Genomic DNA, 56,990 nt, shown 5'->3' with positions numbered 1-56,990 from the left:
ACTGCCCGGCGGTGGTGGAGCCGTGGTAGCGGCCGGTCATCGTCAGCCGCGGCTCGCCGGCGTCCGCGGGGGCGGCGGGCAGCTCGGGCAGGTCGCCCTGGAGGGTGCCGCGCCATTTCCAGCCCTCGCGCATCAGCCAGTAGAGGAGCGCGACGAACAGGAGCAGCCCGACGACCCAGCCGATGCGGGCCGCCCAGTCGGTGACCTCGGCGGACTTCTGTTCCGCTGCCAGTTGGATGAGTGAAGATGTCACGCGAGTTTCCCGTCCACGACCGTTGCCCGGCCCCGCAGGAAGGTGTGGGTGACGCGCCCCGGCAGCTCACGGCCCTCGTAGGGCGTGTTGCGGCTGCGGGAGGCGAAGCCCGCGGGGTCCACGGGTCCACGGTATGCCGGATCGAGCAGCGTGAGGTTGGCGGGCTCGCCAGGCGAGACGGGACGGCCGTGGCCCTTGAGACGGCCGATCTCGGCGGGGCGGAAGGACATCCGGTCGGCCACGCCGGCCCAGTCCAGCAGGCCGCTGTCGACCATCGTGTGCTGGACGACGGACAGCGCCGTCTCCAGGCCGACCATGCCCATGGCGGCCGCGCCCCACTCGCAGTCCTTGTCCTCGTGCGGGTGCGGTGCGTGGTCGGTGGCGACGCAGTCGATGGTGCCGTCGGCCAGCGCCTCGCGCAGCGCGAGCACGTCGGCCTCGGTGCGCAGCGGCGGGTTCACCTTGTAGACGGGGTTGTAGGACCGTACGAGTTCGTCGGTGAGCAGCAGGTGGTGCGGGGTGACCTCGGCGGTGACGTTCCAGCCCTTGGACTTGGCCCAGCGGACGATCTCGACGGACCCGGCGGTGGACAGGTGGCAGATGTGCACCCGCGAACCGACGTGCGCGGCGAGCAGCACGTCCCGGGCGATGATCGACTCCTCGGCCACCGCGGGCCAGCCGCCGAGGCCCAGTTCGGCGGAGACGACGCCCTCGTTCATCTGGGCGCCCTCGGTCAGCCGGGGCTCCTGGGCGTGCTGGGCGACGACGCCGTCGAACGCCTTCACGTACTCCAGCGCGCGGCGCATGATCACCGCGTCGTCCACGCACTTGCCGTCGTCGGAGAAGACCCGCACGCCGGCGGCGGACTCGTGCATCGCGCCCAGCTCGGCGAGCTTCTTGCCCTCCAGGCCCACGGTGACGGCGCCGATGGGCTGCACGTCGCAGTAGCCGGACTCCTTGCCCAGGCGCCAGACCTGCTCGACGACGCCCGCGGTGTCGGCGACGGGGAAGGTGTTGGCCATGGCGTGTACGGCGGTGAACCCGCCGACGGCGGCGGCCTTGGTGCCGGTCAGGACCGTCTCGGAGTCCTCGCGGCCGGGCTCGCGCAGGTGGGTGTGGAGGTCGACCAGGCCGGGCAGCAGGATCTGGCCCGCGGCCTCGACGACGGTGGCGTCCTCGGTGCCGGCCAGATCGTTGCCGACGGCGGCGATCACGCCATCGGTGATCAGGACGTCCTGCGGCTCGCCGCCCAGGACCTGCGCCCCGCGAATCAGCGTCTTGCTCATGATTACTTGCTCTCCTCGGTGCGGGTGCCGGTGGGGGCGGTGGTGGTGACGGCGGGTTCGTTGCCGCCCAGCAGCAGGTACAGGACGGCCATCCGGATGCTGACACCGTTGGCCACCTGCTCGACGGCGGTGCAGCGCGGCGAGTCGGCGACCTCGGCGGTGATCTCCATGCCGCGGTTCATCGGGCCGGGGTGCATCACGATGGCGTGGCCGGGCATCCGGCCCATCCGGTCGCCGTCGAGGCCGTAACGCCGGGCGTACTCCCGCTCGGTGGGGAAGAAGGCGGCGTTCATCCGCTCGCGCTGGACGCGCAGCATCATCACCGCGTCCGACTTGGTCAGCACCGCGTCCAGGTCGTAGCTGACCTCGCAGGGCCACCGCTCGACGCCGATCGGCACCAGCGTGGGCGGCGCGACCAGCGTCACCTCGGCGCCCAGCGTGGTCAGCAGGTGGACGTTGGAGCGTGCCACCCGGCTGTGCAGGATGTCGCCGACGATGGTGATGTGGCGGCCCGAGAGGTCCTGGCCCGCGCCGCCGGTCAGGTGCCGGCGCATGGTGAAGGCGTCCAGCAGCGCCTGGGTGGGGTGCTCGTGGGTGCCGTCGCCGGCGTTGACGACCGAGCCGCCGATCCAGCCGGAGGTCGCGAGGCGGTGCGGGGCGCCGGAGTCGCCGTGCCGGATGACGACGGCGTCCGCGCCCATCGCCTCCAGGGTCAGCGCGGTGTCCTTGAGGGACTCGCCCTTGGAGACGGACGAGCCCTTCGCGGAGAAGTTGATGACGTCAGCCGAGAGTCGCTTGGCGGCGGCCTCGAAGGAGATGCGGGTGCGCGTGGAGTCCTCGAAGAAGAGGTTGACGACGGTGCGCCCGCGCAGCGTGGGGAGTTTCTTGATCGGCCGGTCCGCTACCCGGGCCATCTCCTCGGCGGTGTCGAGGATCAGGACGGCGTCGTCGCGGGTGAGGTCGGCGGCCGAGATGAGGTGACGCTTCATCCGGTTTTCTCCGTGAGTGATGGAGGTGTACGGGTATGTCCGTCGAGCAGGCATGGCTACGGGCCCGGCCGAACCGGGTCCGTCCGCGGAGTGCTACTGCTCGCCGGCCGGGGCGGTCCGCTTGACGCCGAGCAGCACGGCGTCCCGGCCGTCCTCCTCGGTGAGCTGGACCTTGACCGTCTCCCGCAGCGACGTGGGGAGGTTCTTGCCTACGTAGTCGGCACGGATCGGCAGTTCGCGGTGGCCGCGGTCGACGAGGACCGCGAGCTGCACGGCGCGCGGCCGGCCGATGTCGTTCAGGGCGTCGAGGGCGGCGCGGATCGTACGGCCGGAGAAGAGCACGTCGTCGACGAGGAGGACCACCCGGCCCTCGATGCCGTCGCCGGGGATGTCGGTGCGCGCGAGGGCGCGCGCCGGGCCCAGGCGCAGGTCGTCGCGGTACATGGTGATGTCCAGCGAGCCGACCGGGACGGCGCGTCCGGTGATCTCCTGGAGTTTGGCGGCCAGCCGGCGGGCGAGAAAGACCCCGCGGGTGGGAATGCCGAGGAGCACCACGTCGTCGGCGCCCTTGGCGCGTTCGACGATTTCGTGGGCGATGCGGGTCAGCATGCGCGTGATGTCCGGGCCTTCGAGGACCGGGCGCGCAGCATTGGAGCTGTGGGCGTCCATACGAAACGGACCTCCTTCTCCGCCTCACGGGACGGACTTTAAAGGACGTCGGAATTACGCCCTCCACGGTACCAGGACCAGGGAGGGGGCCCGACAACACCCCTTCGGTGCCACCGTGTGACTCATTCGGCTTGACGAAGCCAAATTACGCTGCGTAACCTCACAGTGAGTTACCAGTCTCGTCCGGGGAGCTTTATGTCCAGCGAATACGCCAAACAGCTCGGGGCCAAGCTCCGCGCCATCCGCACCCAGCAGGGCCTCTCTCTCCACGGCGTCGAGGAGAAGTCCCAGGGCCGCTGGAAGGCCGTGGTGGTGGGTTCGTACGAGCGCGGCGACCGTGCCGTGACCGTGCAGCGCCTGGCCGAGCTGGCCGACTTCTACGGCGTGCCGGTGCAGGAGCTGCTGCCGGGCACGACGCCGGGCGGCGCGGCCGAGCCGCCGCCGAAGCTGGTGCTGGACCTGGAGCGCCTGGCGCACGTCCCCGCCGAGAAGGCCGGGCCGCTGCAGCGTTACGCCGCCACGATCCAGAGCCAGCGCGGTGACTACAACGGCAAGGTCCTCTCGATCCGGCAGGACGACCTGCGCACCCTCGCGGTGATCTACGACCAGTCGCCCTCCGTGCTGACCGAGCAGCTGATCAGCTGGGGTGTGCTGGACGCCGACGCGCGCCGCGCGGTGCAGCACGAGGACATCTGACGCACGGGCGTCACCTGCAGAAACGTACCGCCGCTCCGGGGCCGCCCCGGAGCGGCGGTTTTCATGTCCGCTCCCCGGCGCCGCAGGGCCCCACAGGCCCTCTCGCGGCCTCCCACCGGCCTCCCGGCCCCCCCTGCCCCGCGCATGCGAACGGGCCCGGAGCGCGGTGTGCGCTCCGGGCCCGTTCGCGGGATCCACCGCCGCCTCAGCGCGTCTCGCGCCGCAGGCCCGGCTTCAGTTCTTTCAGACGGGCGAGCAGCCCGTTGACGAAGGCCGGGGAGTCGTCCGTGGAGAACTCTTTGGCCAGCTGCACCGCCTCGTCGATCGCCACCGCGTCCGGAGTCTCGTCCACCCAGATCAGTTCGTACGCGCCGAGCCGCAGGACGTTGCGGTCCACTGTCGGCATCCGGTCCAGCGTCCAGTCGACGGCATAGGTGCCGAGCAGCTCGTCGATGCGCTCGACGTACTCCGCGTACCCCTCGACCAGTTGCAGGGTGTACTCGTTGACCGGCGGCTGCCGGGGGTCGGTCCGGGCGTGCCGCATCCAGTCCGCGAGCACGGACTGCACGTCGGCACCGCGCTGGTCGGCCTCGAAGAGGATCTGGAAGGCGCGCTTGCGGGCCTTGTTGCGGGCGGCCACGGTTAGCTGTTCACCCGGCCGAGGTACTCGCCGGAGCGGGTGTCGACCTTGATCTTCTCGCCGGTCGTGATGAAGAGCGGCACCTGGATCTGGTAGCCGGTCTCCAGCGTGGCGGGCTTGGTGCCACCGGTGGAGCGGTCGCCCTGGACGCCGGGCTCGGTCTCCTTGATGGTCAGCTCGACGGCGGCCGGCAGCTCGACGTAGAGCACCGAGCCGTCGTGCTGGGCCACGACCGCCTCGAAGCCTTCGAGCAGGTAGTTGGCGGCGTCACCGACGGTCTTGCGGTCGATGTGCAGCTGGTCGTAGGTGTCCATGTCCATGAAGACGAAGTAGTCGCCGTCCATGTACGAGAACTGCATGCCGCGCTTGTCGACGTTGGCCGTCTCGACCTTCACACCGGCGTTGAAGGTCTTGTCCACCACCTTGCCGGACAGCACGTTCTTGAGCTTGGTGCGGACGAAAGCGGGGCCCTTGCCGGGCTTGACGTGCTGGAACTCGACGACGGACCAGAGCTGGCCGCCTTCGAGCTTGAGCACCAGGCCGTTCTTGAGGTCGTTCGTGGAAGCCACGGTTGCGGAATCTCCTGGACTGCGGGTGGTGGGACCCCGGGGACGCACGCGCCGAACCGGGTCCGGCTCAGAGCGCGAGCAGCTCCTTGGTCGTGATCGTGAGTAGCTCGGGCCCGCCGTCCGCCTCGGGGCGGACGACGAGTGTGTCGTCGATGCGGACGCCGCCGCGGCCCGGGATGTGAACCCCCGGATCGACGGTGACCGGCACGCAAGCGTCCAGTTTACCCATGGCCGCAGGTGACAGCCGAGGGTCCTCGTCGATTTCGAGTCCGACACCGTGTCCGGTGCTCGCCCCGAGCCGCTCGCCGTGCCCCGCGCCGACCAGCACCTGGCGCGCCGCGCGGTCCACCTCGCGGCACTCCACACCGGGCGCCAGCGTCTCCCGTCCGGCCCGCTGGGCTGCGAAGACGAGGTCGTACAGCTCGATCTGCCAGTCCGCAGGCGTGGTGCCGATGACGAACGTACGGCCGATCTCGCAGCGGTAACCCCGGTAGTTCGCACCGAGATTGACGGACAGGAAGTCCCCCTCCTCGACGCGCCGGTCGGTGGGCAGATGTCCGGGGCGGCCGGCGTTCGGCCCGGCGGCGACCGAGGTGGGAAAGGCGGGGCCGTCCGCGCCGTGGTCCACCAGGCGGCGCTCCAGCTCCAGGGAGAGATGCCGCTCGGTGCGGCCCACCAGAATCGATTCCAGCAGCTCGCCGAGGGCCTGGTCGGTGATCTCGGCGGCGATCCGCAGGCAGGCGATCTCCTCGTCGTCCTTGACGACCCGCTGCGCCTCGACGGCGCGGGCCAGGTCGGCGAGCCGCAGCCGCGGGGCGACCTGGGCCAGCGCGCGGTGCCGGGCGACCGTCAGGTGGTGCTCCTCGACGGCGAGCGAACCGGCCCCGGCCCGTACGGCCTCGTCGGCGGCGGCGACGGCCGGGTCGCCGTCCCCGGCCGACAGCTCGGACACCCGCAGCTCCTCGGCGGGCCGGCCCTCCGCGGGATCTCCGCTCAGCGGTCCCCCGGTCAGCAGGAGGTCGCCGGCCGGGCCCAGCAGCAGCGCCGCCCCCGGCGGCGCGCAACCCGTGAGATAGCGGACGTTGGCGGGACGCGAGATCAGCGCCGCGGCGCTTCCGGCGGCGGCGCAGCGGTCGCGCAGCCGCGTACGCCGGGCCGAGTACAACTCGCTCATGCACCGAGCGTACGGGCCACGAGCGCACCCGGCCGGTCGGGCAGGTCCGCCCGGGCGACCGCGGGAGGCCGGTGACCGGGGGGCGCGGGAGGGCGGCCGGGGGGCTGCGGGAGGCTGGTGGCCGGGGCTGGGGGCGCTGGTGGCCTGGGCCCGCCCATGGGTGGCCGGGGAGGGGGCGCACGAGGCCGGGCGGGGGTCGCGCGCTGGTGGCCGGGGGACCGTGGGAGTTCCTGGCCGAGGGGGGCCGTGGGAGTTCCTGGCCGAGGACGGCGCGAGTTCCTGGCGGGGGGGCCGGGCGAGTTCCTGGCCGGGCGGGCGCGCGGGTGGCCGGGCGGGCGGGAGGCGGGCCTACGGGGGCGAATCGAACGCGATCGTCCCCCCGGCGGGGGGATACCCGGAGGGGGCGCCGGGAACCGCGGCAAGCGGCACCTCTCGGGCTCCGAACCGGGTGGCGGGCCGGGCGCCGAACCGGGCGGCGGACCGAGCGCCGACCCGGGAGCCGAACCGGAAGCCTGGCCAGGCGGCGGACCTGACGCCGGAGCGGGCGCCGGAACTGACGTGACCTGACGTCGGACCCGACGTCGGACCTGACGTCGGACCTGACGTCGGCGCCCCTACCAGCTGGGTGGGCTCGCGATGCTGCGGGCGACCACGTCGTCCAGGATGCCGGCCGTGGTGGGCACGTCCTGCGCGGAGTTGTCGATGATGGGCAGGCCGGAGCCGTACCAGCCCGCCATCCGGCCGTGGATGCGGGCGACCTCCTCGTCGGAGAGGCGGCGGTTGCCCGTGCGGCGGGCGTTGCGCTCCAGGACGATCTCCAGGCCCGGCAGCAGCACCACCGGCAGCAGCCCGGGGCCCACGTGGCGCTTCCAGCCGCCGAGGCCGATGACCGGGCGGTCGGGGAAGACCGCGTCGTCCAGGATGCAGGAGATGCCGTTGGCGAGGAAGTTGCGGGCCGCGAAGCCGCAGGTGCGGCGGGCGAGGCGGTACTGCGCCTCGGAGTGGTCGTTCCAGCCCGACTGCGGGTCGGCGAAGCCGGACCGTACCCATTCGCGGACGTCGTCGAGGCTGATGTGCGCGGTGGGCACCCGGCGGGTGTCGGCCCAGTGCCGGGCGACGCTGGTCTTGCCGGCCCCGGCCGGGCCGATGAGCAGCACCGCGACGGCGGCGTGCGCGGCGTCCTGCGCGGAGGTGCCGGCGGGTGGGCTGGGCAGTGCCACGGGGGCGCCGGGCGGGAGCTGGACGTGTCCGGTGGCCTCGGCGGGGGGCGGCGCGGTGGGCGCGCCGTGCGGCGGCGCGGGCCAGCCCGGCGCGGGCGGGGCGGCGGGCGGCTGGTGCGGCGGTATGGGGTGGCCGGGGCCCGGGGTCCAGCTCATCGCGGCTGCCGGCCCCGGCACCTGTCCGTGCGGCGGTGGCAGCGGAGCCCCCACTGCGTGCTGCATCCGGTGGCTCTCCGTCTCGTGCGGTCGGTCTGGTGGCTCGCGCCCGGCGCGCGGTACGGGCGGGGCGTGCGTCCGTACGGTGCTCGCGGGTGCGGCGTGCCGGGTGTCCGGCCCGGGTGGGCCGGCGGCGTTGTCCGCCGAACGGTACCCGCAGAAGGTGGCGGCAGTCTCCCGGGCCCGGGCGGCAGGCCGCCCCGGCCGTCGGCGGTACGACGGCCGGGGGTGGCGGGGAGCGCGGGGGTCAGCCGGTGGGTTCGGCCGCGAGCGCGCGCAGCGCGAGTTCGTAGGAGCCGATGCCGAAGCCGGCGATCGTGCCGCTGGCGACCGCCGCGATCACCGAGGTGTGGCGGAACTCCTCGCGGGCGTACGGGTTGGAGATGTGCACCTCGACGAGGGGGGCGGTCCGCTGGGCGGCGGCGTCCCGCATGGCGTACGAGTAGTGCGTGAACGCGCCGGGGTTGATGACCACCGGGATCGATCCGTCCGCCGCCTCGTGCAGCCAGCGCACCATCTCGCCCTCGTCGTTGGTCTCCCGGACCTCCGCCTCGAAGCCCAGCTCCTTGCCGAGCGCGGTGCAGCGTTCGACCAGTCCGGCGTAGGACGTGGCGCCGTACACGTCGGGCTCGCGGGAGCCCAGGCGGCCGAGGTTGGGCCCGTTGAGGACCAGGACGCGCCTCACGCGGCGATCTCCGCGTGCGCGGCGAGCAGCATGGCCGGGTCAGGGCCCTCCAGGACGGTGGGCTTGGCCAGGCCGTCCAGGACGATGAAGCGCAGCCGGTCGCCGCGCGTCTTCTTGTCCACCTTCATGGTCTCCAGCAGCTTGGGCCACTGGTCGCCCCGGTAGGTGAGCGGCAAGCCGAGGGCGCCCAGTACGGCGCGGTGCCGGTCGGCGGTCGCGTCGTCCAGCCGGCCGGCGATCCGGCCGAGTTCGGCGGCGAAGACCATGCCGACGGAGACCGCGGCGCCGTGCCGCCAGTTGTAGCGCTCGTTCTTCTCGATGGCGTGCGCCAGGGTGTGCCCGTAGTTGAGGATCTCGCGCAGCCCGGACTCCTTGAGGTCGGCGGAGACGACCTCGGCCTTGACCCGGATGGCGCGCTCTATCAGCTCGGCGGTGTGCGGCCCGTCGGGGCGCTTGGCGCCCTCGGGGTCGGACTCGATCAGGTCCAGGATCGCCGGGTCGGCGATGAAGCCCGCCTTGACGACCTCGGCGAGCCCGGAGACGTAGTCGTGGACCGGGAGGGAGTCCAGCGCGGCCAGGTCGCACAGCACGCCGGCCGGCGGGTGGAAGGCGCCGACGAGGTTCTTGCCCTCGGCGGTGTTGATGCCGGTCTTGCCGCCGACGGCGGCGTCCACCATGCCGAGCACGGTGGTCGGCACGGCGATCCAGCGCACCCCGCGCAGCCAGGTCGCGGCCACGAAGCCCGCGACGTCGGTGGTGGCGCCGCCGCCGACGCCGACGATCACGTCGGTGCGGGTGAAGCCGGTCTGGCCGAGCGCCTTCCAGCAGTACGCGGCGACCTCGGCGGTCTTGGCCTCCTCGGCGTTGGGCAGCTGGACGGCGATGGCCTCGTACCCCTGGCCCGCCAGGTCCTCGCGCAGCGCCTCGCCGGTCGTGGCCAGCGCTTCGGGGTGCAGCACGGCGACGCGCTGGGCCTTCTTGCCGATCAGGCCCGCCAGCTCGCCCAGCAGCTGCCGGCCGACCAGGACCTCGTACGGGTCGGTGCCCGCGGTGCCGCCGACCTGGATGCGGGTGGCCTGCTCCGTCACGGGTGTTCCTCTCTCCCGGGCGCGCCGGGAGCCGCGGCGTCCGCCGCCGGCGTCCCGGCCTCCGGTGGTGTGTGTAGCTGCAATTCGTCCAGTACGGCTTCGGCGACCTCTTCGGGCGTCCGGCCGTCCGTGCCGACCACGGCGCGCGCGACCTCCGTGTACAGCGGGCGGCGCGCCTCCATCAGCTCGCGCCACCGCTGCCGGGGGTTGACGGCGAGCAGCGGGCGGGGCGCGTCGAGGCCCACCCGCCGTACGGCGTCGGCCAGCTGCACGTCCAGGAAGACGACGGGCAGGCCGGCCAGCAGGGCACGGGTGCCCTCGTCCATGATCGCGCCGCCGCCGAGCGAGAGCACCCCGGGGTGGCTCTCGACCGCGGCGCGCACGGCCCGGCGCTCCAGCTCGCGGAAGTGCGGCTCGCCCTGGTCGATGAAGATCTCCGGGATGGGCTTGCCCGCGACCGCCTCGATGTCCGCGTCGGTGTCGCGGTACCCGGCGCCGAGCCGCTCGGCCAGCAGGGCCCCCACGGTGGACTTCCCCGCGCCCGGGGGACCCACCAGCACCACGAGCGGCGGCGTCACCTGATCGCCAGGCCGTCGAGGAAGGACCGCACGTTGCGGCGGGTCTCCGGCACGCTGTCGCCGCCGAACTTCTCCGCCACCGCGTCCGCCAGCACCAGCGCGACCATCGCCTCGGCGACGATGCCGGCCGCGGGGACCGCGCACACGTCGGAGCGCTGGTGGTGCGCCTGCGTCGCCTCGCCGGTGGCGACGTCGACGGTGGCCAGGGCGCGCGGGACGGTCGCGATGGGCTTCATCGCGGCCCGTACGCGCAGCAGCTCACCGGTGGACAGGCCGCCCTCGGTGCCGCCGGAGCGGCCGGTGGTGCGGCGGATTCCCTCGTCGGTGGAGACGATCTCGTCGTGCGCCTTGGAGCCGGGCACGCGAGCCAGGTCGAAGCCGTCGCCGACCTCCACGCCCTTGATGGCCTGGATGCCCATGAGGGCGCCGGCCAGCCGCGCGTCCAGCCGCCGGTCCCAGTGGACGTGCGAGCCGAGGCCGACGGGCACGCCGTACGCCAGTACCTCGACGACGCCGCCGAGGGTGTCGCCGTCCTTGTGGGCCTGGTCGATCTCGGCGACCATCGCCGCGCTCGCCTCGGGGTCCAGGCAGCGCACCGGGTCGGCGTCCAGCCGCTCCACGTCCGAGGGCTTGGGGACCACGCCGTACGGGGCCTTCGCTGCGGCCAGCTCGACCACGTGCGAGACGATCTCGATGCCGGCCGTCTCCTTGAGGTAGGAGCGGGCGACCGTGCCGAGTGCGACGCGGGCCGCGGTCTCGCGGGCGGAGGCGCGCTCCAGGATCGGGCGGGCCTCGTCGAACCCGTACTTCTGCATGCCGGCGAGGTCGGCGTGGCCGGGGCGGGGCCGGGTCAGCGGGGCGTTACGGGCCAGTTCGGCCAGCTCCGCCGCGTCGACGGGGTCGGCCGCCATGACCTTCTCCCACTTAGGCCACTCGGTGTTGCCGACCATGATCGCGACGGGCGAGCCGAGGGTGCGTCCGTGCCGGACGCCGCCGAGGAAGGTGACCTCGTCGCGCTCGAACTTCATGCGGGCACCGCGGCCATAGCCGAGCCGGCGACGGGCCAGGGCGTCCGCCACCATGTCCGTGGTGATCGGGACGCCGGCCGGGAGGCCCTCCAGCGTCGCCACGAGTGCGGGGCCGTGCGACTCCCCCGCCGTCAGCCAGCGCAACCTGCTCAACGATGCTCCTCATGTCCTGCTTCTGCGCGAACAGTCTTCCCCTGATCCTCCCACGTCCGCCGCCCCGGCCCGTCTCCCGTCCAGGGACCGGACCGGGGCCGGCGGCGGGCACAACGCGCAGGTCACCTGCGGGCGAGCGCCGTCTCGCCCGCCGCGCGCATCGCCGCCAGCGGCGCGGGCGACCGCCCCGTCATCTGCTCCACCTGGAGGACGGCCTGGTGGACGAGGAGGTCCAGGCCGCCCACGACCGCGCCGCCGCGTGCGCTCCACGCCGCGGCCAGTTCGGTCGGCCACGGCTCGTACAGCACGTCGAAGAGGGTGCCGGGCCGCTCGGGCACGGCGCCGGCCAGGGCGTCGGTGGTGCCGGCCGGGGTGGTCGCGATCACCAGGGGCGTGTCGAAGGCGGCGGCCGCCAGGGACCAGTCGGCGGTGCGGACGTCCACGTCCAGCCGCTCGCCCCAGCCGCGCATCTCCGCTGCCCGCGCCTCGCTGCGCACGTAGGCGGTCACCTCGCCGGTGCAGATCCGGGAGAGGGCGGCGAGCGCGGAGGAGGCGGTGGCGCCGGCGCCCAGGATCGCGGCCTGTCCGACCTGCTGGACACCGCGTTCGCGCAGCGCGGCCAGCATGCCCGGGATGTCGGTGTTGTCGCCGGTGCGCCGCCCGTCCTCGGTGAAGACGACGGTGTTGACGGCCTCGACGGAGGCGGCGGTGTCGCTGACCGAGTCCAGCAGCGGGAGCACCGCCCGCTTGAGCGGCATGGTCAGCGAGAGCCCCGCCCAGCTGCCGTCCAGCTCCGCCAGGAAGCCGGGCAGCGCCGCCTCGTCGATCTCGTGGCGGCCGTACTCCCAGTCGGCCAGGCCCAGTTCGGCGTAGGCGGCCCGGTGCAGGACCGGGGAGAGGGAATGGGCGATGGGCGACCCCAGGACCGCCGCTCGGTGGCGGCCCTCGACTGCACTGGACATGGTGCTCCTCAGCTCGGACCCGCGAAACGATAGACGAACCGCGCGGGACGGCCGAGGCGCGCCCCCCGCCGGCGCGCGGCGGGGAGGCGGGGGCCGGCTCCTGCTACTTGTGCTTGCGCTTGTTGAACTCCGCGACCAGCTTCTCGTGGTCCTTGAGGTTGGTCGTGAAGTCGGTCTTCTTCCCGTCGATCGAGATGAAGAAGAGCCACTTGGCGCTGTCGTCGGGGTCGATCGACGCCTTCAACGCGTCCTCGCCGGGGTTGCCGATCGGGCCGGGCGGCAGGCCCTTGTAGAAGTAGGTGTTGTACGGGTCGTCGAAGCTGCGGATCTCGCGCGTACTGATGTCGATCTTGCTCTGGTTCTTCAGGTAGTTGTACGTCGAGTCGAATTCGAGCTTCTGGTTCGTGACCGTGTTGCTCGGCGCGAGCCGGTTGTAGACGACCGCCGCCATCTTCCTGAAATCGTCGTGCGTGATGCCCTCGGCCTGGGTGAGGCTGGCGACGGTGATCAGGTCCAGCGGCGACTTGAGGTTCAGCTTCCGCGCGTTCTCCTCCAGGTCGTACTTGGCGTACTCCCGGTTGGCCCTGGCCACCATTTCCTTGAGGACGTCCGCCGGCTTCGCCTTGCCGCTGACGCTGTACGTCGAGGGGTAGAGGAAGCCCTCCAGCGGGTCCTTGATCTTCGGGTTGCCGTTCGCCCAGGACGGCAGGCCCAGGTTCTTCGCCTCGGCCGCGGCGACGTCCTTGGTCGTACCGGGCTTCAGGTGGAGCTTGGTGTCGATCAGTTCGTAGACCTTGCCGTTGCGCAGGCCCTCGCTGACCGTGAGGCCGTTGCGGCTCTTGGGGTCCAGCATGAGCTTGACCGCGGACGCCGCCGACATCTGCTTGCGCAGCGAGTAGGCGCCGGGCTGGAGGCGCTTGCCCTGGTCGTTCTCGTTCGCCGCCTCGGTGAAGGCGTCGGCGCTCTTGACCACGCCCTCGCGCTTGAGGATCAGGCCCATCTGCAGGACGGTGCTGCCCGACGGGATCTGGACCTGTACGTCCCCGCTGCCCTCGCCGTCGAAGTCGGGCGCCGGGCCGAAGTGGCTCTTCCAGAAGTCGTAGCCGAAGTAGGCGACCCCGCCACCGCCGACGACGAAGACACCGGCGACGATCAGGCACGCCATACGGCTGCGCTTCTTGCTCTTCTTGCCGCGGCGCTCCCGGCTGGCCCGGCGTTCGTCTCCGGGGTCCGTGTCGGCGTCGTCGTAGTCGTCGCCGTCCCGGTCGTCCTTGAAGAAGGAGTGCGCCGGCTCCCGTACCTGCTCGTCGTGCTCGGGGGCCGGGTCGGCCCGGAAGTCGTCGCCGGGCGGGGACGGGTGCGGAGGCTGCCGCAGCTGCTCGGGACGTACGGCGTCGAACTGCGCGGTCTGGGCGACCTGGTCGCCCTGCTCGCCGTGTCCCTGCCCGCCGTGACCCTGTCCGCCGTGACCCTGCTCGCCGTGCTGCCCTGCCTGCTGCTGACGCAGGTGCTGCGGCTGCGGCGGCGGGTACGCGTCCTGCGTGCCGTAGTAGTCGGGGCTCTGGCCGCTGTACGGATCGACCGGCGGGTGCTGCTGCCCGTAGGGGTCGTACTGGCCGCCGCCCTGGGAAGCGTCCCAGGCGCCGTTGTACTGCTGCTGCGGCGGGTACGGGGCGGACAGCTCGTCCCACTGCGGCTGCTGCTGCCCGTGCTGCGGCTGCTGCTGCCCGTAGGACGCCTGGTGACCGCCCTGCTGCTGCCCCCCGTAGGGGGCCTGCTGCTGCGGGCCGCCGTACCGGCCGTCGTGCTGCCCCCCGTAGGAACCTTGCTGAGGCTGTTGCGGCGGGCCTCCGTAGCGACCCTGGTCTCCGTAGAGAGGGTCCTCGGGATGCCACGGTTCGGAGCCGTAGCCCCGGCCATACTCAGTCATCGATCCCCTAGAGCCGCGAGGCGGTGCGCTCCTGGGTGGCAGCGCGCTGACTGTACCGTCCGCCTCTTATTGCACGCGCGGCTGTTCGATCCGCCGCCACGTCGCGCGGAACGTTACCGTACCGCGATCAGATGACCACTTCGACGCTCTCGCCCGGAGGTTCCCCAGACACCCGTTCGGTCTCCAGCGCGCTCTGCAAAATGACCACCGCAGCCGCCTGATCCACGACAGAACGGCCCTTCTTGCTCCGGACTCCGGAGGCGCGCAGCCCCTGCGTGGCTGTGACGGTTGTCATGCGCTCATCGACCAGGCGCACCCCCACCGGAGCGATCCCGCGCGCCATCTCCTGCGCGAAGGCCCGCACCTTGGCCGCGGCCGGCCCCTCTCCCCCGTTCAGGGAGCGGGGCAGGCCGACGACGACCTCGATGGGCTCGTACTCCTCGACGATCGCCCGCAGGCGCCGGTGCGCCGCCGGGACGTCCCGGCCCGGCACCGTCTCCACGGGGGTCGCGAGGACCCCGTCGGGGTCGCACGAGGCGACCCCGATCCGGGCGTCACCGACGTCGATGGCGAGGCGCCTGCCGCGCCGCATCTCACTCACGCGCTCAGGCCGCCTCGGCCACGAGGCGCTCGACGGCCTCGACGGCCTCGGGCACCGCGGCGGCGTTCTGGCCGCCGCCCTGGGCCACGTCCGGCTTGCCGCCACCGCCGCCGCCGAGGGTCTTGGCGGCGGTACGGACGAGGTCACCGGCCTTGATGCCGCGCTCGCGGGCGGCCTCGTTGGTGGCGATGACGGTCAGCGGGCGGCCGTTGGCCACCGTGAACAGGGCCACCACGACCGGGCGGTCGCCCGCGATGCGGCCGCGCACGTCCAGCACCAGCTTGCGCAGGTCGTCGGCGGAGGTGCCGTCGGCGACCTGGGCGGCGGCCAGCGCGACGCCCCGTACGTCCTTGGCGCCCTGGGCCAGTCCGGCGGCGGCCTGGAGGACCTTCTCCGCGCGGTAGCGCTCGATCTCCTTCTCGGCGTCCTTGAGCTTGGCCAGCACGCCGGAGATCTTCTCGGGCAGCTCCTCGGGCCGGCCCTTGACCAGCTCGGTCAGCTGCGAGACGACGGTGTGCTCGCGGGCCAGGAAGTTGTACGCGTCCACGCCGACCAGGGCCTCCACGCGGCGCACGCCGGAGCCGATGGAGGACTCGCCGAGCAGCTTGACCAGGCCCAGCTGGGCGGTGTTGGCCACGTGGGTGCCGCCGCACAGCTCCTTGGAGAAGTCGCCGATGGTCACCACGCGGACCCGGTCGCCGTACTTCTCGCCGAACTCGGCGATGGCGCCCTGCTTCTTGGCGTCCTCCATGCTCATGACCTCGGCCTGGACGTCCAGCTCGCGGGAGAGCACCTCGTTGATCCGCTGCTCGACGTCGGTCAGGACCGTGCCGGGCACGGCGGTCGGCGAGCCGAAGTCGAAGCGGAAGCGGCCCGGGGAGTTCTCCGAACCGGCCTGGGCGGCGGTGGGGCCGAGCGCGTCGCGCAGCGCCTGGTGGGTGAGGTGGGTGGCGCTGTGGGCGCGGGCGATGGCCCGGCGGCGCTTGACGTCGATGACGGCGTACGCGGCCGAGCCGACGACGACCTCGCCGACCTGGACGACGCCCTTGTGCACCGTGACGCCGGGCACCGGGCGCTGCACGTCGCGGACCTCGACGACGGCGCCCGACTCCAGCCGGATGCGGCCGGTGTCGGCGAGCTGGCCGCCGCCCTCGGCGTAGAACGGGGTGCGGTCCAGGACGACCTCGACCTCGTCGCCCTCGTGGGCGGCGGGGGCGGCCACGCCGTTGGCCAGCAGGCCCACGACGGTGGACTCGCCCTCGGTGGTCTCGTAGCCGGTGAAGACCGTGGCGCCGGACCGGTCGGCGACCTCGCGGTAGGCGGACAGGTCGGCGTGGCCGTGCTTCTTGGCCTGGGCGTCGGCCTTGGCGCGCTCCCGCTGCTCCTTCATCAGCCGGCGGAAGCCGTTCTCGTCCACCGAAAGGCCCTGTTCGGCGGCCATTTCGAGGGTGAGGTCGATGGGGAAGCCCCAGGTGTCGTGGAGCAGGAACGCCTTGTCGCCGGGGAGCACCGTGCCGCCGGCGGCCTTGGTCTCGGTGACGGCGGTGTCCAGGATGTTGGTGCCGGCCTTGAGCGTCTTGAGGAAGGCGGCCTCCTCGGCGAGGGCCACCGTCTCGATGCGCCTGCGGTCCTCCAGCAGCTCCGGGTACTGCTGGCCCATCGTCTTGATGACGACGTCCAGCAGGTCGGCGACGACCGGGCCGGTGGCGCCGAGCAGGCGCATGTTGCGGATGGCGCGGCGCATGATGCGGCGGAGCACGTAACCGCGGCCTTCGTTGCCGGGGGTGACGCCGTCGCCGATGAGCATGGTGGACGTACGCATGTGGTCGGCGACCACGCGCAGCGACACGTCGCTGTCCTCGCCGGCGCCGTAGCGCACGCCGGTCAGCTCGCCGGCCTTGTCGATGACCACGCGCAGGGTGTCGGTCTCGTACATGTTGCGGACGCCCTGGAGGATCATCGCCAGGCGTTCCAGGCCGAGGCCGGTGTCGATGTTCTTGCTCGGCAGGTCGCCGAGGATCTCGAAGTCCTCCTTGCCGGTGCCCGCGCCGCGCTCGTACTGCATGAAGACCAGGTTCCAGATCTCCACGTACCGCTCGTCGTTGACGGCCGGGCCGCCCTCGACCCCGAACTCCGGGCCGCGGTCGTAGTTGATCTCGGAGCAGGGGCCGCACGGGCCCGGCACGCCCATGGACCAGTAGTTCTCCGACTTGCCCAGGCGCTGGATGCGCTCCTTGGGCACCCCGACGACCTCGTGCCAGATGCGCTCGGCCTCGTCGTCGTCCAGGTAGACGGTGATCCAGAGCTTCTCCGGGTCCAGGCCGTAGCCGCCGTCCGCCTGCGAGCTGGTCAGCAGCTCCCAGGCGTACGTGATGGCGCCTTCCTTGAAGTAGTCGCCGAAGGAGAAGTTGCCGCACATCTGGAAGAACGTGCCGTGCCGGGTGGTCTTGCCGACCTCTTCGATGTCCGGCGTGCGCACGCACTTCTGGACGCTGGTGGCGCGCGCGAAGGGCGGCTTGACCTCGCCGAGGAAGTACGGCTTGAAGGGCACCATGCCCGCGGGGACCAGCAGCAGCGTCGGGTCGTCCGCGATGAGCGACGCCGACGGCACGACGGTGTGCCCGCGCTCCTCGAAGAAGCGCAACCAGCGGCGGCGGATTTCAGCCGACTCCATCAGTGGTCCTCATTTCCGGTCGGTCCGGTCGGTCCGGGGGTTCTCGTTCGGTGCTGCGTGATGCGGTACTGCGTCGTTTCGAGTGCGGCACGGGGGCCGGCGGGCGGCAGCTCGCGGGCGTCGCCCTGGTCCGTCAGGCCCAGCGCTTCGTGCAGCTGCCCCTCACGGTCCGCCATTCCCGTGCGTACGTCCAATGCAAATTGGCGCAGCCGGTGTCCGGTCTCGACGGCCTTGTCCGCTGCCTGCGCCGCGAGGCTGTCGGGCTGCAGCTTGCGGAGCTTGCGGTTGACCTTGGTGGTGGCCCAGACCCCGGCGGCGGCGCCGGTGGTGAACCAGAATGCGCGGCGGAACATCGCGGCGATCAGTCCTTGGAGCGACGGTTGCGGCGCCCGCCTCGGCGGGCTGCGGGCAGGGTACGGCCGACGACGGTGCGCTTCGGCTCGGGCGGCGCGCCCTTCTTGCCGATCGCGCGGCGTACGCCGTAGCCGAACGCCGCGACCTTGACCAGCGGTCCGCCGAACGCGGAGGAGACGGTCGAGGAGAGCGCGGAGGCGTTGGCGGTGACCTCCTGGACGTCGGAGGCGATCGCGTCGACGCGGGCGAGCTGGGTGTGCGCGGAGCGGACGGTAGCGGACGCGTCGGCCAGGAGCGGTACGGCCTGTTCGGACACCTCGGAGACCATCTTGGTCGTCGCCCTGAGCGTCTGCGCGAGCCTCACCAGCACGAGGGCGAGGAAGGACACGAGGATCGCCCAGAAGACGGCCACGAGGATCCCGGCCACCTCTCCACCGGACACGTTGGCACCACTCTCCGACTGACTTGGTCTGGTTCTCGTCCTGCTCGAACGGCAGGTCCTGAGCCTATCGCGCCACGGCTGCCCGCCCGCACCGCATCCGGCGTGCGGCGCCCGGGTCCGCGCCGCGTGATTGTACGGTCCGCACAGCTGCGAGTACGCTCCGTGTTCCATGCGACGCTTCACGCGCCCTGGCCCCGTGTCCCGCTCCTCCGCCACGCGCCCGCGGGCGCCGGGCAACCTGCCGGCCGAGCTCAACCGGTTCGTCGGCAGGGACGGCGAACTGGCCGCGCTGGCCGGTCATCTCCGGTCCGCCCGGCTGGTGACGCTCACCGGGGTCGGCGGGGTCGGCAAGAGCAGGCTGGCCGCGCGCGCGGCCGCGATCTTGCAGGATCGCTTCTGCGACGGGGCGTGGCTGGTCGAACTGTCCACGCTGCACCACGGCCACCTGCTCGACCACGCGGTCGCCGAAGCACTGGACCTCGCCGACCACACGGGCCGCCCGCCGCGCGCCGCGCTCGCCGCCCACCTCGCGGGACGCGAACTGCTGCTCGTCCTGGACGGCCACGAGCACCTGGCCGAGGAGTGCGCCGCGCTCGTCGCCGACCTGCTGCGGCGCGCCCCCGGCCTGCGGGTGCTGGCGGCGGGCCGGCGGCCGCTCGGCCTGCCCGGCGAACAGAACGTGCCGCTGCCGCCGATGCACGACCGGGACGCGGCCGGCCTCTTCCTCGACCGGGCCGCGGCCGTCGTCCCCGGCTTCACCGCGGAGAGCGTCGACCAAGCCGCCGTCGCCGAGCTGTGCCGACGGCTGGACGGCATCCCGCTCGCGCTGGAGCTGGCGGCCGGACGGCTGCGCGCCCTGTCCGTCGAGCAGGTGCTGCACCGGCTCGACGACCGCTTCCGGCTGCTGACCGGCGGCGCCCACAGCCCGGTGCCGCGCCACCAGACCCTCCGTACGACCATCGGCTGGAGCCACGAGCTGTGCACGCCCGCCGAACGGCTGCTGTGGGCGCGGCTGTCGGTCTTCGCCGGGCAGTTCGACCTGGACGCGGCGGAGTACGTCTGCTCGGGACACGACCTGCCGGCGGACGAACTGCTCGACGTCGTCACCGCGTTGGTGGCCCAGTCGGTGGTGGTGCGCGAGGAGACCCCGGCGGGCCTGCGCTACCGGATGCTGGACACCGTGCGGGACTACGGAGCGGGCTGGCTGGAGGCACTGGACGACGCCGAGCGGCTGCGCCGGCGGCACCGCGACTGGTACGTGGGGCTGGCCACCTGGTGCGAGCTGGACTGGTTCAGCCCTCGGCAGGCCGAGGTCGCCGCCCGTATCGAGTGCGAACTGCCCAACCTGCGGGTCGCGCTGGAACACAGCCTCGACAGCTGCGGCGACGCCCATCTGGGCCAGTACCTGGCGGGGACGCTGTGGTTCTACTGGGCCGGCTGCGGCCGCCTCTCGGAAGGGCGGCACTGGCTCGACCGGTCGCTGGAGCTGGACGGCGAGCACGACGACGCCCGGCTCAAGGCGCTGTGGGTCGCCGGGTACGTGGCGGTCCTCCAGGGCGACGCGGTCGGCGCGGTGAGCTCGCTCCGGGAGTGCCGCGAGGAAGCGGAGCGCACGGGCAACGCCACCGCGGCCGCGTACGCCCTGCACCGCACCGGCTGCCTCGCACTGGTCCGCGACGACATGCCGCGCGCCGAGGCGCTGCTGCGGGACGCGCTCGCCCGCTACCGGGAGATCGGCGAACTCAACAGCAACGTGCTGATGGGGCAGGTCGAGCTGGCGATGGCGGTGGCGTTCCAGGGCGATCTCGCGCAGGCGGTACAGCTGTGCGAGGACGTGCGGCGGGTCTGCGACGACCACGGCGAGCGGTGGACCCTGGCGTACGCGCTGTTCGTGCTGGCCTATGCGGCCTGGAGCCGCGGCGAGACGGTGCGGGCCCGGTCCCTGCTGGAGGAGTGCCTGGTCATCGACCACGCCTTCCACGACCTGCTGGGCGCGGTGCTGGCCATCGAACTGCTGGCGCTGGTCACGCTCGGCCAGGGGGACGCGGCGGAAGCCGCGCTGCTCCAGGGCGCGGCCGGGCGTATCTGGCCCTCGGTGGGGCTGCCGCTGTTCGGCTCGCGCCACTACAACCAGCCGCACCGGCTGTGCGAGGAGCAGGCGCGGGCGCTGCTGGGGGCCGAGCGGTACGAGCGGTGCCTGCGGGCGGGTGCCGGGCTGGACCTGGACGCGGCGGTCGCCCGCGTCCTCGACGGCGGCGCGGAGGGCCGGCCGGACGCGGCGGACGTGCCCGGTCCGCGCGGTACGGCGCCGGGGCAGGCCCCGGAATGCAGCGAACCCGCCGCCTCCCCCACCGCGGACGGCGGGGAGACGACGGGCTGAGCACGCGGCGGTCTGCGCGCGCCGGGCGCGCGCGGACGGATCCGTGCGGTGACTGCGCCTTGCTTAGCGGGCGTAGTACTCGACGACGAGCTGCTCGTCGCAGATCACCGGGATCTCCTTGCGCTGCGGGTCACGGTCCAGGCGGAACGCCAGGGCCTTGAGGTTGACCTGCAGGTAGCGGGGGGTCTCGCCGTCGGGGGCGTAGCCACCCTCACGCGCGACCTGGAAGGGGTGCTTCTCGCGGCTGCGCTCGCGGACCATCACGACGTCGTCGGGACGGACGCGGAAGGACGGCTTGTCGACCTTGCGGTCGTTCACCGAGATGTGGCCGTGGACGACCATCTGACGGGCCTGGTAGATCGTCCGGGCGATGCCCGAACGCAGGACGAGCGCGTCCAGACGGCGCTCAAGCTCGATGATCAGGGCCTCGCCCGTCTTGCCTTCGACCTTCCGAGCGCGGTCGTAGGCACGCGCCATCTGGCGCTCGCTGATGTCGTACTGCGCGCGCAGACGCTGCTTCTCCAGCAGACGGACCTTGTAGTCACTGTTCTGCTTGCGGCCACGGCCGTGCTCGCCGGGCGGGTAGGGACGGGCCTCGAAGTACTTGACGGCCTTCGGCGTCAGGGCGATGCCGAGAGCGCGCGACTTCTTGACCTTGGGACGCGACTGGTTCACGTGGAACGGACCTCCGTGTAGGTTAGGTTAGGCTTACCTTACTTCGAGGAGAACGCATGTTTCGACCTGGGATCCCCCTGCCCGGTGCTGGTCAGAGCACCGGGACGGGTCAGCCGCGTCCCGTGGAAGACGCCCAGCAGCCAGCCGCCGCCGAGCGCGTACGTACCCTCGTCGAGTCCAATGGTATGGCCTCGCTGAGCATCCCCGGAATCGAGGACCCCGACGACGCCGGACTCTCGTCCCCAGTATGCCGTACGGTCACCAGTGCTGGTGACGTGCTCCTGCTCGTCCCCGGGGACTCCGCGGCCGCCAGGGCCGCCGCACACGCCCAGGACGACGATCTCACCGCCGTGATGGAGATCACCGACGTGGCACCCGTCTCGGTCCCCCACCGCATCCGCGGCCGGGCCTGGGTGGCCGGCTGGCTCACCCCCGTACGCAACGCGGACCGCGCCCACGCCGCGATGCTGCTCGCCGAGCGGCACCCGGTCGGCGAGCTGCTCGGCATCGGCGAGGCACTGCAGCCGGACCCGCAGCCCGGCATGTTCGGGCGGCCCGCCTGGATGATGCTGCGCATGGAGGTCGGCGAGGCGGCCGTGGACGACCTGTGGGGCGCGCAGGCCGTCGAGCCGGAGGAGTTCGCCGCGGCCGAGCCCGACCCGCTCGCGGCCCACGAGACGGAACTGCTCCAGCACCTGCACTCGGCCCACAGCGAACAGGTCCGCGGCCTGTGCACGCTGCTCGGCGACCGCTCGCAGCGCGTGTGCGACTTCCGCGACCGGGCCGTACCGGTGGCCCTGGACCGCTTCGGCCTGCGGGTGCGCTTCACCGACGCCGAGCGCCGCTCCTTCGACGCCCGCTTCGACTTCCCCGAACCCGTACGCGACGTCGCCGAACTCCGGCGCGCGATGCACACCCTCTTCGACGCGGCGGCGTCCGGGTAGCGCGCCGCCGCGCCACACCGCCGAGCGCCGGGCCGGCGGCGGCGGGTCAGCCGCGGTCGCCGGCCTCCCGCGCCACCCGCTCCAGGCGCTCGCGGTACTCCTGCCACCACGACCGGTCGCCCGGCGCCATGTTGTCGTTGCCGTCGCGCATCCCGGCGGACCCGTCGACCAGCTCCCGGACGATGTCGGCGTGACCGGCGTGCCGGTGGGTCTCGGCGATCACGTGCACCAGGATCTGGTGCAAGGTCACCTCGCGCCGTTCCTCGGGCCACCACCGGACGCTGCCCACCGCGTCGAGGTCCAGCGCCGCGATCGCGTCGTCGGTGTGCCGCCACGCCCGCCGGTACAGCGCGACGATCTCTTCGCGTGACTCGTCGGCGGTGGCCCACAGGTCCGCGTTGGGTTCGGCGGCGGCGTCGTCGACGGGCAGCGACTCGCCGTGCGGCCGCCCGAAGGTGTCACCGAAGTAGCCGAACTCCACTCCGGCGACGTGCTTGACCAGGCCCAGCAGGTTGGTGCCTGTCGGTGTCAGCGGACGGCGTACGTCGTACTCGCTCAGCCCGTCGAGCTTCCACAGCAGGGCTTCGCGGGCGGCTTGCAGATAGCGCTGGAGGTCGGCCTTCGGCTTCGTTTCGATCTTCGGCTTCGTTTCGATCATGCCGGGAGTTTTGCACCGGCCGCGGCGTGCCGAAAGCGCTTTACGCGGGCTCTCCGCCCCGCGGCCGCTCACGACTCCGCTGCTCACGACTCGGCCGCTTACGACTCCTCGCCGCGCAAGCGGCCCCGCACCCGCTCCGTCACGTCCGCGTACCGCGCCTCGGCGCCGTACCTCGTCGGCTCGTAATACCGCTTGCCGTGCACCTCGTCCGGCGCGTACTGCTGGGCCGCGATGCCGCCCGGCAGGTCGTGCGGGTACTGGTAGCCCTTGCCGTGGCCCAGCTTCTCGGCGCCCTTGTAGTGGCTGTCGCGCAGGTGCGCCGGCACCGGGCCCGCCAGCCCGGCCCGTACGTCGGCGAGCGCGGTGTCGATGGCCAGGTAGGCCGCGTTCGACTTGGGGGCCAGGGCGAGCGCGATGGTGGCCTGGCTCAGCGTGATCCGGGCCTCCGGGAAGCCGATCAGCGCGACGGCCTGGGCCGCGGCCACCGCGGTCTGCAGGGCCGACGGGTCGGCCAGTCCGATGTCCTCGCTCGCCGAGATCATCAGTCGGCGGGCGATGAACCGGGGGTCCTCCCCCGCCTCGATCATCCGCGCCAGGTAGTGCAGCGCCGCGTCCACGTCCGAGCCGCGGATGGACTTGATCAGGGCGCTGGCGACGTCGTAGTGCTGGTCGCCGGCCCGGTCGTACTTGACCGCGGCCCGGTCGACGGACTCCTCCAGCGTCTGGAGGGTGAGCTCCTTCTCGCCCTTGGAGATCGCCGACCCGGCGCCGGCCTCCAGGGCCGTGAGCGCGCGGCGCGCGTCGCCGCCCGCGATGCGCAGCAGGTGCGCCTCGGTGTCCGCGGGCAGGGTGACCGCGCCGGCCAGCCCCCGCGCGTCCGTCAGCGCGCGCTTGAGCAGGCCGCGCAGGTCGTCGTCGGTGAGCGGTTCGAGCGTCAGCAGGAGCGAGCGGGAGAGCAGGGGGGAGATCACCGAGAAGTAGGGGTTCTCGGTCGTGGCGGCGATCAGCGTCACCCAGCGGTTCTCGACGGCGGGCAGCAGGGAGTCCTGCTGGGCCTTGCTGAAACGGTGGATCTCGTCGAGGAAGAGGACGGTCTCCTTGCCGTAGCCACCGGAGGCGCGGCGGGCGCCGTCGATGACGGCCCGCACCTCCTTGACGCCGGCCGTGATCGCCGAGAGCTCCACGAAGCGCTTGTTGGTGGCCTGGCTGACCACGTAGGCGAGCGTCGTCTTGCCGATGCCGGGCGGGCCCCACAGGAAGACGGACGACGGGCCCGCAGGCCCGCCGCTGCCCTCGCCGACCAGGCGGCGCAGCGGCGATCCGGGCTTGAGCAGATGCTGCTGGCCGACCACCTCGTCGAGGGTGCGCGGACGCATCCGTACGGCGAGGGGCGACCCCGTGGGGTCTTTCTCCTGGCGGTCTTCGGCAGCGGCGGTGAACAGGTCGGGCTCCACGCTCGAAAGCCTATGTCACCCCACTGACAACGCCGCCGGGACGGGCCTCAGAGCAGCGAGCTCCAGTACGACCACCACTTGGTGAGGATCAGCAGCGCGATCACGCCGTACCAGAGCACCGGCACGACCCAGTGGAACTCCAGCACGGCCTTGCGCAGCCCCTCCGGCGCCGGGATGACGCCGTGCTTGAGGTTGTGCACGGTGGTGTACCAGAACATCAGGATCGTGACGCACCAGGTCAGCGTGCACCACAGGCACAGCGAGTTGATGACGTACAGGGACTGGGACATCAGCCACATGCAGAAGACGGCGCCGGCGAGGGTGCCGATGTTCAGGCCGATCCAGTACCAGGCGCGGTAGCGGGCGCCCGCGAGCAGCCCGACGCCGATGCCGATGACCACGCCGAACGCGATGAGGCCGGCGACCGGGTTGGGGAAGCCGAAGACCTCGGCCTGCCAGCTCTGCATGACGTTGCCGCAGGAGACGATCGGGCTCAGGCTGCAGGCCGGCTTGAAGTTGGGGTCCTTCAGCAGCTCGATCTTGTCCATGGTGATCACCCAGGACGCGAGGAGGCCCAGCGCACTGGTGATCACCAGCAGCCAGGCCAGGCCGCGTCCCGAGCCGGACGGGCCGCCGCGGCGGTCCGTGTGATCGTCGCCGGTGGACACGTCGTCAAGCGCTGTCGTCGTCATATCGCCGTTCCGTCGGTGCCTTGGGGAGTGAGCGGACGGCGCGTTCCAACCGGCGCGCGCCGGGCCCTCATTCTGCCCCAACCGGACACGCGCCGACTGTTCGATGTGGATAAAGGCCCCCTTCCGAGCCACCGCGCGCCGCGGCGGCGGGCGGCCGGAAGGGGGCCTTCACTACCTGACGTCGGGCGCCCCGTAAAGGGGCCCGCGGGTCAGCCGAGCCTGCGGCGGACCTCTTCGACGACCGCGTCGAGCGCGACCGGCGCCTGCTCGCCGCTCTCCAGGTCCTTGAGCTGCACGACGCCTTCGGCCAGATCGCGTTCACCGGCGACGACCGCGAGGCGGGCGCCGGAGCGGTTGGCGGACTTCATCGCGTTCTTCAAGCCCTTGCCGCCGAACGCGAAGTCGGTGGCGACGCCGGCCCGGCGCAGCTCGGTGACGGTGGCGAACAGCGTCCGGCGGGCCTCCTCGCCGAGCGGTACGGCGAACACGGCCGTGCTGGCGGGCAGTTCCAGCTCGACGCCCTCCGCCTCCAGCGCCAGGACCGTGCGGTCCACGCCGAGCGCCCAGCCGACCGAGGGCAGCGCGGGGCCGCCGATCATCTCGGACAGGCCGTCGTAGCGCCCGCCGCCGCCGACAGCGGACTGCGAGCCGAGGCCGTCGTGGACGAACTCGAAGGTGGTGCGGGTGTAGTAGTCCAGGCCGCGCACCAGCTTCGGGTCGTCCTCGTAGGCGACGCCCGCCGCGGTCAGCAGCTCGCGCACCTGCTCGTGGTACGCCTTGCACGCCTCGCACAGGTGGTCGCGCAGCAGCGGCGCGCCCACCAGCTGCTTCTGCACGTCGGGGCGCTTGTCGTCGAGCACCCGCAGCGGGTTGATCTCGGCGCGGCGGCGGGTGTCCTCGTCCAGGTCGAGCCCGTACAGGAACTCCTGGAGGGCCGCCCGGTAGACGGGACGGCACTCCTTGTCGCCGAGCGAGTTGAGCAGGATGCGGAAGTTCCGCAGGCCCAGCGAGCGGTAGGCGTCGTCGGCCAGGATGATCAGCTCGGCGTCCAGCGCCGGGTCCTCCGCGCCGATGGCCTCGGCTCCGACCTGCGAGAAGTGGCGGTAGCGGCCCTTCTGCGGACGCTCGTAGCGGTAGTACGAGCCGGAGTACCAGAGCTTGACGGGCAGGTTGCCGGCCTTGTGGAGGTTGGCCTCCAGGGCGGCGCGCAGCACGGAGGCGGTGCCTTCGGGGCGCAGCGCGAGCTGGTCGCCGCCCTTGGTCTCGAAGGCGTACATCTCCTTGGTCACGATGTCGGTGGACTCGCCGACGCCGCGCGCGAACAGCTCGACGTTCTCGAAGCCGGGGGTCTCGACGTAGCCGTAGCCGGAGCGCTTGAGGGGTCCGGAGATCGCGTCGCGGACCGCCAGGTAGGTGGCGGACTGCGGGGGGATCAGGTCGTAGGTGCCCTTGGGGGCCTTGAAGGTGCTCACGGAAGTTCTCGTCACATTCCTCGTCGCGGAGCCGGGCTGTGCGGTGCGCCGTCTCCGAGGCCGGCGGCCACCTCCCGCAGGAACGGGTTGGTGGCGCGCTCGCGGCCGATGGTGGTCTGGGGGCCGTGGCCGGACAGTACGACGGTCTCGTCCTGGAGGGGCAGGCACACCCGCTCCAGCGACCGCAGTATCTCGGCGTGGTCGCCGCCCGGCAGGTCGGTACGTCCGATGGAGCCGGCGAACAGCAGGTCGCCCGAGAAGAAGACCGGCGGAATGTCAGCCTGCTCGGGCATCCGGAAGGTCACCGACCCCTTGGTATGGCCCGGTGCGTGCGCGACGGAGAACTCCATCCCGGCCAGCTCCAGCGTCGCGCCGTCGCCCAGCTCCTTGACGTCGTCCGGCTCCCCCACGGTCAGCTCGCCCATGAGCTGCTGCCCGATGGAGGCGCCGAGGGCCTTCTCCGGGTCGCTCATCATGTAGCGGTCCTCGGGGTGGATCCAGGCGGGCACGTCGTGCGCGCCGCACACCGGGACGACCGAGGCGACGTGGTCGATGTGGCCGTGGGTGAGGACGACGGCGACGGGCTTGAGCCGGTGCTTCTTCAGCGCTTCCTCGACGCCCTGCGCGGCCCGGTGCCCCGGGTCGATGATCACGCACTCCTCGCCCGCGGCGGGGGCGACCAGGTAACAGTTGGTCCCCCAGGCCCCGGCGGGGAACCCGGCAATGAGCACGTTCGTCCTTAACGTTCGATGCGGCGGACAGACCACCGGAGGCGGTCCGGCGTATTTCGGCAGTTCCAGAGCCTACCGGCGGGACTCCCACGCGGGCGAACCCGTATACGGTACGGCCCACGGCCCACCTCAGCGCACCCCCTAGGAGAAGACCGGTGGTCAGCAGCGATCAGCGGCGGCGGCAGCTCGCCCGCGAGAAGTACGAGCGCCAGCGGCAGCGGCGGGAGGCGGCCCGGCGCAAGACCAAGCGCCGCAACGTGATCGTCGCGTCCGCGCTGGCCGTCGCCCTGGCGGCGGGCGCGGCCGCGTACGCCTCGGTCGGGCTGGCGGGCGGCGGCGACACCGCGGACGGCGCGGCGGCCTCGCCGAGCAAGGCAGCCGACCCCTGCGGCAAGCCGGCCCCGGGCGCGCCGTCCAAGGCGCGCTGGGACAAGGAGCCGGCGATGTCGGTCGACACCTCGGCGTCGTACACGATGAAGCTGGAGACGACCTGCGGCGACATCGGCCTCAAGCTCGACGCCGCGAAGGCGCCGCACACCGTCAACTCCTTCGCCTTCCTGGCGGGCAAGGAGTTCTTCGACCACAGCAAGTGCCACCGGCTGGTCGACCAGGGCCTGTACGTGCTCCAGTGCGGCGACCCGACCGGCACCGGCGCGGGCACCCCCGGCTACACGATCCCCGACGAGAACCTCAAGGACCCCAGGCTCAAGGGCAACGTCTACCCGGCGGGCACGGTCGCGATGGCCAACCGCTACGACGGCAAGAGCGACAAGACCCGCAACAGCGGCGGGAGCCAGTTCTTCCTGGTGTACCAGGACAGCGAGCTGCCGCCGAACTACACGCCCTTCGGGACGGTCACGGAGGGCATGGACGTACTGAAGAAGATCGCCGCGGCGGGTTCGACCTACGACCCGTCGACCAGGAACACCGCCCCGAACGCGACGGTCGTCATCGACCGGGCGACGGTGCGCAAGACCTGACTCCGCGCGCCCCCGGGCACGCCGGAGGCGCCGCCGCGGTGTGCGAACCGCGAAATTTCGGTCGCGCTGGATGCGGACAGCCGACCCGCCGGTCGCCTAGATTGGCGTTGTGTAGGGTGCCTGCTCCGACGGCTGCCACCCGCACCCGCAAGACACCCGTCGGACCGGCCGGGGCGCTGCCCCGCCGGACAGAAACTGTGGACGATGCCGGGGGGCGACTCGCTCCGGTCGGCATCATGTGGAGGAGGCGCTGTGAGCAGCGACCCATGGGGCCGCGTCGACGAGACGGGGACCGTGTACGTGCGTACATCCGACGGCGAGCAGGTCGTCGGTTCGTGGCAGGCGGGAACTCCCGAAGAGGCCCTCGCCTACTTCGAGCGCAAGTATGAGGGCCTGGTCGTCGAGATCGGCCTCCTCGAACGGCGGGTCAAGACCACCGACCTGTCGGCCAAGGACGCGACGGCCGCGATCGACCATCTGCGGCAGCAGGTGGACGAGCACCACGCGGTGGGCGACCTGGAAGCGCTGCGCAAGCGGCTGGACCAGCTCGTCGGCGAGGTGGAGGCGCGCCGCGAGGAGCGCAAGGCCCAGAAGGCGCGGCAGAGCGACGAGGCCCGGCAGGCCAAGGAGAAGCTGGTCGCCGAGGCCGAGGAGCTGGCGGCCAGCGAGCAGTGGCGGGCGGCCGGCGAGCGGCTGCGCGCGCTGGTGGACACCTGGAAGGGCCTGCCGCGCCTGGACCGCAAGGCGGACGACGAGCTGTGGCACCGCTTCTCGCACGCCCGCTCGGCGTTCTCCAAGCGGCGCAAGGCGCACTTCGCCTCGCTGGACGCCCAGCGCGAGGAGGCACGCAAGACCAAGGAGCGCCTGGTCACCGAGGCCGAGGCGCTGTCCGGCTCGACGGACTGGGGGCCCACCGCGGCCCGCTACCGCGAGCTGATGGCGGACTGGAAGGCGGCGGGCCGCGCCCAGCGCGAGCACGAGGACGACCTGTGGAACCGCTTCCGCGGCGCCCAGGACGTCTTCTTCCAGGCGCGCGGCGAGGTGTTCGCGGAGCGCGACGCCGAGCAGCGGGAGAACCTGACGCGCAAGGAGGAGCTGGTCGCCGAGGCCGAGAAGCTGCTGCCCGTCTCGGATTTGAAGGCGGCGCGGGCCGCGTTCCGTTCGATCAACGAGCGGTGGGAGGCCATCGGGCACGTGCCGCGGGACGCCCGCCCGAAGATCGAGGGCCGGATGCACGCGGTCGAGCGCGCCATCCAGGAGTCCGAGGAAGCCGAGTGGCGGCGCACGAACCCGGAGGCGCGGGCGCGCGCGGCGGGTCTGACCGGGCAGCTCCAGGACGCGGTCGACAAGCTGCAGAAGCAGATCGACGCGGCGCGGGCGGCCGGTAACGACGCCAAGGCCGATAAGCTCGCGCGCGAGCTGGAGGGCCGGCAGGCGCTGCTGGACCAGGCGCTCAAGGGCCTGGAGGAGTTCGGCGGCTGACAACCTGCCGCACCACAAGGGCCCCGGTACGGACGTCCGTACCGGGGCCCTTGTGCATGGTCGTTACGGCCGGCGCGCCGACGTCACCCGGTACACGTCGTAGACGCCCTCCACGCTCCGTACGGCCTTCAAGACGTGCCCGAGGTGCTTCGGGTCGCCCATCTCGAAGGTGAAGCGCGAGGTGGCCACCCGGTCGCGGGAGGTCTGGACGGCCGCGGACAGGATGTTGACGTGCTGGTCGGACAGGATGCGGGTGACGTCCGACAGCAGCCGGGACCGGTCCAGCGCCTCGACCTGGATGGCGACCAGGAAGACCGAGGACTGGGTGGGCGCCCACTCGACGTCGAGGATGCGCTCCGGCTGCTTGGACAGCGAGTCGACGTTGACGCAGTCGGCGCGGTGCACCGAGACGCCGTTGCCGCGGGTGACGAAGCCGATGATCGGGTCGCCCGGCACCGGCGTACAACAGCGGGCCAGCTTCACCCACACGTCCTCGACGCCCTTGACCACCACGCCGGGGTCGGCGCTGGAGCGCCGCTTGGAGCGCGGCCTGATCGGTGTGGACTCGGCGATGTCCTCGGTCGCCTCGTCCTGCCCGCCGAGCGCCTGGACCAGCTTCTGCACGACGCTCTGCGCGGTGACGTGGCCCTCGCCGATGGCGGCGTACAGGGACGAGATGTCCGGGTAGCGCATCTCGTGCGCGAGGGTGACCAGCGAGTCACCGGTCAGGATGCGCTGGATCGGCAGGTTCTGTTTGCGCATCGCGCGGGCGATGGCGTCCTTGCCCTGCTCGATGGCCTCGTCGCGGCGCTCCTTGGAGAACCAGGCGCGGATCTTGTTGCGGGCGCGCGGCGACTTGACGAAGCCGAGCCAGTCCCGTGACGGGCTGGCGCCGGGTGCCTTGGAGGTGAAGACCTCCACGAGGTCGCCGTTGTCCAGGGTCGATTCGAGCGGTACGAGCCGCCCGTTGACGCGGGCGCCTATGGTCCGGTGGCCGACCTCCGTGTGGACCGCGTAGGCGAAGTCCACGGGGGTGGCGCCGGCCGGCAGCGCTATCACGTCGCCCTTCGGCGTGAAGACGAAGACCTCGTTGCGGGACAGGTCGAAGCGGAGCGACTCCAGGAACTCGCCCGGGTCCTCGGTCTCCTTCTGCCAGTCCAGCAGCTGGCGCAGCCACGCCATGTCGTTGACCGCGTCGTCCTTGTTCTTCGGCACGTCGGTACGCACCTTGGACGCGCCGGCGACGGCCTCCTGCTTGTACTTCCAGTGCGCGGCGATGCCGTACTCGGCCCTGCGGTGCATGTCGAACGTGCGGATCTGGAGTTCGACGGGCTTGCCGCTGGGGCCGATGACCGTCGTGTGCAGCGACTGGTACATGTTGAACTTGGGCATCGCGATGTAGTCCTTGAACCGGCCGGGGACCGGATTCCATCGCGCGTGCACGGTGCCGAGGGCGGCGTAGCAGTCCCGGACCGTGTCGACAAGTACACGAATCCCCACCAGGTCGTAGATCTCCGCGAAGTCCCGGCCGCGGACGATCATCTTCTGGTAGACGCTGTAGTAGTGCTTGGGCCGCCCGGTGACGGTGGCCTTGATGCGGGCAGCGCGCAGGTCGGCCTGGACCTCGTCGGTCACTATGGCCAGGTACTCGTCCCGCTTGGGGGCGCGCTCGGCGACGAGCCGCACGATCTCGTCGTACATCTTGGGGTAGAGGATCGCGAAGGCGAGGTCCTCCAGCTCCCACTTGATGGTGTTCATGCCCAGGCGGTGCGCCAGCGGAGCGTAGATCTCCAGCGTCTCGCGGGCCTTCTTCTCCTGCTTCTCCCGCTTCAGGTAGCGCATCGTGCGCATGTTGTGCAGGCGGTCGGCGAGCTTGATGACCAGGACGCGCGGGTCCTTGGCCATCGCCACGACCATCTTGCGCACGGTCTCGGCCTGCGCGGCCTCGCCGAACTTGACCTTGTCCAGCTTGGTGACGCCGTCGACGAGCAGGGCGACCTGGTCGCCGAAGTCGCGGCGCAGGGTGTCCAGGCCGTACTCGGTGTCCTCGACGGTGTCGTGCAGCAGGCCCGCCATGAGGGTGGCCGGGTCCATGCCCAGCTCGGCGAGGATGGTGGTGACCGCGAGCGGGTGGGTGATGTACGGGTCGCCGCTCTTGCGCTTCTGGCCGCGGTGCCAGCGCTCGGCGACCTGGTAGGCGCGCTCGACCTGCCGGAGCGTGGCGGTCTCGATCTTCGGGTCGTTGCTGCGCACGATCCGCAGCAGCGGTTCCAGGACCGGGTTGTACGGGCTCTGCCGCTGCACGCCCAGGCGGGCCAGGCGGGCCCGTACCCGGTTCGAGGAGCCGGTGCGGCCGGTGTAGACGGGCGGCGTGGGCTTGGCGGCCGGTACGGGGGAGGCGGCGGGCCGGACGGCGGGCGGCTGGGACTTCGCGACGCCCGCGCCCTCGCTCTTGCCGGGCGCACCCGAGGCAGCCGCGTCCGCGGGGCCGGGCCGGTCCGGATGGGCGGACTGCGACGCCCCCGGGCGGAGTCCGGGAGAAAGCGGCTGGGCCTCGTCTGGCAAGAGCACTCCTCAAAGGGGGGTCCGGACCACAAGACCACGAACGGGTCGGGCTGCCATGGTATCGACCTCGGCGCCGCGGCTCTTCCGCGGCCGAACGGTCCGTACATGACAGCAAAAGGGCACCCGGGTTTGTTCCGGATGCCCTTTTACTCGCTTTTTGCGGAATATCGATTGTACGGACGCGGTACGGACGCCCTGCGGACGGCCCTCCCGCGCCCGCTCAGACCGTGATCAGAGCCTCCAGCGGAGCGCCCTTCAAGTCCGCCTCCAGCCGCTCCCGGCCGGCCAGGAAACCCAGCTCCAGCAGGACCGCGACACCCACGACCTCGGCCCCGGCGCGGCGGACGAGCTGTACCGACGCGTCGGCCGTGCCGCCGGTGGCCAGCACGTCGTCGATCACCAGCACCCGGTCGCCGGGCTCGAAGGCGTCGGCGTGCACCTCGACCTCGGCCGTGCCGTACTCCAGGTCGTACGCCTGGCGGAGCGTCGTGCCGGGCAGCTTGCCCGCCTTGCGTACGGGCACGAACCCGGCACCGGCCCGTACGGCCACCGGAGCGGCCAGGATGAACCCGCGCGCCTCCAGGCCCACGACCTTGTCCACGCCGTACCGCTCGCACATACCGGCGAACGCGTCGGTCAGCGCGCCGAAGGCGGCCGGGTCGGCCAGCAGCGGCGTGATGTCCTTGAAGACCACACCGGGCTTCGGGTAGTCCGGCACGTCCGCGATCCGGCCGAGCAGCAGCTCCCGCAGGCCGTCGGGGGCGCTCATCGGCGCTTGCCCGACGGACGGCCCCGGCCGCGGTCACGCGAGGCGGGCTGGCTGCGCCGACCGGCCGCGGAACTGCCGGCCGGTGCCGCGTCCTCCGCGTCCTGCGGCTCCGCCTCGCCCACGGCGTCCTGCACGGCGGTGTCCCCCTGCTCCTGCGACTCGCCCTTGGCGGCGGCCGAGGCGCGCTTGGCGCGCACCCGCTTGGCCAGCGCCTTCATCGCCGGGTCGCGCTCCTTGAGGTCGGCGACCAGCGGCGTCGCGATGAAGATCGAGGAGTAGGCACCGGCGGCGAGGCCGACGAACAGGGCGAGCGAGATGTCGTTGAGCATCCCGGCGCCGAGCACCCCACCGCCGACGAAGAGCAGCCCGGCGACCGGCAGCAGCGCCACGACCGTGGTGTTGATGGACCGCACCAGGGTCGAGTTGATGCTGCGGTTGGCCATCTCGCTGAACGTGAAGCGGGTCTGCTTCCCGATGTCCTTGGACATCTCCTTCAAGCTGTCGAAGACCACGACGGTGTCGTAGAGGGAGTAACCGAGAATCGTCAGCAGACCGATGACGGTGCCCGGGGTGACCTCGAAGCCGACCAGCGCGTACACACCGACCGTGATCGTCAGGTCGTGGATGAGCGCGATCAGGGCGGCCAGCGCCATTCTCCACTCGAAGGCGATGGCCAGGTAGATCACCACCAGGACCATGAAGACGCCCAGGCCCAGCCAGGCCTTGTTGGCGATCTCCTCACCCCAGCTGGGGCCGACGAGCTGGGTGTTGATGTCCTTGACCGGGACGTTCAGGTCCTTGGCCAGGGCCTCCTGCACCGGCAGCGACTGCTGGGTGTCCAGCTCGCTGATCTGGATGCGCAGGCCGCCGTTGCCGAGCTTCTGCACCGTGGCCTGGTGGCCCTCGGCCGCGGCCTCGGCCCGGTGCTCCGCCTCCGTGGCGGAGACGGACGTCTTCGGCGTGGTGAAGACCGCGCCGCCGGAGAACTCGATGCCCATGTTCAGGCCGCGCACCGCCAGGCCGACGATGGCCGTGATGGTGATCAGGACCGAGATGCCGTACCAGATCTTCCGCTTGCCGATGAAGTCGTAACCGACCTCACCGCGGTAGAGCCTGGCGCCGATGTTGCCGAGCTTCGACATCTCACGCCTCCTTCGTCTCGGTGGGGGCGGTGGTACGGCGGCGGCGCAGCGGCGGCTTGGCGCCCAGGCGCTTGGGGTCCAGGCCGGACCAGGGGTGGCCGTTGGCGAAGAACTTGCGCCGGGCCAGCATCGTCATCAGCGGCTTGGTGAAGAAGAAGACCACCACGACGTCGAGGAGGGTGGTCAGGCCCAGCGTGAACGCGAAGCCCTTGACCTTGCCGACGGTGACGATGAACAGCACGAACGCGGCCAGGAAGGACACGAAGTCGGAGACCAGGATCGTGCGCCGGGCCCGCGGCCAGCCGCGTTCGACGGCCGGGCGCAGCGTGCGGCCCTCGCGGATCTCGTCCCTGATGCGTTCGAAGTACACGATGAAGGAGTCGGCCGTGATACCGATGGCGACGATGGCGCCGCAGACGGCGGGCAGGTTCAGCGCGAAGCCGATGGCCGGGCCCAGCAACGTCATGATCGTGTACGTGAGGACCGCGGAGACCGCGAGGCTCGCCAGCGCGACCAGCGCCAGGCCCCGGTAGTACGCGACCAGGTAGACGATGACCAGCGCGAGGCCGATGGCGCCCGCGATCAGGCCCGCCTGGAGCTGCTCGCCGCCGAGCGCCGCGGTGACGGTGGTCTCGTCGGCGATCTTGAAGGAGAGCGGCAGGGCGCCGTAGGACAGCATGTTCGCCAGGTCCTCGGCGGTCTGCTGGGTGAAGCCGCCGGAGATGGTGGCGCTGCCGCCGTTGAGCTGCTGGCTGACCCGCGGGTCGGAGACGACCGCGCCGTCCAGCACGATGGCGAACTGGTTCTGCGGCTGGGTCTTGGTGGCCAGCTTGCCGGTGATGTCGGCGAACTTCTTGCCGCCGGCGCCGGTGAAGTCCATCTGGACGATCCAGCCCTGGCCCTGCTGGCTGTCGAAGACCGCGGAGGCGTCCTTGACGTCGGTGCCCTCGACGGCGACCGGGCCCAGCACGTACTTCTGCGAACCGTCGTCCTTGCAGGCCACGACCGGCTCGCTCGGCTTGACGCCGGCGGCCTTCTCGCCGGCCTCGGCGCGCGACTGCTTGGTGGAGCAGTCCAGGTCGGCGAGCTGCTTCTGCAGCGCGGCCGGGATCTCGTCGGCGCTCGCGGAGGGCTGCGGCGACGGGCTGCCGCTCGGCGAGGGCGAGGTGCTGCCGGAGGCCGTCGGCGTGTCGGCCGGGCCCTTCTTGAGGGCGCTGGTCACGGCGCGGCCCTGGGTGGTGGAGCTCGCGGACGGCTTCGTGGAGGGCTTGTCGTCCTTCTTGCCGTCGTCACCCTTCTTGCCGTCGCCGCCCTTGCTGCTGCTCGCGGAGGGGCTGGGGCTCGGGGTCGTCGACGGCGTCTTGGTGCCGGCGGTGGTGGTCAGCACCGGCCGGAAGCCGAGCTGAGCGGTGGTACCGACCTGCTGGCGGGCCTGCTTCGCGTCCGTCCCCTTGGGGATGTTGACGACGATGTGGTTGGTGCCCTGGGTCTGGACCTCGGCCTCGGACACACCGAGGCCGTTGACCCGCCGCTCCATGATGCCCGCGGCGGTGTTCATGTTGGTCTCGTTGATCGCGTTGGGCTTGCCGGGCTGGTTGCGGGCCTCCAGCGTGAAGCTGGTGCCGCCCGCGAGGTCGATGCCCAGCCGGGGCGTCGACGTGCCGGAGATGAACATCCCTCCGACCAGCGCCACCATGGCGATCAAGATCAGGACCAGGGTACGCCCCGGCCTTCCCTGGCCCCCAGGAGACCTGCGGCCCTTTTTCGGTGCTGCCACCTTCTCGTATCTCCCTGTCCAACCACCCGGCCTGGTGCTGCCGAGCGGCCACGAAGTGTAGTGGGGACGTGCCCCCGCCGGAGCCTAGACCGTCCCGGAACCGCGGTGCACCGTCTGGGAGGTGCTCCGCGGTTCCGTCGGGGGGCGGCTACTTCGCGTCGGCGCCGCCGTCCTTCTTGTCGGCCTTGACGTCCTTGTCGGCCTGCGCGGCGCTCGCGGCGTCGTCGTCCTTGGCGTCCTCGGCGTCCTTGACGTCGGCCGCGGTGGCGCCGGCGTCGGCCTTGCCGAGGTCGGTCTTCGGCGACTTCTCCAGGTTCGCGGGCTGGTCGGCCTGCTCGGCCGGGGCGGCGTCCGCGGTCAGCGAGGAGGCGTCGTCCGGAACGACCGCGCCGTCCTTCGCCTCGGCACCGTCGAGGATGCGGTTGTACTCCTCGTCCTGGAGGACCGCGCCGACCGCGTTCTTGGCGTAGAGGGCGTGCACGCCGGGGGCGACCTCAAGGAGAACGGTCTCGTCGTGGATCTCCTTGACGGTGGCGTACATGCCCCCAATCGTCCGGATGCCGGTGCCGGGCTGCATCTCGTTGCGCATCTGCTGCGCCGCCTGCTGCTTCTTCTTCGCAGACCGGGTCATCAGGAACATGGCCCCGATGAGGACGATGAAGGGGAGGAGAGTCACGATACTCACGGGACGGAAATCCTTCGCACGACCGCAACTCGGCGGTCTGATATACGGGGGTGGGAATGCCGGACCATACGGTCGGCATCGGCGGAGTCTAAGCGAGTCCGCACCGGTGGAACAACGCCCAGCATGGCACCGCAGTTCCTGACCCGGCGAGTCCCCGCGCCGTCACGCCCCGAAGAGCCCCTGCTGTCCGCCGCCCGGGGCCTGCGGCCGGGGCGGTGTGAGGCCCAGGTGGGCCCACGCCGCCGGGGTGGCGATCCGGCCGCGGGGCGTACGGGCCAGCAGCCCTTCCCGTACGAGGAACGGCTCGGCCACCTCCTCCACCGTCTCGCGCTCCTCCCCCACGGCCACCGCCAGCGTGGACAGGCCCACCGGGCCGCCGCCGAACAGCTTGAGCAGCGCGGTGAGCACCGCGCGGTCGAGGCGGTCCAGACCGCGGCCGTCGACCTCGTAGACGTCCAGGGCCTGCGAGGCGATCTCACGGGTGATCACGCCGTCGGCCTTGACCTGCGCGTAGTCGCGGACGCGGCGCAGCAGCCGGTTGGCGATGCGCGGGGTGCCGCGGGAGCGTCCGGCGATCTCCGCGGCGCCGTCGGCTTCTATGTGCACGTCGAGCAGCCCGGCGGAGCGGTGGATGACGCGTTCCAGTTCGCCCGGAGCGTAGAACTCCATGTGGCCGGTGAAGCCGAAGCGGTCGCGCAGCGGCGGCGGCAGCAGGCCGGCCCGGGTGGTGGCGCCGACCAGGGTGAAGGGCGGCAGCTCCAGGGGGATGGCGGTGGCGCCGGGGCCCTTGCCGACGATGACGTCGACGCGGAAGTCCTCCATGGCCATGTAGAGCATTTCCTCGGCGGGCCGGGACATCCGGTGGATCTCGTCGAGGAAGAGCACCTCGCCCTCCTGGAGGGAGGACAGGATCGCCGCCAGGTCGCCGGCGTGCTGGATGGCGGGGCCCGAGGTGATGCGGATCGGGGCGCCCATCTCGGCGGCGATGATCATGGAGAGGGTGGTCTTGCCCAGGCCGGGAGCGCCGGAGAGCAGGACGTGGTCGGCCGTGGCGCCGCGGGCGCGGGCCGCGCGCAGCACCAGGTCGAGCTGCTCGCGCACCCGCTCCTGGCCCACGAACTCCTCCAGGTCCTTGGGCCGCAGCGCGGCCTCGACCGCGGTGTCCTCGCCGTCCGCGTCGGGCCCGACCAGCCGGTCGGCCGTGCCGCCCGGCCGGTCGCCCGCGGTCTCGGTGGGCTCGTCCCAGTTCACTGCGTCCTGCCTCACGTGGTCGTATCGGCGCTACCGGCCGACGTCGCGTCGTGCTTCTTACGGGGGTGGCCGACGGCGCCGGCCCGGGCTCGCACCGGGCTCACCGGGCCCGGTTCAGCGTCTGCAGGGCGGCCTTGAGCAGCTGCGACACCTGCGGCGCGCCGCCCTCGGCGACGGCCGCCTCGGCCTGCGGCGCGACCGCGGACACCGCCTCGTCGGCCTCCCGGGTCGCGTACCCGAGGCCGATCAGCGCGGCGTGCAGCTGGTCGCCCCACCCGGCCGTCACGGCACTGCCGACGCCCGCGCCGCCCGTGCCGACGGGCGCCCCGAGCCGGTCCTTCAGCTCCAGCAGGAGCTTCTGGGCGCCCTTCTTGCCGATGCCGGGCACGGCCGTGAGCGTCTTCTCGTCGCCGTTGGCAACGGCGAGGCGCAGCGTGTCCGGGGAGTGCACCGCGAGCATGGCCTGCGCCAGCCGCGGCCCCACCCCGCTGGCGGTTTGCAGCAGCTCGAACGTCTGCCGCTCGTCGTCGTCGGCGAAGCCGTACAGGGTCAGCGAATCCTCCCGTACGACGAGGGAGGTGGCCAGCTTGGCCTGCTGGCCGACGCGCAGCCCGGACAGGGTGCCCGGGGTGCACTGCACGGCCATGCCGACACCGCCGACCTCCACGACGGCGGTGTCCGGTGCCAGGGCCGCGACCGGGCCGGAGACGAAGGCGATCATCGGGTGGTGCCCTTCTGGGGTGCCCCGGGCCGCGGCCCGGGTGCCGTTGCGGGAGTACGTCGGACGGGGGCGGGGCGGGCGCGGGCGGCCGCCGAGGCTTGCTGGAGGCGGTTGGCGGCGTGCGCCTGCTGGAGCCGGTTGACCGCGGGGGCGCGCCAGATGTGGCAGATGGCCAGTGCCAGCGCGTCCGCCGCGTCGGCCGGCTTGGGCGGGGCGTCCAGCCTGAGCAGGCGGGTGACCATCGCGCCGACCTGCGCCTTGTCCGCGCGGCCCGAACCGGTCACGGCGGCCTTGACCTCGCTGGGGGTGTGCAGCGCCACGGGCAGGCCGCGGCGCGCCGCGCACAGCATGGCGACCGCGCTGGCCTGCGCGGTGCCCATGACCGTACGGACGTTGTGCTGGCTGAAGACCCGCTCGACGGCGACGCAGTCGGGCCGCTGCTCGTCGAGCCACTGCTCGATGCCGCGCTCGATGAGCACCAGGCGGTGCGCGACGTCCGCGTCGGCGGGCGTCCGCACGACGCCGACGGCGGCCATCGTCAGCGGGCGGCCCGCGACGCCGTCGACCACGCCGACACCGCAGCGCGTCAGCCCCGGGTCCACCCCCAGCACCTTCATCGGCCGCTCCCCACTTCTCCCCTTGGCCCACTGCCGTGTCCGGGGCTCGAACCCCTGACCAGCACAGTATCGGCCGCCACTGACAACGCAGGACGGGCCGGCGGGGTGTGTCCCCGCCGGCCCGTCCGCTGCCGGAACAGTCGACCGTCCGTCAGGCGTCGACCTTGGCCATGACCTCGTCGGACACGTCGAAGTTGGCGAAGACGTTCTGCACGTCGTCGCTGTCCTCCAGCGCGTCGACCAGCTTGAAGATCTTGCGCGCGCCCTCTTCGTCCAGCTCGACCTGCATGGTCGGCACGAAGTTGGTGTCGGCCGAGTCGTAGTCGATGCCCTCCTTCTGGAGAGCGGTGCGGACCGCGACCAGGTCGGTGGCCTCGCTGAGCACCTCGAAGGACTCACCGAGGTCGTTGACCTCCTCGGCACCCGCGTCCAGGACCGCGCCGAGCACGTCGTCCTCGGACAGCTCGCCCTTGGGGACGATCACCACGCCCTTGCGGTTGAACAGGTACGAGACCGAACCCGGGTCGGCCATCGAACCGCCGTTGCGGGTCATGGCGACGCGGACGTCGGAGGCGGCGCGGTTGCGGTTGTCGGTGAGGCACTCGATGAGCACCGCGACACCGTTGGGGCCGTAACCCTCGTACATGATCGTCTCGTAGTCGGCGCCGCCGGCCTCCAGGCCCGCGCCGCGCTTGACCGCGGAGTCGATGTTCTTGTTCGGCACCGAGCTCTTCTTCGCCTTCTGGATGGCGTCGAAGAGGGTCGGGTTGCCCTCGACGTCGGCGCCGCCGGTGCGGGCCGCGACCTCGATGTTCTTGATCAGCTTCGCGAAGAGCTTGCCGCGCTTGGCGTCGATCACGGCCTTCTTGTGCTTCGTCGTAGCCCATTTAGAGTGGCCGGACATCCGCCTGTCTCCTTCGCGTAACCAGATTGAGAAACGAACGCCACAGATCCTACCGGGACGGGATCGGGCCGCCGCACACACGGCGGCCGACCCGCGGCGGGCCCTAAGCGCCGCGCACCATGCCGACGAAGTACGCGTGCACCCGGTGGTCGCCGGTGAGTTCCGGATGGAAGGACGTGGCGAGGACGTTACCTTGCCGGACGGCCACCGTGTGCCCGTCGTACGTCGCCAGTATCTCGGCGGCGGCGCCCGTCGACTCGACCCAGGGCGCCCGGATGAAGACGCCCTGCACCGGCCCGCCCCCGATCCCCGCGACCTCCACCGCCGCCTCGAAGGACTCGTTCTGCCGCCCGAAGGCGTTACGGCGCACGATCATGTCGATGCCGCCCAGCGTCTCCTGGTCGGCGCGCCCGTCCAGCAGCTTGTCGGCCAGCATGATCATGCCGGCGCAGGTGCCGTAGACCGGCTTGCCCGAGCGCACGAAGGCGCGCAGCGGCTCCAGCATGCCGAAGACGACCGCCAGCTTCGACATGGTCGTCGACTCGCCGCCCGGTATGACCAGGCCGTCCAAATCGTCCAGTTCCTCGGGCCGGCGAACCGGCCTGGCCAGGGCGTCCGCCGTGGCCAGCGCCGTCAGGTGCTCGCGCACATCGCCCTGGAGGGCCAGCACGCCGATGGTGGGGGTACTCATCCGTCCGTCGTTCTCCCGCTCGCCGTCTTCGCGCCCTCGGCGCCCGTCCGCCCGCTCACCAGCCGCGGTTGGCGTACCGCTCCGCCTCGGGGAGGGTGTCGCAGTTGATGCCGACCATGGCCTCGCCCAGGTTGCGGGAGACGTCGGCGACGACCTTCGGGTCGTCGTAGAAGGTGGTGGCCTTCACGATGGCGGCGGCGCGCTTCGCCGGGTCGCCCGACTTGAAGATGCCGGAGCCGACGAAGACGCCCTCGGCACCGAGCTGGCGCATCAGCGCGGCGTCGGCCGGAGTGGCCACGCCACCCGCGGAGAACAGCACGACCGGCAGCTTGCCCAGCTCGGCGACCTCCTTGACCAGCTCGTACGGGGCGCGCAGCTCCTTCGCGGCGGCGAACAGCTCGTTGTTGTCACAGCCGCGCAGCTTCGCGATCTCGCCCTTGATCTGACGCAGGTGCCGCACCGCCTCGACGACGTTGCCGGTACCGGCCTCGCCCTTGGAACGGATCATGGCCGCGCCCTCGGCGATCCGGCGCAGGGCCTCGCCCAGGTTGGTGGCGCCGCACACGAAGGGCGTGGTGAAGGCCCACTTGTCGGAGTGGTTGACCTCGTCGGCCGGGGTGAGCACCTCGGACTCGTCGATGTAGTCGACACCGAGCGACTGGAGCACCTGGGCCTCGACGAAGTGGCCGATCCGGGACTTGGCCATCACCGGGATGGAGACCGCGTCGATGATGCCGTCGATCATGTCCGGGTCGGACATACGGGCCACGCCGCCGTCCTTGCGGATGTCCGCGGGGACCCGCTCCAGGGCCATCACCGCCACCGCGCCGGCGTCCTCGGCGATCTTCGCTTCCTCCGGCGTGACGACGTCCATGATCACGCCGCCCTTGAGCTGCTCGGCCATGCCGCGCTTGACCCTGGCGGTGCCGGTCTCGGGGTTCCCGGCGGTGGTGGCAGACGTGGCGTTGGGCGTGCTGAACACGGTATGACCTCACTAAGTGCAGGCGGATGGACTCCGCCGCCCACACAACCGTTCGCACCGGTCCGCTGAAAAGGGCCAATCACAAGGCGGTGGCTCGTGGGGCGCGGCCGGCCGCGCCCGGCCCCGGCCCGGCCGCGGGTCTACGGGTGCGCTCAGTGCCCGGCCGCGCGGTCGCCGAGGACGGCCGGAGGCTCGTCGTCCATCTCGAAGGCCATCGGGAACGGCGCGTGACCCGCGAGACGGAACCAGCGCACCACCCGGTGACGGCGGACGGCGCGGGCCGCCCGTACGGAGTCGTTGTGGAAACGCCGCGCCATCGGGACGCGCCGCACCGCCGCCGTCAGCTCCGCGGCCGTCTGCTCCCCGCCCGGCGCCTCCCGTACGGCTTCGAGCTGCCCCACGTCGTCGAAGACCGCCCGCAGCGCCTGGCTCAGGCCGCTCTCGGCGACCTCCCGCTGCTCCTCCGCCGCCTGGCGCGCCTCGTGCGCCGCCTCGTACAGGACGATCGAGGCGGCGGGGTCGAGCACGCCCGACGTCCCCAGTTCCTGGGCCACCGAGGCCCGGCGCAAAAGCTGCGCGTCCAGCGCCGCGCGGGCCGCGTCGATGCGGGCGTGCAGACGGTCCAGGCGCCCCGCGGTCCAGCTCAGGTAGACGCCGATGAGGACGAGGGCGGCGGCGATCCAGATGAAAGTGGTCACGCGGGGTCACGTTACCGGCTTGGCGCCGGGTGCCGTTCGCGCCTTCTGGTGCGCCTGGTTGGGGGTGCGCGTCTTGCGCGACAGGCCCGGTGGGTAGGGGGTCGGGGCCACTCCGGGGTCACTCCTCGGCACCGTTAACGCATCGTGTCCTGATTTCGGCAACCTGTGCCGCCCGGCTGTCCTGCGGGGAGACCCCGGAGCGGCCCCGACCCCCGGCTGTAGGGCGGCTATCCCGCCGTGGGGGCTAGGCAAGCCCCCCCGCCAGGCGTCTTTTTCCCCCCACCGGCCGGGAGTCGCTGAACTCACCTGAGGGGACGCGTAGGGGGCCATCCCCGCAGGACAGCCGGGCGGCACAGGCTACCGATTTCGGCAACGTGGAGTTAACGGTGCCGTGGGGGCACCCCCGGCCGAAGGCTGGGGGAGAGTTGGCCCCCTGCGCGGCCCCGCCCCCGAGCGCGCAGCGCGAGGCAGGCCAACCCCGTCCGGGGTGAACCCGCCGAAAACCGCGCGCGTAGCGCGCATCAGTCGCGCGCCAACCCCCACCGCGCCCGCAACCCCGTCCGCTCGTCGGTGGCGACCATGGCCGCCCCGTCGGTGACGGTTTCGTAGACGGCCAGGATGTCCGCGCCGACCGTGGACCAGTCGAAGCGGCGGACGTGGCGGCTGCCGCGTTCCCGTAGCTCCGCGAGACGCGCGGGGTCGCCGAGCAGCCGGACGGCCGCGGCGGCGAGCGCGTCCGCGTCCTCGTTGGCGAACAGTTCTCCCGCCTCGCCCTGGTCCAGTACCTGCGCGAACGCGTCGAGGTCGCTGGCCAGCACGGGTGCCCCCGCCGACATCGCCTCGACGAGGATGATGCCGAACGACTCGCCGCCGGTGTTGGGGGCGACGTAGAGGTCAACGCTGCGCAGCAGCCTGGCCTTGTCCTCGTCGCTGACCATGCCGAGGAACTCCACCCGGGAGCGCAGTGCGGCGGGCAGTTCCGCGACGGCTTCCTCTTCGTCGCCGCGGCCGGCGACCAGCAGCCGGGCGTCGGGGACGGCGGCGAGGATCTGGGGCAGGGCGCGCATCAGGACGGGCAGGCCCTTGCGGGGTTCGTCGATGCGGCCGATGAAGCCGATCGTGTGGCCCTGCCATTCGTCCTTGGGCGCGGCGTCGGCGAAGAAGTCGACGTCGACGCCGTTGGGGATGACGACCGCGTCGCCGCCGAGGTGTTCGACCAGGGTGCGCCGGGCGTATTCGCTCACCGCGATCCGCGCGCTGATTTTTTCCAGCGCGGGCTGCAGGATCGGATACGCGGCGATCATGAATCGGGAGCGCGGGTTGGAGGTGTGGAAGGTGGCCACGATCGGGCCCTGCGCGGCCCAGCAGGCGAGCAGGCCGACCGACGGTGTGCCGGGTTCGTGGATGTGGATGACGTCGAAGGCGCCGTCGTGCAGCCAGCGGCGGACGCGGGCCGCGGACAGGAAGCCGAAGTTGAGCCGGGCAACCGAACCGTTGTACGGCACGGGTACGGCACGTCCGGCGGAGACGACGTACGGCGGCAGTGGTGTCTCGTCGTCCGCCGGGGCGAGTACGGACACCTCGTGGCCGAGCCGGATGAGGTGTTCGGCCAGGTCCCGGATGTGGAACTGGACGCCGCCCGGGACGTCCCAGGAGTACGGGCAGACGATCCCGATCCTCAAGGCTGCTCCGTTCGCGGGGCGCCGGCGCGGGGCGCGGCGGTGCTCGGGGCGGGGTCGCGCGGCTCCAGGTCACCGAGCCACAGGCGTTGCAGCATGTGCCAGTCCTCCGGGTGGTCGGCGATGCCGGAGGCGAAGGCGTCGGCCAGTTCCTGCGTCATCGTGGCGGCCTTCTCGGCGCGGGTGCCGGTCTGCGGCACCTCGATCTCCGGGTGTACCCGTCCGCGCATGACGGGGCTCTCGTCGTACCACAGGGTGACCGGCAGGAGCATCGCGCCGGTCTGTACCGCGAGCATCGCCGGTCCGGCCGGCATCTTCGCTGCCTCGCCGAAGAACTTCACTTCGATGCCGGAGGCGGACAGGTCCCGGTCGGCGACCAGGCAGACCAGGCCGCCGGCGCGCAGCCGCCGGGCGAGGGTGCCGAAGGCGGCGCCGCCGGTGTGCGGCAGTACCTCCATGCCGAGGCCTTCGCGGTAGGCGACGAACCGGTCGTAGAGCGTCTCGGGCTTGAGGCGTTCGGCGACGGTGGTGAAGGGCACGCCCAGTTTGGTGGTGACCCAGGCGCCCGCGAGGTCGTAGTTGCCCATGTGCGGCAGGGCGAGGATCACGCCGCGGCCGCTTTTGAGGCCGTCTTCCAGGTGGTGGACGTCGGCCGGCGCGAAGCCGCCCTTTATGCGCTCCTTGCTCCAGGCGGGGAGCCGGAAGGACTCCATCCAGTAGCGCAGGTAGGAGCGCATTCCGGCGCGGGAGAGCTGGGCCAGGCGCTGCGGTGTGGCGTCCGGTACGACGCGCGCGAGGTTGGCCTCCAGGCGCAGGACGCCCTTGCCGCGCCGTTTCCAGACCGCGTCGGCGATCCGCCGGCCGAGGGCCTTGGCGGCCGGCTCGGGCAGTTTTTTCACCGCGCTCCAGCCCAGGGCGTATGCCCCGTCGGTGAGCTTTTCGCGGTCGATGGTCGTGCGAGTGACGCGCTTCACGCGCTGTTCCCCCCTTGAGCGATGGCGTCGGCCTCGGCGGACTCCCGGCGTACGGTCACCACGCGCTGGGCGAGGGTGACCGCGCTGCCGACGGCGACCACCCACAGGGCGATCGGCAGCAGGTACTGGACGCCGGGGACGCCGAACGCGTGCAGTCCCGCGAGGCCGGCGGCGACCAGCGTGATGACGAGCCGCTCGGCCCGCTCCACCAGTCCGTTGACGTTCACCGGCAGCCCGATGCTCTCGCCGCGGGCCTTGGTGTACGAGACCACCTGCCCGCTGGCCAGGCAGAAGATCGCCACCGCGCAGAGCCACAGGCTGTCGCCGGCTCCCGCGTACCAGAGCGCCAGCCCGCCGAAGATCGCGGAGTCCGCGACCCGGTCGAGCGTGGAGTCCAGGAAGGCCCCCCAGCGGCTGGACCGGCCCAGCTGCCGCGCCATGTTGCCGTCCACCAGGTCCGAGAACACGAACAGGGTGATGACGATCGTGCCCCAGAAGAACTCGCCGAGCGGGAAGAAGACCAGGGCACCCGCCACCACACCCCCCGTGCCGACGAGGGTGACCGCGTCCGGGCTGACGCCGAGACGGATGAGCAGGGCGGCGAATGGCGTGAGGACACGCGTGAAGAAAGCACGCGCGTACGTGTTCAGCATGGCCTTCCCGGAGGTCGATACGGGCCGCGCGGTCAATGGGGCCACCGGCTGGCCCATCGTAGCCAGGCGGCACCCGCGTACCGCGAACGCACCACGGCCCGGAGCACGACCCGTGACCGGCCAAGACGTCGCCGTCGCAGCCGTCACGGGGCCGCGGCCGGTGCGCCGCCGCGCCCGGCGGGATCCCTGATCGCCCCTTGTGCGATGTATGGACGCGCCATGACCAGGGTGGAAAGCTCGAAACACCGCAAAGTGTCGACCGGGAGGCGAGACACATGGGCGAGAAGTCGAGGACACATCCAGGAGCCGCCGGCAGGGCAGCGTCGGCCGACCAGCCCACGTCCCTGAGGAATGTGGTGCTGGTCGGCCACAGTGGCGCGGGGAAGACGACGCTGGTGGAGGCGCTCGCGCTGGCGACCGGCGCGGTCAACCGGGCGGGCCGGGTCGAGGACGGCGGCTGCCTGTCGGACTACGACGAGATCGAACACCGGCAGCAGAGGTCGGTGCAGCTGTCCCTGGTCCCCGTCGACTGGTGCGGCATCAAGATCAACGTATTGGACACACCCGGCTACGCCGACTTCGTCGGGGAGCTGAGGGCCGGTCTGCGGGCAGCGGACGCGGCCCTCTTCGTCGTCTCGGCGGCGGACGGCGTGGACGGCGCGACCCGCATGGTCTGGGACGAGTGCGCCGCGGTCGGCATGCCCCGCGCGCTGGTCGTCACGCACCTGGAGGCGGCCCGCGCCGACTTCGACCAGATGACCCGGCTGTGCGGCAGCGCCCTGGGTGGCGACGACCCCGACGCCGTACTCCCCCTGTACCTGCCGCTGTACGGCGCGGCGGGCGCCGACGGGCACGCGCCGGTGCACGGGCTGATCGGCCTGCTCACCCAGCGGGTCTTCGACTACTCCTCCGGCGAACGCGTCGAGCGCGCGCCGGAAGCCGGCGAGCTGCCGCTGATCGAGGAGGCCCGCAACCGGCTCATCGAGGGCATCATCGCCGAGAGCGAGGACGAGTCCCTCATGGACCGCTACCTCGCCGGCGAGGACATCGACGTGAAAACGCTCATCGGTGACCTGGAGACGGCGGTCGCGCGCGGCACCTTCCACCCCGTGCTCGCCGCCGCGCCCGCCGCCGAGGGCGCCCGGCAGGGCCTGGGCACCGTGGAGCTGCTGGACCTGATCGCCCGCGGCTTCCCCACCCCCGCCGAGCGCGAGGCCCCCGCGGTCACCACCCCTGACGGCAAGCCCCGCCCCCCGCTGACCTGCGACCCGGCGGGCCCGCTGGTCGCCGAGGTGGTCAAGACCTCCTCCGACCCGTACGTGGGCCGGCTCTCGCTGGTACGGGTCTTCTCCGGCACCCTGCGCCCGGACGAGATCGTGCACGTTTCCGGGCACGGCCTGACGGACCGCGGCCACGAGGACCACGACGTGGACGAGCGGATCGGCGCGCTGTCCGCCCCGTTCGGCAAGGTGCAGCGCTCGCTGTCCCAGGCCATCGCCGGCGACCTGGCCTGTGTGGCGAAGCTGACCCGCGCCGAGACCGGCGACACCCTCTCCGACCGGGACGCGCCGCTCCTGATGGAGCCCTGGACGATGCCGGACCCGCTGCTGCCGGTCGCCATCCAGGCGCACAGCAAGGCCGACGAGGACAAGCTCTCCCAGGGCCTGTCCCGCCTCGTCGCCGAGGACCCGACGATGCGCCTGGAGCACAACCAGGACACCCACCAGGTCGTGCTGTGGTGCCTGGGCGAGGCCCATGTGGACGTGGGGCTGGAACGGCTGCGCTCCCGCTACGGCGTGCAGGTCGACACCGTGCCGTACAAGGTCTCGCTGCGGGAGACCTTCGGCGGCAAGGCGGCCGGCCGGGGGCGGCACGTGAAGCAGTCCGGCGGCCACGGCCAGTACGCGATCTGCGAGATCGAGGTGGAGCCGCTGCCCGGCGGCAGCGGCATCGAGTTCGTGGACAAGGTCGTGGGCGGGGCGGTGCCCCGGCAGTTCATCCCGTCCGTCGAGAAGGGCGTACGGGCCCAGGCGGCCCGCGGCGTGGCCGCCGGGTATCCGCTGGTCGACGTCCGGGTCACGCTGCTGGACGGCAAGGCCCACTCGGTGGACTCCTCCGACGCCGCGTTCCAGACGGCGGGGGCGCTCGCGCTGCGCGAGGCCGCCGTCGACGCCCGTATCCACCTCCTGGAGCCGGTCGCCGAGGTGACCGTACTGGTTCCGGACGACTTCGTCGGCGCGGTCATGAGCGACCTGTCGGGGCGGCGCGGCCGGGTGGTGGGCACCGAGCAGGCGGGCCACGGCCGCACCCTGGTACGGGCCGAGGTGCCGGAGATCGAGATCGGCCGGTACGCCGTCGACCTGCGCTCCCTCTCGCACGGCACCGGCCGGTTCCACCGCGCCTACGCACGGCACGAACCGATGCCGCCGCAGCTCGCCGCGAAGATCCGCGAACAGGAGGAGAACGGTTCCTGAGCTGGCGCCTGCCGCCGGCCGCCCACCTCGGCACTCCCGGGGCGGGCGCCGGCGGTAGGCTGTGATCGCAGCTCAGAAGGTGTGCGACCGACGGTAGTTGGGAAGAAGGCCGCAGCAGCGGATGTGTGCGGCGATGGGGGCGGCAGTGGCAGCAGACGGCTTCGACTTCAGTCCCGGGGCGCAGGTCCCGCTGTCCGGTGGCGCCGGGCAGACCGCGGCCACCCAGGCGCTGGCCTCGGCGGCGTACCGCGACAACCCCCTCGCGGAGATCGCCAAGGCCGACTCCGCCACCGCCAAGTCGACGATCAAACCACCCAAACTCTCCCTGTTCGAACCGAATCTGGGCGAGGCGTTCTCCCGCGCACTGCAACTGCGGATGCTCGGCGGTGCCCGCGGCGCGCTCATCCAGTCCTTCGGCATCGAACCGCAGACGGTCGTCGAGCACTGCCTGGCCGCCAGCCGCATCCGCAAGATCCGGGACGTCAAACTGACCGTCCTCATGCTGGTGTTCGGGCTGCTGTTCCTGCCCGGCGTGCTGCTGTGGCTGGGCGCCTTCCAGCTCAAGAAGCTGCTGTCCAGAGCCAAGGGCACCGGCACCTCGGCGCTGGGCGTGGCGCTGCTGCTCGCCGTCGCCGCCATCGCCGTGCTGTTCCTGGTCAAACTGCCGTTCACCGGCTTCTGGTCGGTGTACCTGCGTGCCATGGTCGTCGTCCCGGTGATCGGCTGGTGGTGGGCGAAGCGGATCAGCGAGACCACCGCCAAGGACCTGCGGGACGCCTGGAAGGGCCTGCTCGAAGGCGGCGGCGTGGGCGCCAAGATCCCGGAGGCGGTCCCCCGCGACCCGAACGAGACCGCCGCCGAGCAGATGCGCCAGAGCCTGGCCAAGCTCACCGCCGAGCAGAACAGCAACGTCGCCTTCTACGCCGGGCCCAACGGCATACTCGGCATGGGCACCCGCTGGGGCAGCTGGCAGATGGCCGAGGAGCTGCGGCCCGCCGAAGAGGGCGGCGAGATCAACCCCTTCCGCAGCTACGACGTCATCCGCGTCATCCACGACCGGCTGCGCCTGCTGGAGCGCAGCCCCCTGCACACGGGCGGCTTCAAGCAGCCCCCTTCCGTACGCCACTGGATCGTGGTGCCGGTCGGCGAGAAGGCCGGCTCGGTCTCCCGCCCCGAGGGCACGGACGTGGAAGCCTTCCAGGTCCGCGGCCACGAGATAGAGCGGATCTGCAACGAGCAGCAGTTCGGCGCCGGCAGCCGGCACTATCTCGGCGTCCAGTTCGTGCTGTGGGACGGGCAGCTGGTGATAACCCTGCTGATCACCGTCACCGTGCTGCACGAGACGCTGCGCGTGGAGGTCACCGGACACGCCCTCGGCCCGGTGAACCCGCTGTTCACCTCCAAGCCCGCGCCGAAGTCCAAGAGCGTCTCCAAGACGGTCAAGTTCTGGGAGACGAAGTCCGTGAGCCTGCCGCTCGTCGACGCGAGCGAGGTGGTGCGGCTCGCCGCCCGCGCCCCGCTGACGTGGTTCCCCGGCTTCCTGGAGTTCCTCGGCGGGAAGCTGACCCTGCCCGAGCCGTTCGGCCTGCGGCACGCCTGGGCCGACAAGCCCTGGCGGCACCGTTTCATGGCCGACGACGCGCTGCGCGCCGCGACGCCGGTGCTGCGCGTGGTGCACGCCGCCGCCCTGAGCGTGCTCAAGGAGAACGGGGTGGACACCGCGCGCTTCGACAGCCGTTCGCTGGTGCTCAGCGGCATGGTGCAGAGCGCGGAGCCGCGCAAGGCGGACGAGTACAACGCGTAGCCGCCGGACGGCGCGGGCCGGGGGTCTTCCGGGTCCGCGCCGCCGCGCCGTTGTGCCGCTGTGCCGCTGTGCCGTCTACCGGAAGATCCCCGTGTGCCCCAGTGAGTAGCGCCCCGGCTGCGGGTAGACCGCCAGGCCGTGCGGGCCCTCACCCACCGGGATCTTCGCGAGGGTCTTCCCGGTACGCGTGTCCAGCGCGTAGACCTCGGAGTTGTAGCGGCCGGACAGCCACAGCACCTTGCCGTCGGCGGAGACCCCGCCCATGTCGGGACTGCCGCCCCCGGGGATGTGCCACTTGTCCACCAGCTTGCCGCTCTTGAAGTCGAGCAGGGACACTGAACCCTCGCCCCGGTTGGAGATGTACATCGTCTTGGAGTCGCGGCTGACGTAGAGCCCGTGGGCCCCCTTGCCGGTCGGCATCAGCCGGGGCTTCTCGAACGTGTCGCCGTTCAGCACCCACATGCCGTCGGCCATCATGTCCGCGATGTACCAGGTCTTCCCGTCGGGTGACATCTTCACGTCCTGCGGCATCGCTCCCCTGAACGGCAGTTTCTGCTGCCCGACGACTTTCATTTTCGCGGTGTCGACCTTCAGCAGCTCGGCCGAGAACTCGCAGGAGACGATGAAGTACCTGCCGTCCGCCGAGAAGTCCGCGTGGTTGACGCCCGCGCAGGTCACCGGCACGGTCTTGCGCACCTCCATGGTCTTGGGGTCGCGGAAGACCAGCTCCTTGTCCATCGAGGCCATCACGACCGCGTACTTGCCGTCGGGCGTGAAGTAGAGGTTGTACGGGTCGTGCACGTCGACCGGCTTGCCCGGCCTGCCGTTCGCCGGGTTGATCGGGGTCAGGTCGTGACCGCGGTTGTTGTTCACCCACAGCGTCTTCATGTCCCAGGACGGGACGACGTGCTGCGGCTGCACCCCCACCGGGATGGTCTCGACGACCTTGTACGTCTTCGGGTCGATGACGCTGACCGTGTCGGAGCCGGTGTTCGGCACGTACACGCGCGAGGGGAAGTCCTTGACGTGCGGCGCGAGCTTGTCGGGGCGGTCCGCCGCGTACACGTCGTGCTCGTCCAGCACCGGCGGCATGCCCGGCAGTCCCGGCTTGGCGGCCTTCGCGGGCGAGGCCGGGGGCGAGGACGCCCCGGCGCCGCCGTCGGCGGCCTTCTTCCCGCCGCCACCGCAGCCCGCCGCCACCAGGGCGCAGGCGACGGCCAGCACCGCGGCCCGCCGGCCGGGGCGGGCGCGCTTCGAATCTTGCATACGGGTCCGGTCAGCCATCAGGTCACAAGCTCCGTTGTCGTCACCGCGCGCAGTCCGCGCCGGTGCAGGCCGTCGAGGATCGGGGGCAGCGCGGCAACGGTGCCGGGGTGCCCGAGGTGCAGACTCACGATGGATCCCGCGCGGGCCCCGTCCAGCACGGTGCGCTGGACCGCGGGGGCGCCCGGATCGTCCGCGTCGAGGGAGTCGACGTCGTAGGAGAGGACGTGCGGATAGCCGGCTCTGCGGGCCAGCCGGGTCACCAGCTCGGTGGCGTACTGCGTACGGGAGGGGCGGAACCAGCTGCCGATCGTGCCGGTCAGCTTCCGCAGCCGCTCGGCGCACCCGCTGATCTCGGCGTACGCCTCTTCGGCAGGCAGTGCGCAGATGTCGAGGTGGCGCAGGGTGTGGTTGCCCAGTTCGTGGCCGCCGTCGAGGATGCGGCGGGCCAGCTGCGGCTGCTCGTCGAGCCAGCTGCCGACGGCCAGCACGGTCACCCTGGCCCCGGCCCGCTCGGCCTCGCCGAGCAGCGCGGTGGCCGTTCCGGCGTCGCCCTGGCCGTGGAAGGTGAGGGCGACGGCGGTGCCGCGCCGCGGGCCGTGCTGGATCTGTACGGGCAGGCCGGGCGCGCGGGTGGGCGGGCGGGCGGCGCGGGCGGCGCCCGAGGCGGCGGGGCCGCCCGGCGGCGGGCCGGTCCCGCCCGGCCGCGGGGAGCCGGAGGCCCGTACGGAGGCGGTGTCCGTACGGGCTGTCCCGCACCCCGACGCGAGCGCGCCGGCGGCCGCGGCCGAGGCGGCGGCGCGCAGCACGGAGCGGCGATGCAGACAAGTCACCTCACCATTAGAGGGCAACCCGTCCGATTTTCGCCGATTTATCCGATTTACCGAAGGGTGTGTCTCGGCCGCCCCCCGGCACGGCCACTACTGCGGCCAGGCGTCCGCCAGCATCTTCCGGGTGTCGGCGAGCAGCTGCGGAAGCACCTTCGTCTGCCCCACCACCGGCATGAAGTTGGTGTCGCCACCCCACCGCGGCACCACGTGCTGATGCAGGTGGGCGGCGATGCCGGCGCCCGCGGTCGAGCCCTGGTTCATGCCGATGTTGAAGCCGTGCGCGCCGGAGGCGGCCCGCAGCGTGGCCATCGCCCGCTTGGTGAACTCGGCCAGCTCGGCGGTCTCCGGACCGTCCAGCTCGGTGTAGTCGGCGACGTGCCGGAACGGCACGACCATCAGATGGCCACCGTTGTACGGATAGAGGTTGAGCACCGCGTACACGTGCTCGCCGCGGGCGATCACCAGCCCGTCCTCATCCGACTTGGCCGGAATCGTGCAGAAGGGGCAGCCGTCCTCGGCGCCCGGTCCGGACGGTTTGTTCTCCCCCTGGATGTACGCCATCCGGTGGGGCGTCCACAGTCGCTGGAAGGCGTCCTGTGTCCCGACTCCGATCTGCTGCTCCGGCTCACTCGTCATGCGGGCCAGCATATTCCCCGGCCTGGGCCGGAATGCGGCGAGGGGCGGTCCAGGACCGGGACCGCCCCTCGCCTCGCCCCGCGCGTGCGGGGCCCGTCTCACACCTGGATGCGGCGCTCCACCGCGTCCAGGATCTCGGCGATCGCCTGTGCCTTCGGGATGCCGTTCTTCTGCGACCCGTCGCGGTAGCGGAAGGACACCGCGCCGTTGGCCACGTCCTCGTCACCCGCGATGATCATGTACGGGACCTTGCTGCGCTGCGCGTTGCGGATCTTCTTCTGCATCCGGTCCGAGGAAGCGTCCACGTCGATCCGCAGCCCCCGCTCCTTCGCCTCGGCGGCGAACTCCTGGAGGTACGGGACGTGGTCGTCGCCGATCGGGATGCCGGTCGCCTGCACGGGGGCCAGCCACACCGGGAACGCGCCCGCGTAGTGCTCCAGCAGCACCGCGAAGAAGCGCTCGATGGAGCCGAACAGCGCGCGGTGGATCATGACGGGCTGCTGCTTGGAGCCGTCGGCCGCGGTGTACTCCAGGCCGAAGCGCTTGGGCTGCTGGAAGTCGACCTGGATGGTCGACATCTGCCAGGACCGGCCGATGGCGTCCCGCGCCTGCACGGAGATCTTGGGACCGTAGTAGGCGGCGCCGCCCGGGTCGGGGACCAGCGGCAGGCCCTGCTTCTCGGCCGCCTGGCGCAGCGCCTCGGTGGCCTCCTCCCACTCCGCGTCCTCGCCGATGAACTTGTCCGACTCGGGGTCGCGGGTGGACAGCTCCAGCTCGAAGTCGTCCAGGCCGTAGTCGCGCAGCAGGTCCAGCACGAAGGTCAGCAGCGAGTCCAGCTCGTCCGCCATCTGCTCCTTGGTGCAGTAGATGTGCGAGTCGTCCTGGGTGAAGCCGCGGGCCCGGGTCATGCCGTGCACCACGCCGGACTTCTCGTAGCGGTAGACCGTGCCGAACTCGAAGAGGCGCAGCGGCAGTTCGCGGTACGAGCGGCCGCGCGCCTTGAAGATCAGGTTGTGCATGGGGCAGTTCATCGCCTTGAGGCGGTAGTTCTGCCCGTCGAACTCCAGCGGCGGGAACATCGCGTCGGCGTAGTTCGGCAGGTGCCCCGAGGTCTCGAAGAGACCTTCCTTCGAAATGTGCGGGGTGTTGACGAACTCGTAGTCCGCGGCCTCGTGGCGGCGCCGCGAGTAGTTCTCCATCTCCCGGCGGATGATGCCGCCCTTGGGGTGGAAGACGGCGAGGCCGGAGCCCAGCTCCTCCGGGATGGAGAACAGGTCCAGCTCGGCGCCCAGCTTGCGGTGGTCGCGCTTCTCGGCCTCGGCGAGGAACTCCAGGTACGCCTTGAGCTCGTCCTTGGTCGGCCACGCGGTGCCGTAGATGCGCTGGAGCTGCTTGTTCTTCTCGCTGCCGCGCCAGTAGGCGGCGGCCGAGCGCATCAGCTTGAAGGCGGGGATGACGCGGGTGGTCGGCAGGTGGGGGCCGCGGCACAGGTCCTTCCACGTCAGCTCGCCGCTCTTGGCGTCGAGGTTGTCGTAGATGGTCAGCTCGCCGGCGCCGACCTCGGCGGACGCGCCCTCGGCGGCCTCGGCGGCGGAGCCCTTGAGGCCGATCAGCTCCAGCTTGTACGGCTCGCCGGCCAGCTCGGCGCGGGCGTCGTCGTCGCTCACCGGGCGCCGGGAGAACTTCTGCCCGCGCTTCTGGATCTCCTGCATCTTCTTCTCGATGCGCTTGAGGTCCTCGGGGGTGAACGGGGTCTCGACGTCGAAGTCGTAGTAGAAGCCGTCCTTGATGGGCGGGCCGATGCCGAGCTTGGCCTCCGGGAACAGCTCCTGGACGGCCTGCGCCATCACGTGCGCGGTGGAGTGGCGCAGGATGTCCAGGCCGTCCTGGCTGGTGATCTCGACGGGCTCGACCTCGTCGCCCTCGGCGAGCTCGTACGCCAGGTCCTTGAGCTGCCCGGCGACGCGGGCCGCGACGACGGAGCGCTCGCCCTGGAAGAGGTCGGCGGCCGTAGTGCCCGTGGTCACCACACGTTCTTCCCGCTCGGAATCGCGTTGGATGGCCACACGGACGTCTGACACCGGTCTCTCCTGACTCATGTCTCCTGCGCGTCAGCGATTGCTGCGCAGCCGAATCGTACCGAGCCACCGGTCTTCCTCGCGAAACGGTCGGCGCGGCCGCTCCCCCGGTCCGGCCGCTCCCCCGCCCCCGTGCCCGTCACTCCCCCGGCAGCGGCCCCCCGCACGCCTCCTCGAAGAAGTCCAGGTTTTCCTGGAGCGACTTCAGCAGCCGGTCCCGTTCGGCCTCGTCGACCTGGACGGGGGTGACGTCCGACGCGCCGGTGATGCGGCGGAAGCCGCCCCGGCTCTCCAGCCGGCCGCTGACCCGGATCGGCAGGCCGACCAGGTGGGCGTGTCCGGCGATGCGGTAGTCCTCCTCGTCGAGCGCGACCCGTACCTGTACGACGTCGGCCCCGGCCAGCACCCGCAGCCGGACCGCGCCGGGGCCGCCGGGCCGCTCGCGCCGCATCCGGACCACCGCGCCGGTCACCCGTACCGGCAGCGACGGCTCGCCGCGTACGTAGCGCTGGGCGGCCTGCTGGAGCGCCGGCAGGTCGCCGGGCGAGAACTCGACCGGTTCGGGGCGGGCGGCGAAGCCGGGCGGCGGGCCGGCCCCCGGCGACCACTCGACCGAGATCCGTACTCCCTCCGCCTCCCGGACCAGCGAGATCAGCGCCTCCGCCAGTTCGTGGCAGACGCCCAGTTCCACGGCCGCGTCGAACGCCTCCATGCCGCCGGTCGCCCGCTGGTAGTCGGTGGCGTCGCGGGTGGCGTGCAGCGCGCGCTGGAGCCCGGCGACGGCCGCGCGGCCCGCCGACACCGGGACGTACGCGGTCAGCCGCCGCCCGGCGGGCGCGGGCCCGACCAGCACGTCCGCCATGAACGCCTCGGCCTTGCGCTTGTGTCGCGCCCCGTAGAAGCCCGCCCGGCAGTACGTGCCGAGCGCGCCCGCCATCAGCATCGACCGCGCCGCCGTACGCAGCTGTTCCTGCGCCACCCACGGTGTGCCGCCCGGTCCGCCGTCCGGGACCTCGCGTTCCCAGCGCACCTCGTCGCTGGGCACCGCGAGCCCCGCCAGCACCTCGCGGGCGGACGGCGCGGCACTGTGCGCGAGGGCGGCCAGTGCCTCCGCGAGCAGGTCGGTGCTGTCCGGGAACGTCCTGGTCTGCGGTACGAGCAGGCTGGTGCCCCCCGCGGCGCCGCCTGGCGGTGTCCAGCGCGCGTAGTGTCCGGCGGCGCCGCCCCTGCGCCGCCAGCCGTGCCGCGCCAGCAGGGCGCCGAGCACCGCGGGGTCGAGCTGCGCGGGGTCCGGCAGCCTGAATTCGTACTCGTCGGTCGGCCGGTGCATCACGGTCTCCCTCCCGCCCCGACCCGCGTCATGATCTCGCGGAGCGCGCGGTCGTCGAAGATCCGCGTGGTCGGGATCCGCACGTTGGTCCGGTTCCTGCCGGTCACCTCATGGCCGGCCAGGTTGATCCAGTAACAGCTGTGGCGCAGTTCGAGGCGGTCGTGGTCCGCCCGCAGCCAGTCCTCGGGGGTACGCGGCACCAGCATCACGACCAGGATCTTGTGCACCGCGACGGGCGTACGCGCCAGCTTTCTCAGGTGGTCGTTGTCCAGGGTGAAGGGGAAGCTCGGCCCCGGCGGCCTGGGGGCGACCTGGTACGTGCATTTCAACTGCACCTTGATGGTCACTTCGTCGTCGACGGCATGGCCGGGCGCGCCGTGGCTGACGTGCCAGTCGATGCCGTTGTCGGGGAAGGGCTGGGCCAGCGAGCAGCCCGATGCGGCGGCCACCGCGTGAAGATAGCCCACCTGGAGCGTTTCCATACAGGCCGTGGTGGCAAGCGCGCCACGCGGCGGAGCGGTCCGCCCGGGCACCAGTCCTCCCGGTTCGGGCTGCGCGAGCGTCATCGCTCAAGTGCCTTCCGGGACGCGTCGTTCGAGGGGGCCGCACGCGAGGTGACGGCCCGTCGAAGTGTTCTTGTCCGCGTCAAGTGGTCAACAAACCAGGACGGTTCGACAACCGGAAGCCTCGGGTATCACCTGGTCGGGTGGCCGAACCGGCCCACCCGCCGCACGAGCGCGAGGAGTTGTGAAGATGCCGTGCTGGTACGACGGTCCGCTGGCTTCCTTCGAC

At 71.9% G+C, this 56,990-nt stretch carries 53 protein-coding genes (2 of these 53 only partly in view); 8 read left to right on the top strand and 45 right to left on the bottom strand.

Annotated features, from left to right (window positions below):
- The 4 genes from ACH4OW_RS04490 to pyrR all read right to left on the bottom strand — a co-directional run.
- Window positions 1–253, bottom strand: partial view of a hypothetical protein gene (locus ACH4OW_RS04490; protein WP_398024872.1) — the beginning only. It extends 329 nt beyond the left edge of the window; the window shows 253 of its 582 coding nt (coding positions 1–253); it begins with the start codon at window positions 251–253; its stop codon lies beyond the left edge, outside the window.
- The gene (locus ACH4OW_RS04485; protein ID WP_398024870.1) at window positions 250–1,539 is read right to left on the bottom strand and encodes a dihydroorotase; all 1,290 of its coding nucleotides are present in this window, start codon (window positions 1,537–1,539) and stop codon (window positions 250–252) included. Before ACH4OW_RS04485 ends, ACH4OW_RS04490 begins: the two co-directional genes overlap by 4 nt.
- A gap of 2 nt (window positions 1,540–1,541) precedes the next feature.
- A complete protein-coding gene (locus ACH4OW_RS04480; protein WP_360135817.1) occupies window positions 1,542–2,528 on the bottom strand; it encodes an aspartate carbamoyltransferase catalytic subunit in 987 nt (328 codons plus the stop codon).
- Window positions 2,529–2,621: 93 nt separating this feature from the next.
- Window positions 2,622–3,197 carry a bifunctional pyr operon transcriptional regulator/uracil phosphoribosyltransferase PyrR gene (gene pyrR / locus ACH4OW_RS04475; RefSeq protein ID WP_360135815.1) on the bottom strand — a complete coding sequence of 192 codons (576 nt, stop codon included), beginning with the start codon at window positions 3,195–3,197 and terminating at the stop codon, window positions 2,622–2,624.
- Window positions 3,198–3,392: 195 nt separating this feature from the next.
- Between pyrR and bldD the strand changes: the two genes are divergently transcribed.
- Complete coding sequence (gene bldD / locus ACH4OW_RS04470) at window positions 3,393–3,893, top strand: transcriptional regulator BldD (RefSeq protein WP_003982726.1); 501 nt, start codon at window positions 3,393–3,395, stop codon at window positions 3,891–3,893.
- Window positions 3,894–4,098: 205 nt separating this feature from the next.
- Here the strand turns inward: bldD and nusB are convergent, their stop codons facing one another.
- From nusB to ACH4OW_RS04400, 14 genes are all read right to left on the bottom strand, one after another.
- Window positions 4,099–4,533 carry a transcription antitermination factor NusB gene (nusB, locus tag ACH4OW_RS04465; protein WP_398024867.1) on the bottom strand — a complete coding sequence of 145 codons (435 nt, stop codon included), beginning with the start codon at window positions 4,531–4,533 and terminating at the stop codon, window positions 4,099–4,101.
- A gap of 2 nt (window positions 4,534–4,535) precedes the next feature.
- Window positions 4,536–5,102 (bottom strand): elongation factor P, encoded by a 567-nt coding sequence (efp, locus tag ACH4OW_RS04460; RefSeq protein ID WP_360135811.1) that lies wholly within the window; start codon window positions 5,100–5,102, stop codon window positions 4,536–4,538.
- A gap of 67 nt (window positions 5,103–5,169) precedes the next feature.
- Window positions 5,170–6,276, bottom strand: coding sequence for an aminopeptidase P family protein (locus tag ACH4OW_RS04455; RefSeq protein WP_398024863.1), 1,107 nt, complete (start codon window positions 6,274–6,276; stop codon window positions 5,170–5,172).
- A gap of 614 nt (window positions 6,277–6,890) precedes the next feature.
- Window positions 6,891–7,718, bottom strand: a complete 828-nt coding sequence (locus ACH4OW_RS04450) for a Pro-rich N-terminal domain-containing protein (protein WP_360135807.1) — start codon at window positions 7,716–7,718, stop codon at window positions 6,891–6,893.
- A 241-nt stretch (window positions 7,719–7,959) separates the two neighbouring features.
- Window positions 7,960–8,397 carry a type II 3-dehydroquinate dehydratase gene (gene aroQ, locus ACH4OW_RS04445; RefSeq protein WP_360135805.1) on the bottom strand — a complete coding sequence of 146 codons (438 nt, stop codon included), beginning with the start codon at window positions 8,395–8,397 and terminating at the stop codon, window positions 7,960–7,962.
- Window positions 8,394–9,485, bottom strand: a complete 1,092-nt coding sequence (gene aroB, locus ACH4OW_RS04440) for a 3-dehydroquinate synthase (RefSeq protein ID WP_360135803.1) — start codon at window positions 9,483–9,485, stop codon at window positions 8,394–8,396. The genes aroQ and aroB overlap by 4 nt, the downstream gene beginning before the upstream one ends.
- Window positions 9,482–10,063 carry a shikimate kinase gene (locus tag ACH4OW_RS04435; protein ID WP_398024859.1) on the bottom strand — a complete coding sequence of 194 codons (582 nt, stop codon included), beginning with the start codon at window positions 10,061–10,063 and terminating at the stop codon, window positions 9,482–9,484. The genes aroB and ACH4OW_RS04435 overlap by 4 nt, the downstream gene beginning before the upstream one ends.
- The gene (aroC, locus tag ACH4OW_RS04430) at window positions 10,060–11,244 is read right to left on the bottom strand and encodes a chorismate synthase (protein WP_360135799.1); all 1,185 of its coding nucleotides are present in this window, start codon (window positions 11,242–11,244) and stop codon (window positions 10,060–10,062) included. The genes ACH4OW_RS04435 and aroC overlap by 4 nt, the downstream gene beginning before the upstream one ends.
- A 122-nt stretch (window positions 11,245–11,366) precedes the next feature.
- Window positions 11,367–12,206: a shikimate dehydrogenase gene (locus tag ACH4OW_RS04425; RefSeq protein WP_398024857.1), complete on the bottom strand. Its 840-nt coding sequence runs from the start codon at window positions 12,204–12,206 to the stop codon at window positions 11,367–11,369.
- 103 nt (window positions 12,207–12,309) lie between these two features.
- Window positions 12,310–14,136 (bottom strand): endolytic transglycosylase MltG, encoded by a 1,827-nt coding sequence (mltG, locus tag ACH4OW_RS04420; protein WP_398024854.1) that lies wholly within the window; start codon window positions 14,134–14,136, stop codon window positions 12,310–12,312.
- Window positions 14,137–14,263: 127 nt separating this feature from the next.
- Entirely contained in the window at window positions 14,264–14,728 is a 465-nt protein-coding gene (gene ruvX / locus ACH4OW_RS04415) for a Holliday junction resolvase RuvX (protein ID WP_360135899.1), read from the bottom strand.
- Window positions 14,729–14,741: 13 nt separating this feature from the next.
- The gene (gene alaS, locus ACH4OW_RS04410) at window positions 14,742–17,411 is read right to left on the bottom strand and encodes an alanine--tRNA ligase (RefSeq protein ID WP_360135793.1); all 2,670 of its coding nucleotides are present in this window, start codon (window positions 17,409–17,411) and stop codon (window positions 14,742–14,744) included.
- Window positions 17,411–17,764, bottom strand: coding sequence for a DUF6167 family protein (locus ACH4OW_RS04405; protein ID WP_360135791.1), 354 nt, complete (start codon window positions 17,762–17,764; stop codon window positions 17,411–17,413). The genes alaS and ACH4OW_RS04405 overlap by 1 nt, the downstream gene beginning before the upstream one ends.
- An 8-nt stretch (window positions 17,765–17,772) precedes the next feature.
- On the bottom strand, window positions 17,773–18,207 hold the full coding sequence (locus ACH4OW_RS04400; RefSeq protein ID WP_398024852.1) for a DUF948 domain-containing protein: 435 nt from the start codon (window positions 18,205–18,207) through the stop codon (window positions 17,773–17,775).
- Between the two features lie 169 nt (window positions 18,208–18,376).
- Between ACH4OW_RS04400 and ACH4OW_RS04395 the strand changes: the two genes are divergently transcribed.
- A complete protein-coding gene (locus tag ACH4OW_RS04395) occupies window positions 18,377–20,587 on the top strand; it encodes an ATP-binding protein (protein ID WP_398024850.1) in 2,211 nt (736 codons plus the stop codon).
- Window positions 20,588–20,650: 63 nt separating this feature from the next.
- Here the strand turns inward: ACH4OW_RS04395 and rpsD are convergent, their stop codons facing one another.
- Window positions 20,651–21,262 (bottom strand): 30S ribosomal protein S4, encoded by a 612-nt coding sequence (gene rpsD / locus ACH4OW_RS04390; protein ID WP_030023487.1) that lies wholly within the window; start codon window positions 21,260–21,262, stop codon window positions 20,651–20,653.
- A 185-nt stretch (window positions 21,263–21,447) separates the two neighbouring features.
- Between rpsD and ACH4OW_RS04385 the strand changes: the two genes are divergently transcribed.
- Complete coding sequence (locus ACH4OW_RS04385; RefSeq protein ID WP_360135897.1) at window positions 21,448–22,206, top strand: DUF2470 domain-containing protein; 759 nt, start codon at window positions 21,448–21,450, stop codon at window positions 22,204–22,206.
- 46 nt (window positions 22,207–22,252) lie between these two features.
- Here ACH4OW_RS04385 and ACH4OW_RS04380 read toward each other — a convergent pair whose 3' ends face one another.
- The 5 genes from ACH4OW_RS04380 to ACH4OW_RS04360 all read right to left on the bottom strand — a co-directional run bounded on the left by ACH4OW_RS04380 (window position 22,253) and on the right by ACH4OW_RS04360 (window position 27,213).
- A complete protein-coding gene (locus ACH4OW_RS04380) occupies window positions 22,253–22,864 on the bottom strand; it encodes a DinB family protein (RefSeq protein WP_398024847.1) in 612 nt (203 codons plus the stop codon).
- Window positions 22,865–22,962: 98 nt separating this feature from the next.
- Entirely contained in the window at window positions 22,963–24,318 is a 1,356-nt protein-coding gene (locus tag ACH4OW_RS04375; protein WP_398024845.1) for a replication-associated recombination protein A, read from the bottom strand.
- A 47-nt stretch (window positions 24,319–24,365) separates the two neighbouring features.
- Complete coding sequence (locus ACH4OW_RS04370) at window positions 24,366–25,010, bottom strand: vitamin K epoxide reductase family protein (protein ID WP_398024843.1); 645 nt, start codon at window positions 25,008–25,010, stop codon at window positions 24,366–24,368.
- A 209-nt stretch (window positions 25,011–25,219) separates the two neighbouring features.
- Complete coding sequence (hisS, locus tag ACH4OW_RS04365) at window positions 25,220–26,482, bottom strand: histidine--tRNA ligase (RefSeq protein ID WP_360135779.1); 1,263 nt, start codon at window positions 26,480–26,482, stop codon at window positions 25,220–25,222.
- Window positions 26,483–26,493: 11 nt separating this feature from the next.
- A complete protein-coding gene (locus ACH4OW_RS04360; RefSeq protein WP_360135777.1) occupies window positions 26,494–27,213 on the bottom strand; it encodes an MBL fold metallo-hydrolase in 720 nt (239 codons plus the stop codon).
- Window positions 27,214–27,368: 155 nt separating this feature from the next.
- Between ACH4OW_RS04360 and ACH4OW_RS04355 the strand changes: the two genes are divergently transcribed.
- Together ACH4OW_RS04355 and ACH4OW_RS04350 are read left to right on the top strand one after the other, a co-directional pair.
- Entirely contained in the window at window positions 27,369–28,193 is an 825-nt protein-coding gene (locus ACH4OW_RS04355; RefSeq protein ID WP_398024840.1) for a peptidylprolyl isomerase, read from the top strand.
- A 252-nt stretch (window positions 28,194–28,445) separates the two neighbouring features.
- Window positions 28,446–29,675, top strand: coding sequence for a DUF349 domain-containing protein (locus ACH4OW_RS04350; protein ID WP_360135773.1), 1,230 nt, complete (start codon window positions 28,446–28,448; stop codon window positions 29,673–29,675).
- 63 nt (window positions 29,676–29,738) lie between these two features.
- Here ACH4OW_RS04350 and ACH4OW_RS04345 read toward each other — a convergent pair whose 3' ends face one another.
- The 15 genes from ACH4OW_RS04345 to pgsA all read right to left on the bottom strand — a co-directional run bounded on the left by ACH4OW_RS04345 (window position 29,739) and on the right by pgsA (window position 45,840).
- Window positions 29,739–32,240, bottom strand: a complete 2,502-nt coding sequence (locus ACH4OW_RS04345) for a RelA/SpoT family protein (RefSeq protein WP_360135771.1) — start codon at window positions 32,238–32,240, stop codon at window positions 29,739–29,741.
- 220 nt (window positions 32,241–32,460) lie between these two features.
- Window positions 32,461–33,009 (bottom strand): adenine phosphoribosyltransferase, encoded by a 549-nt coding sequence (locus ACH4OW_RS04340; RefSeq protein ID WP_398024837.1) that lies wholly within the window; start codon window positions 33,007–33,009, stop codon window positions 32,461–32,463.
- Entirely contained in the window at window positions 33,006–34,151 is a 1,146-nt protein-coding gene (gene secF, locus ACH4OW_RS04335) for a protein translocase subunit SecF (protein ID WP_398024834.1), read from the bottom strand. The genes ACH4OW_RS04340 and secF overlap by 4 nt, the downstream gene beginning before the upstream one ends.
- A gap of 1 nt (window position 34,152) precedes the next feature.
- Complete coding sequence (secD, locus tag ACH4OW_RS04330) at window positions 34,153–35,928, bottom strand: protein translocase subunit SecD (protein ID WP_398024832.1); 1,776 nt, start codon at window positions 35,926–35,928, stop codon at window positions 34,153–34,155.
- Between the two features lie 148 nt (window positions 35,929–36,076).
- A complete protein-coding gene (gene yajC, locus ACH4OW_RS04325) occupies window positions 36,077–36,613 on the bottom strand; it encodes a preprotein translocase subunit YajC (RefSeq protein ID WP_398024831.1) in 537 nt (178 codons plus the stop codon).
- A gap of 162 nt (window positions 36,614–36,775) precedes the next feature.
- A complete protein-coding gene (gene ruvB, locus ACH4OW_RS04320) occupies window positions 36,776–37,864 on the bottom strand; it encodes a Holliday junction branch migration DNA helicase RuvB (RefSeq protein ID WP_398025230.1) in 1,089 nt (362 codons plus the stop codon).
- Window positions 37,865–37,964: 100 nt separating this feature from the next.
- Window positions 37,965–38,585, bottom strand: a complete 621-nt coding sequence (ruvA, locus tag ACH4OW_RS04315) for a Holliday junction branch migration protein RuvA (protein ID WP_398024829.1) — start codon at window positions 38,583–38,585, stop codon at window positions 37,965–37,967.
- Window positions 38,582–39,202, bottom strand: coding sequence for a crossover junction endodeoxyribonuclease RuvC (ruvC, locus tag ACH4OW_RS04310; protein ID WP_398024827.1), 621 nt, complete (start codon window positions 39,200–39,202; stop codon window positions 38,582–38,584). The genes ruvA and ruvC overlap by 4 nt, the downstream gene beginning before the upstream one ends.
- Before the next feature lie 151 nt (window positions 39,203–39,353).
- Window positions 39,354–40,106, bottom strand: coding sequence for a YebC/PmpR family DNA-binding transcriptional regulator (locus ACH4OW_RS04305; protein WP_360135757.1), 753 nt, complete (start codon window positions 40,104–40,106; stop codon window positions 39,354–39,356).
- A gap of 103 nt (window positions 40,107–40,209) precedes the next feature.
- Entirely contained in the window at window positions 40,210–40,797 is a 588-nt protein-coding gene (gene pdxT / locus ACH4OW_RS04300; RefSeq protein WP_360135755.1) for a pyridoxal 5'-phosphate synthase glutaminase subunit PdxT, read from the bottom strand.
- A gap of 55 nt (window positions 40,798–40,852) precedes the next feature.
- Window positions 40,853–41,779 carry a pyridoxal 5'-phosphate synthase lyase subunit PdxS gene (gene pdxS / locus ACH4OW_RS04295; RefSeq protein WP_398024824.1) on the bottom strand — a complete coding sequence of 309 codons (927 nt, stop codon included), beginning with the start codon at window positions 41,777–41,779 and terminating at the stop codon, window positions 40,853–40,855.
- Between the two features lie 152 nt (window positions 41,780–41,931).
- Window positions 41,932–42,477, bottom strand: coding sequence for a hypothetical protein (locus ACH4OW_RS04290; protein ID WP_360135751.1), 546 nt, complete (start codon window positions 42,475–42,477; stop codon window positions 41,932–41,934).
- Window positions 42,478–42,998: 521 nt separating this feature from the next.
- Complete coding sequence (locus tag ACH4OW_RS04285; protein ID WP_398024822.1) at window positions 42,999–44,159, bottom strand: glycosyltransferase family 4 protein; 1,161 nt, start codon at window positions 44,157–44,159, stop codon at window positions 42,999–43,001.
- Window positions 44,156–45,130 (bottom strand): phosphatidylinositol mannoside acyltransferase, encoded by a 975-nt coding sequence (locus ACH4OW_RS04280; RefSeq protein WP_360135747.1) that lies wholly within the window; start codon window positions 45,128–45,130, stop codon window positions 44,156–44,158. Before ACH4OW_RS04280 ends, ACH4OW_RS04285 begins: the two co-directional genes overlap by 4 nt.
- Entirely contained in the window at window positions 45,127–45,840 is a 714-nt protein-coding gene (gene pgsA, locus ACH4OW_RS04275; RefSeq protein ID WP_398024818.1) for a phosphatidylinositol phosphate synthase, read from the bottom strand. The genes ACH4OW_RS04280 and pgsA overlap by 4 nt, the downstream gene beginning before the upstream one ends.
- 218 nt (window positions 45,841–46,058) lie before the next feature.
- Between pgsA and ACH4OW_RS04270 the strand changes: the two genes are divergently transcribed.
- Window positions 46,059–48,257, top strand: a complete 2,199-nt coding sequence (locus tag ACH4OW_RS04270) for an elongation factor G-like protein EF-G2 (protein WP_398024816.1) — start codon at window positions 46,059–46,061, stop codon at window positions 48,255–48,257.
- A gap of 133 nt (window positions 48,258–48,390) precedes the next feature.
- On the top strand, window positions 48,391–50,061 hold the full coding sequence (locus ACH4OW_RS04265) for a hypothetical protein (RefSeq protein WP_398024815.1): 1,671 nt from the start codon (window positions 48,391–48,393) through the stop codon (window positions 50,059–50,061).
- A 75-nt stretch (window positions 50,062–50,136) separates the two neighbouring features.
- On the opposite strand, the gene ACH4OW_RS04260 is transcribed toward ACH4OW_RS04265, so the two are convergent.
- From ACH4OW_RS04260 to ACH4OW_RS04235, 6 genes are all read right to left on the bottom strand, one after another.
- Window positions 50,137–51,345 carry a YncE family protein gene (locus ACH4OW_RS04260; protein WP_398024813.1) on the bottom strand — a complete coding sequence of 403 codons (1,209 nt, stop codon included), beginning with the start codon at window positions 51,343–51,345 and terminating at the stop codon, window positions 50,137–50,139.
- Window positions 51,345–52,157, bottom strand: a complete 813-nt coding sequence (locus ACH4OW_RS04255; protein WP_360135739.1) for a polysaccharide deacetylase family protein — start codon at window positions 52,155–52,157, stop codon at window positions 51,345–51,347. The genes ACH4OW_RS04260 and ACH4OW_RS04255 overlap by 1 nt, the downstream gene beginning before the upstream one ends.
- An 87-nt stretch (window positions 52,158–52,244) precedes the next feature.
- On the bottom strand, window positions 52,245–52,802 hold the full coding sequence (locus tag ACH4OW_RS04250) for an HIT family protein (RefSeq protein ID WP_398024810.1): 558 nt from the start codon (window positions 52,800–52,802) through the stop codon (window positions 52,245–52,247).
- Between the two features lie 86 nt (window positions 52,803–52,888).
- Window positions 52,889–54,871, bottom strand: coding sequence for a threonine--tRNA ligase (gene thrS, locus ACH4OW_RS04245; RefSeq protein ID WP_398024808.1), 1,983 nt, complete (start codon window positions 54,869–54,871; stop codon window positions 52,889–52,891).
- A 136-nt stretch (window positions 54,872–55,007) separates the two neighbouring features.
- Window positions 55,008–56,198, bottom strand: coding sequence for a hypothetical protein (locus ACH4OW_RS04240; RefSeq protein ID WP_398024806.1), 1,191 nt, complete (start codon window positions 56,196–56,198; stop codon window positions 55,008–55,010).
- On the bottom strand, window positions 56,198–56,764 hold the full coding sequence (locus tag ACH4OW_RS04235; protein WP_360135731.1) for a DUF4365 domain-containing protein: 567 nt from the start codon (window positions 56,762–56,764) through the stop codon (window positions 56,198–56,200). Before ACH4OW_RS04235 ends, ACH4OW_RS04240 begins: the two co-directional genes overlap by 1 nt.
- Window positions 56,765–56,951: 187 nt before the next feature.
- On the opposite strand from ACH4OW_RS04235, the gene ACH4OW_RS04230 reads away from it, so the two are divergent.
- On the top strand, window positions 56,952–56,990 hold the 5' portion of the coding sequence (locus ACH4OW_RS04230; protein ID WP_360135729.1) for an exonuclease domain-containing protein. The gene runs 687 nt beyond the window's last position; the window shows 39 of its 726 coding nt (coding positions 1–39); its start codon is at window positions 56,952–56,954; the stop codon falls past the right edge of the window.

This window comes from Streptomyces sp. NPDC017056, from assembly GCF_044332485.1.
Classification (GTDB): Bacteria; Actinomycetota; Actinomycetes; order Streptomycetales; family Streptomycetaceae; genus Streptomyces.
The sequence above is the reverse complement of the archived record's forward strand: the minus strand, read 5'-3'. Positions and strand labels throughout refer to the sequence as shown.

Bases quoted from the DNA above. Each gene is read 5' to 3' on its own strand.
- mltG (WP_398024854.1), bottom strand. From the start codon at position 14,136: ATGACTGAGTATGGCCGGGGCTACGGCTCCGAACCGTGGCATCCCGAG.
- pyrR (WP_360135815.1), bottom strand. From the start codon at position 3,197: ATGGACGCCCACAGCTCCAATGCTGCGCGCCCGGTCCTCGAAGGCCCG.
- ACH4OW_RS04235 (WP_360135731.1), bottom strand. From the start codon at position 56,764: ATGACGCTCGCGCAGCCCGAACCGGGAGGACTGGTGCCCGGGCGGACC.
- ACH4OW_RS04405 (WP_360135791.1), bottom strand. From the start codon at position 17,764: ATGTTCCGCCGCGCATTCTGGTTCACCACCGGCGCCGCCGCCGGGGTC.
- ACH4OW_RS04395 (WP_398024850.1), top strand. From the start codon at position 18,377: ATGCGACGCTTCACGCGCCCTGGCCCCGTGTCCCGCTCCTCCGCCACG.
- ACH4OW_RS04270 (WP_398024816.1), top strand. From the start codon at position 46,059: ATGGGCGAGAAGTCGAGGACACATCCAGGAGCCGCCGGCAGGGCAGCG.
- ACH4OW_RS04485 (WP_398024870.1), bottom strand. From the start codon at position 1,539: ATGAGCAAGACGCTGATTCGCGGGGCGCAGGTCCTGGGCGGCGAGCCG.
- ACH4OW_RS04380 (WP_398024847.1), bottom strand. From the start codon at position 22,864: ATGATCGAAACGAAGCCGAAGATCGAAACGAAGCCGAAGGCCGACCTC.
- ACH4OW_RS04250 (WP_398024810.1), bottom strand. From the start codon at position 52,802: ATGCTGGCCCGCATGACGAGTGAGCCGGAGCAGCAGATCGGAGTCGGG.
- ruvC (WP_398024827.1), bottom strand. From the start codon at position 39,202: ATGAAGGTGCTGGGGGTGGACCCGGGGCTGACGCGCTGCGGTGTCGGC.
- ACH4OW_RS04455 (WP_398024863.1), bottom strand. From the start codon at position 6,276: ATGAGCGAGTTGTACTCGGCCCGGCGTACGCGGCTGCGCGACCGCTGC.
- ACH4OW_RS04425 (WP_398024857.1), bottom strand. From the start codon at position 12,206: ATGTCCAGTGCAGTCGAGGGCCGCCACCGAGCGGCGGTCCTGGGGTCG.
- alaS (WP_360135793.1), bottom strand. From the start codon at position 17,411: ATGGAGTCGGCTGAAATCCGCCGCCGCTGGTTGCGCTTCTTCGAGGAG.
- pdxT (WP_360135755.1), bottom strand. From the start codon at position 40,797: ATGAGTACCCCCACCATCGGCGTGCTGGCCCTCCAGGGCGATGTGCGC.
- ACH4OW_RS04450 (WP_360135807.1), bottom strand. From the start codon at position 7,718: ATGCAGCACGCAGTGGGGGCTCCGCTGCCACCGCCGCACGGACAGGTG.
- ACH4OW_RS04370 (WP_398024843.1), bottom strand. From the start codon at position 25,010: ATGACGACGACAGCGCTTGACGACGTGTCCACCGGCGACGATCACACG.
- ACH4OW_RS04480 (WP_360135817.1), bottom strand. From the start codon at position 2,528: ATGAAGCGTCACCTCATCTCGGCCGCCGACCTCACCCGCGACGACGCC.
- ACH4OW_RS04265 (WP_398024815.1), top strand. From the start codon at position 48,391: ATGGGGGCGGCAGTGGCAGCAGACGGCTTCGACTTCAGTCCCGGGGCG.
- ACH4OW_RS04340 (WP_398024837.1), bottom strand. From the start codon at position 33,009: ATGAGCGCCCCCGACGGCCTGCGGGAGCTGCTGCTCGGCCGGATCGCG.
- secF (WP_398024834.1), bottom strand. From the start codon at position 34,151: ATGTCGAAGCTCGGCAACATCGGCGCCAGGCTCTACCGCGGTGAGGTC.
- ACH4OW_RS04385 (WP_360135897.1), top strand. From the start codon at position 21,448: ATGGCCTCGCTGAGCATCCCCGGAATCGAGGACCCCGACGACGCCGGA.
- ruvA (WP_398024829.1), bottom strand. From the start codon at position 38,585: ATGATCGCCTTCGTCTCCGGCCCGGTCGCGGCCCTGGCACCGGACACC.
- ACH4OW_RS04240 (WP_398024806.1), bottom strand. From the start codon at position 56,198: ATGCACCGGCCGACCGACGAGTACGAATTCAGGCTGCCGGACCCCGCG.
- pgsA (WP_398024818.1), bottom strand. From the start codon at position 45,840: ATGGGCCAGCCGGTGGCCCCATTGACCGCGCGGCCCGTATCGACCTCC.
- ACH4OW_RS04305 (WP_360135757.1), bottom strand. From the start codon at position 40,106: ATGTCCGGCCACTCTAAATGGGCTACGACGAAGCACAAGAAGGCCGTG.
- bldD (WP_003982726.1), top strand. From the start codon at position 3,393: ATGTCCAGCGAATACGCCAAACAGCTCGGGGCCAAGCTCCGCGCCATC.
- ACH4OW_RS04260 (WP_398024813.1), bottom strand. From the start codon at position 51,345: ATGGCTGACCGGACCCGTATGCAAGATTCGAAGCGCGCCCGCCCCGGC.
- ruvX (WP_360135899.1), bottom strand. From the start codon at position 14,728: ATGCGGCGCGGCAGGCGCCTCGCCATCGACGTCGGTGACGCCCGGATC.